At 66.8% G+C, this 55,624-nt stretch carries 66 protein-coding genes (1 of these 66 cut by a window edge); 41 read left to right on the forward strand and 25 right to left on the reverse strand.

Annotated elements, in window-relative coordinates; all coding sequences use genetic code 11:
* Positions 1-277 precede the first annotated feature (277 nt).
* From ACFYY8_RS31550 to ACFYY8_RS31690, 29 genes are all read left to right on the forward strand, one after another.
* Positions 278-628 carry a hypothetical protein gene (locus ACFYY8_RS31550; RefSeq protein WP_390047232.1) on the forward strand — a complete coding sequence of 117 codons (351 nt, stop codon included), beginning with the start codon at positions 278-280 and terminating at the stop codon, positions 626-628.
* A 503-nt stretch (positions 629-1,131) separates the two neighbouring features.
* Positions 1,132-1,533: a hypothetical protein gene (locus ACFYY8_RS31555; protein ID WP_390047234.1), complete on the forward strand. Its 402-nt coding sequence runs from the start codon at positions 1,132-1,134 to the stop codon at positions 1,531-1,533.
* Positions 1,517-3,178, forward strand: a complete 1,662-nt coding sequence (locus tag ACFYY8_RS31560; RefSeq protein ID WP_390047236.1) for a hypothetical protein — start codon at positions 1,517-1,519, stop codon at positions 3,176-3,178. The genes ACFYY8_RS31555 and ACFYY8_RS31560 overlap by 17 nt, the downstream gene beginning before the upstream one ends.
* 12 nt (positions 3,179-3,190) lie before the next feature.
* Positions 3,191-4,726: a phage portal protein gene (locus ACFYY8_RS31565; protein ID WP_390047399.1), complete on the forward strand. Its 1,536-nt coding sequence runs from the start codon at positions 3,191-3,193 to the stop codon at positions 4,724-4,726.
* 3 nt (positions 4,727-4,729) lie between these two features.
* Positions 4,730-7,540 carry an ADP-ribosyltransferase gene (locus ACFYY8_RS31570; protein ID WP_390047240.1) on the forward strand — a complete coding sequence of 937 codons (2,811 nt, stop codon included), beginning with the start codon at positions 4,730-4,732 and terminating at the stop codon, positions 7,538-7,540.
* A 316-nt stretch (positions 7,541-7,856) separates the two neighbouring features.
* The gene (locus tag ACFYY8_RS31575) at positions 7,857-8,084 is read left to right on the forward strand and encodes a hypothetical protein (RefSeq protein WP_390047242.1); all 228 of its coding nucleotides are present in this window, start codon (positions 7,857-7,859) and stop codon (positions 8,082-8,084) included.
* A 121-nt stretch (positions 8,085-8,205) separates the two neighbouring features.
* Positions 8,206-9,039 (forward strand): hypothetical protein, encoded by an 834-nt coding sequence (locus ACFYY8_RS31580; RefSeq protein WP_390047244.1) that lies wholly within the window; start codon positions 8,206-8,208, stop codon positions 9,037-9,039.
* A 22-nt stretch (positions 9,040-9,061) separates the two neighbouring features.
* Positions 9,062-9,916 carry a P22 phage major capsid protein family protein gene (locus ACFYY8_RS31585; RefSeq protein WP_390047247.1) on the forward strand — a complete coding sequence of 285 codons (855 nt, stop codon included), beginning with the start codon at positions 9,062-9,064 and terminating at the stop codon, positions 9,914-9,916.
* Between the two features lie 45 nt (positions 9,917-9,961).
* Positions 9,962-10,342, forward strand: coding sequence for a hypothetical protein (locus tag ACFYY8_RS31590; RefSeq protein ID WP_390047250.1), 381 nt, complete (start codon positions 9,962-9,964; stop codon positions 10,340-10,342).
* Positions 10,342-10,647, forward strand: coding sequence for a hypothetical protein (locus tag ACFYY8_RS31595; RefSeq protein ID WP_390047252.1), 306 nt, complete (start codon positions 10,342-10,344; stop codon positions 10,645-10,647). The genes ACFYY8_RS31590 and ACFYY8_RS31595 overlap by 1 nt, the downstream gene beginning before the upstream one ends.
* Before the next feature lie 208 nt (positions 10,648-10,855).
* Entirely contained in the window at positions 10,856-11,248 is a 393-nt protein-coding gene (locus ACFYY8_RS31600; RefSeq protein WP_390047254.1) for a hypothetical protein, read from the forward strand.
* A complete protein-coding gene (locus ACFYY8_RS31605; RefSeq protein WP_390047256.1) occupies positions 11,245-11,640 on the forward strand; it encodes a DUF6093 family protein in 396 nt (131 codons plus the stop codon). The genes ACFYY8_RS31600 and ACFYY8_RS31605 overlap by 4 nt, the downstream gene beginning before the upstream one ends.
* 8 nt (positions 11,641-11,648) lie before the next feature.
* The gene (locus ACFYY8_RS31610) at positions 11,649-12,038 is read left to right on the forward strand and encodes a hypothetical protein (RefSeq protein ID WP_390047258.1); all 390 of its coding nucleotides are present in this window, start codon (positions 11,649-11,651) and stop codon (positions 12,036-12,038) included.
* A complete protein-coding gene (locus ACFYY8_RS31615) occupies positions 12,035-12,448 on the forward strand; it encodes a hypothetical protein (RefSeq protein WP_390047260.1) in 414 nt (137 codons plus the stop codon). Before ACFYY8_RS31610 ends, ACFYY8_RS31615 begins: the two co-directional genes overlap by 4 nt.
* Positions 12,449-12,520: 72 nt before the next feature.
* The gene (locus ACFYY8_RS31620; protein WP_390047262.1) at positions 12,521-12,844 is read left to right on the forward strand and encodes a hypothetical protein; all 324 of its coding nucleotides are present in this window, start codon (positions 12,521-12,523) and stop codon (positions 12,842-12,844) included.
* A 3-nt stretch (positions 12,845-12,847) separates the two neighbouring features.
* Positions 12,848-13,078 carry a hypothetical protein gene (locus ACFYY8_RS31625; RefSeq protein ID WP_390047264.1) on the forward strand — a complete coding sequence of 77 codons (231 nt, stop codon included), beginning with the start codon at positions 12,848-12,850 and terminating at the stop codon, positions 13,076-13,078.
* Between the two features lie 3 nt (positions 13,079-13,081).
* Complete coding sequence (locus tag ACFYY8_RS31630; RefSeq protein ID WP_390047266.1) at positions 13,082-13,567, forward strand: hypothetical protein; 486 nt, start codon at positions 13,082-13,084, stop codon at positions 13,565-13,567.
* Positions 13,567-14,112, forward strand: a complete 546-nt coding sequence (locus ACFYY8_RS31635; RefSeq protein ID WP_390047268.1) for a hypothetical protein — start codon at positions 13,567-13,569, stop codon at positions 14,110-14,112. Before ACFYY8_RS31630 ends, ACFYY8_RS31635 begins: the two co-directional genes overlap by 1 nt.
* Positions 14,113-14,120: 8 nt before the next feature.
* Positions 14,121-14,480, forward strand: a complete 360-nt coding sequence (locus tag ACFYY8_RS31640) for a hypothetical protein (RefSeq protein ID WP_390047270.1) — start codon at positions 14,121-14,123, stop codon at positions 14,478-14,480.
* Positions 14,481-14,709: 229 nt separating this feature from the next.
* Entirely contained in the window at positions 14,710-18,849 is a 4,140-nt protein-coding gene (locus ACFYY8_RS31645) for a hypothetical protein (protein ID WP_390047272.1), read from the forward strand.
* A 49-nt stretch (positions 18,850-18,898) separates the two neighbouring features.
* Positions 18,899-19,123 carry a hypothetical protein gene (locus ACFYY8_RS31650; protein WP_390047274.1) on the forward strand — a complete coding sequence of 75 codons (225 nt, stop codon included), beginning with the start codon at positions 18,899-18,901 and terminating at the stop codon, positions 19,121-19,123.
* A gap of 4 nt (positions 19,124-19,127) precedes the next feature.
* Complete coding sequence (locus tag ACFYY8_RS31655) at positions 19,128-19,598, forward strand: hypothetical protein (RefSeq protein WP_390047276.1); 471 nt, start codon at positions 19,128-19,130, stop codon at positions 19,596-19,598.
* A gap of 57 nt (positions 19,599-19,655) precedes the next feature.
* A complete protein-coding gene (locus ACFYY8_RS31660; RefSeq protein WP_390047278.1) occupies positions 19,656-20,114 on the forward strand; it encodes a hypothetical protein in 459 nt (152 codons plus the stop codon).
* Positions 20,115-20,124: 10 nt separating this feature from the next.
* Positions 20,125-20,349 (forward strand): hypothetical protein, encoded by a 225-nt coding sequence (locus tag ACFYY8_RS31665; protein ID WP_390047280.1) that lies wholly within the window; start codon positions 20,125-20,127, stop codon positions 20,347-20,349.
* Between the two features lie 3 nt (positions 20,350-20,352).
* The gene (locus ACFYY8_RS31670; RefSeq protein WP_390047282.1) at positions 20,353-21,048 is read left to right on the forward strand and encodes a hypothetical protein; all 696 of its coding nucleotides are present in this window, start codon (positions 20,353-20,355) and stop codon (positions 21,046-21,048) included.
* Positions 21,049-21,064: 16 nt separating this feature from the next.
* Positions 21,065-22,120, forward strand: a complete 1,056-nt coding sequence (locus ACFYY8_RS31675; RefSeq protein ID WP_390047284.1) for a hypothetical protein — start codon at positions 21,065-21,067, stop codon at positions 22,118-22,120.
* 40 nt (positions 22,121-22,160) lie between these two features.
* Positions 22,161-23,327 (forward strand): hypothetical protein, encoded by a 1,167-nt coding sequence (locus ACFYY8_RS31680; protein WP_390047286.1) that lies wholly within the window; start codon positions 22,161-22,163, stop codon positions 23,325-23,327.
* A complete protein-coding gene (locus tag ACFYY8_RS31685; protein WP_390047288.1) occupies positions 23,327-24,064 on the forward strand; it encodes a hypothetical protein in 738 nt (245 codons plus the stop codon). Before ACFYY8_RS31680 ends, ACFYY8_RS31685 begins: the two co-directional genes overlap by 1 nt.
* Before the next feature lie 11 nt (positions 24,065-24,075).
* Entirely contained in the window at positions 24,076-24,843 is a 768-nt protein-coding gene (locus ACFYY8_RS31690; protein ID WP_390047289.1) for a hypothetical protein, read from the forward strand.
* Between the two features lie 12 nt (positions 24,844-24,855).
* On the opposite strand, the gene ACFYY8_RS31695 is transcribed toward ACFYY8_RS31690, so the two are convergent.
* Complete coding sequence (locus ACFYY8_RS31695; RefSeq protein WP_390047291.1) at positions 24,856-25,359, reverse strand: hypothetical protein; 504 nt, start codon at positions 25,357-25,359, stop codon at positions 24,856-24,858.
* Between the two features lie 228 nt (positions 25,360-25,587).
* Between ACFYY8_RS31695 and ACFYY8_RS31700 the strand changes: the two genes are divergently transcribed.
* The 7 genes from ACFYY8_RS31700 to ACFYY8_RS31730 all read left to right on the forward strand — a co-directional run bounded on the left by ACFYY8_RS31700 (position 25,588) and on the right by ACFYY8_RS31730 (position 29,685).
* A complete protein-coding gene (locus ACFYY8_RS31700) occupies positions 25,588-25,926 on the forward strand; it encodes a hypothetical protein (protein WP_390047293.1) in 339 nt (112 codons plus the stop codon).
* A gap of 117 nt (positions 25,927-26,043) precedes the next feature.
* Positions 26,044-26,844: an N-acetylmuramoyl-L-alanine amidase gene (locus ACFYY8_RS31705; protein WP_390047295.1), complete on the forward strand. Its 801-nt coding sequence runs from the start codon at positions 26,044-26,046 to the stop codon at positions 26,842-26,844.
* Positions 26,841-26,969, forward strand: coding sequence for a hypothetical protein (locus tag ACFYY8_RS31710; protein ID WP_390047297.1), 129 nt, complete (start codon positions 26,841-26,843; stop codon positions 26,967-26,969). Before ACFYY8_RS31705 ends, ACFYY8_RS31710 begins: the two co-directional genes overlap by 4 nt.
* 120 nt (positions 26,970-27,089) lie before the next feature.
* Positions 27,090-27,674 carry a hypothetical protein gene (locus tag ACFYY8_RS31715; protein WP_390047299.1) on the forward strand — a complete coding sequence of 195 codons (585 nt, stop codon included), beginning with the start codon at positions 27,090-27,092 and terminating at the stop codon, positions 27,672-27,674.
* A complete protein-coding gene (locus ACFYY8_RS31720; protein WP_390047301.1) occupies positions 27,667-28,080 on the forward strand; it encodes a hypothetical protein in 414 nt (137 codons plus the stop codon). Before ACFYY8_RS31715 ends, ACFYY8_RS31720 begins: the two co-directional genes overlap by 8 nt.
* Positions 28,081-28,997: 917 nt before the next feature.
* Positions 28,998-29,261 (forward strand): hypothetical protein, encoded by a 264-nt coding sequence (locus tag ACFYY8_RS31725; RefSeq protein WP_390047303.1) that lies wholly within the window; start codon positions 28,998-29,000, stop codon positions 29,259-29,261.
* Positions 29,262-29,358: 97 nt separating this feature from the next.
* The gene (locus tag ACFYY8_RS31730; protein ID WP_390047305.1) at positions 29,359-29,685 is read left to right on the forward strand and encodes a hypothetical protein; all 327 of its coding nucleotides are present in this window, start codon (positions 29,359-29,361) and stop codon (positions 29,683-29,685) included.
* 55 nt (positions 29,686-29,740) lie between these two features.
* Here the strand turns inward: ACFYY8_RS31730 and ACFYY8_RS31735 are convergent, their stop codons facing one another.
* The 16 genes from ACFYY8_RS31735 to ACFYY8_RS31810 all read right to left on the reverse strand — a co-directional run bounded on the left by ACFYY8_RS31735 (position 29,741) and on the right by ACFYY8_RS31810 (position 43,978).
* A complete protein-coding gene (locus ACFYY8_RS31735) occupies positions 29,741-30,262 on the reverse strand; it encodes a ComF family protein (RefSeq protein ID WP_390047307.1) in 522 nt (173 codons plus the stop codon).
* 233 nt (positions 30,263-30,495) lie between these two features.
* Positions 30,496-31,455, reverse strand: a complete 960-nt coding sequence (gene dprA / locus ACFYY8_RS31740; protein WP_390047309.1) for a DNA-processing protein DprA — start codon at positions 31,453-31,455, stop codon at positions 30,496-30,498.
* Positions 31,456-31,765: 310 nt separating this feature from the next.
* Positions 31,766-32,230: a macro domain-containing protein gene (locus tag ACFYY8_RS31745; RefSeq protein WP_390047311.1), complete on the reverse strand. Its 465-nt coding sequence runs from the start codon at positions 32,228-32,230 to the stop codon at positions 31,766-31,768.
* A 117-nt stretch (positions 32,231-32,347) separates the two neighbouring features.
* Positions 32,348-32,473, reverse strand: coding sequence for a hypothetical protein (locus ACFYY8_RS31750; RefSeq protein ID WP_390047313.1), 126 nt, complete (start codon positions 32,471-32,473; stop codon positions 32,348-32,350).
* A 37-nt stretch (positions 32,474-32,510) separates the two neighbouring features.
* Positions 32,511-32,945 carry a hypothetical protein gene (locus ACFYY8_RS31755; protein ID WP_390047315.1) on the reverse strand — a complete coding sequence of 145 codons (435 nt, stop codon included), beginning with the start codon at positions 32,943-32,945 and terminating at the stop codon, positions 32,511-32,513.
* Between the two features lie 533 nt (positions 32,946-33,478).
* A complete protein-coding gene (locus ACFYY8_RS31760) occupies positions 33,479-33,799 on the reverse strand; it encodes a hypothetical protein (protein WP_390047317.1) in 321 nt (106 codons plus the stop codon).
* Positions 33,800-34,200: 401 nt separating this feature from the next.
* On the reverse strand, positions 34,201-34,485 hold the full coding sequence (locus ACFYY8_RS31765; RefSeq protein WP_390047319.1) for a hypothetical protein: 285 nt from the start codon (positions 34,483-34,485) through the stop codon (positions 34,201-34,203).
* Between the two features lie 86 nt (positions 34,486-34,571).
* Positions 34,572-36,365, reverse strand: coding sequence for an exonuclease domain-containing protein (locus tag ACFYY8_RS31770; RefSeq protein ID WP_390047321.1), 1,794 nt, complete (start codon positions 36,363-36,365; stop codon positions 34,572-34,574).
* Positions 36,366-36,637: 272 nt separating this feature from the next.
* Positions 36,638-38,827: a hypothetical protein gene (locus tag ACFYY8_RS31775; protein ID WP_390047323.1), complete on the reverse strand. Its 2,190-nt coding sequence runs from the start codon at positions 38,825-38,827 to the stop codon at positions 36,638-36,640.
* A 37-nt stretch (positions 38,828-38,864) separates the two neighbouring features.
* Positions 38,865-40,328: a hypothetical protein gene (locus tag ACFYY8_RS31780; RefSeq protein WP_390047325.1), complete on the reverse strand. Its 1,464-nt coding sequence runs from the start codon at positions 40,326-40,328 to the stop codon at positions 38,865-38,867.
* Positions 40,325-40,813 (reverse strand): transcriptional regulator, encoded by a 489-nt coding sequence (locus ACFYY8_RS31785; RefSeq protein WP_390047327.1) that lies wholly within the window; start codon positions 40,811-40,813, stop codon positions 40,325-40,327. The genes ACFYY8_RS31780 and ACFYY8_RS31785 overlap by 4 nt, the downstream gene beginning before the upstream one ends.
* Positions 40,810-42,390 (reverse strand): hypothetical protein, encoded by a 1,581-nt coding sequence (locus tag ACFYY8_RS31790; protein WP_390047329.1) that lies wholly within the window; start codon positions 42,388-42,390, stop codon positions 40,810-40,812. The genes ACFYY8_RS31785 and ACFYY8_RS31790 overlap by 4 nt, the downstream gene beginning before the upstream one ends.
* 83 nt (positions 42,391-42,473) lie before the next feature.
* Positions 42,474-42,728: a hypothetical protein gene (locus ACFYY8_RS31795; protein WP_390047331.1), complete on the reverse strand. Its 255-nt coding sequence runs from the start codon at positions 42,726-42,728 to the stop codon at positions 42,474-42,476.
* A 107-nt stretch (positions 42,729-42,835) separates the two neighbouring features.
* Positions 42,836-43,288 (reverse strand): hypothetical protein, encoded by a 453-nt coding sequence (locus tag ACFYY8_RS31800; protein ID WP_390047333.1) that lies wholly within the window; start codon positions 43,286-43,288, stop codon positions 42,836-42,838.
* Positions 43,288-43,470 carry a hypothetical protein gene (locus tag ACFYY8_RS31805; RefSeq protein ID WP_390047335.1) on the reverse strand — a complete coding sequence of 61 codons (183 nt, stop codon included), beginning with the start codon at positions 43,468-43,470 and terminating at the stop codon, positions 43,288-43,290. The genes ACFYY8_RS31800 and ACFYY8_RS31805 overlap by 1 nt, the downstream gene beginning before the upstream one ends.
* 106 nt (positions 43,471-43,576) lie before the next feature.
* Positions 43,577-43,978: an ATPase gene (locus ACFYY8_RS31810; RefSeq protein WP_390047337.1), complete on the reverse strand. Its 402-nt coding sequence runs from the start codon at positions 43,976-43,978 to the stop codon at positions 43,577-43,579.
* A gap of 336 nt (positions 43,979-44,314) precedes the next feature.
* On the opposite strand from ACFYY8_RS31810, the gene ACFYY8_RS31815 reads away from it, so the two are divergent.
* Complete coding sequence (locus ACFYY8_RS31815; RefSeq protein ID WP_390047339.1) at positions 44,315-45,076, forward strand: GntR family transcriptional regulator; 762 nt, start codon at positions 44,315-44,317, stop codon at positions 45,074-45,076.
* Between the two features lie 650 nt (positions 45,077-45,726).
* On the opposite strand, the gene ACFYY8_RS31820 is transcribed toward ACFYY8_RS31815, so the two are convergent.
* Both ACFYY8_RS31820 and ACFYY8_RS31825 read right to left on the reverse strand, forming a co-directional pair.
* Entirely contained in the window at positions 45,727-46,167 is a 441-nt protein-coding gene (locus ACFYY8_RS31820; protein ID WP_390047341.1) for a hypothetical protein, read from the reverse strand.
* A gap of 326 nt (positions 46,168-46,493) precedes the next feature.
* Positions 46,494-47,126 (reverse strand): hypothetical protein, encoded by a 633-nt coding sequence (locus ACFYY8_RS31825; RefSeq protein ID WP_390047343.1) that lies wholly within the window; start codon positions 47,124-47,126, stop codon positions 46,494-46,496.
* A gap of 229 nt (positions 47,127-47,355) precedes the next feature.
* Here ACFYY8_RS31825 and ACFYY8_RS31830 point away from each other — a divergent pair, with 229 nt between their 5' ends.
* The gene (locus ACFYY8_RS31830; RefSeq protein ID WP_390047345.1) at positions 47,356-47,646 is read left to right on the forward strand and encodes a DUF6247 family protein; all 291 of its coding nucleotides are present in this window, start codon (positions 47,356-47,358) and stop codon (positions 47,644-47,646) included.
* Here ACFYY8_RS31830 and ACFYY8_RS31835 read toward each other — a convergent pair.
* From ACFYY8_RS31835 to ACFYY8_RS31855, 5 genes are all read right to left on the reverse strand, one after another.
* Positions 47,606-48,031 carry a hypothetical protein gene (locus tag ACFYY8_RS31835; RefSeq protein ID WP_390047347.1) on the reverse strand — a complete coding sequence of 142 codons (426 nt, stop codon included), beginning with the start codon at positions 48,029-48,031 and terminating at the stop codon, positions 47,606-47,608. The two genes, ACFYY8_RS31830 and ACFYY8_RS31835, sit on opposite strands and share 41 nt — an antisense overlap.
* Before the next feature lie 29 nt (positions 48,032-48,060).
* Positions 48,061-48,396: a hypothetical protein gene (locus tag ACFYY8_RS31840; RefSeq protein WP_390047350.1), complete on the reverse strand. Its 336-nt coding sequence runs from the start codon at positions 48,394-48,396 to the stop codon at positions 48,061-48,063.
* Positions 48,393-48,722 (reverse strand): hypothetical protein, encoded by a 330-nt coding sequence (locus ACFYY8_RS31845; RefSeq protein ID WP_390047354.1) that lies wholly within the window; start codon positions 48,720-48,722, stop codon positions 48,393-48,395. Before ACFYY8_RS31845 ends, ACFYY8_RS31840 begins: the two co-directional genes overlap by 4 nt.
* Positions 48,723-49,806: 1,084 nt before the next feature.
* Positions 49,807-50,175 carry a hypothetical protein gene (locus tag ACFYY8_RS31850; RefSeq protein WP_390047356.1) on the reverse strand — a complete coding sequence of 123 codons (369 nt, stop codon included), beginning with the start codon at positions 50,173-50,175 and terminating at the stop codon, positions 49,807-49,809.
* Positions 50,176-50,317: 142 nt separating this feature from the next.
* Entirely contained in the window at positions 50,318-51,481 is a 1,164-nt protein-coding gene (locus ACFYY8_RS31855; protein ID WP_390047358.1) for a helix-turn-helix domain-containing protein, read from the reverse strand.
* Between the two features lie 208 nt (positions 51,482-51,689).
* Between ACFYY8_RS31855 and ACFYY8_RS31860 the strand changes: the two genes are divergently transcribed.
* Both ACFYY8_RS31860 and ACFYY8_RS31865 read left to right on the forward strand, forming a co-directional pair.
* Positions 51,690-52,109: a GntR family transcriptional regulator gene (locus tag ACFYY8_RS31860; protein WP_390047360.1), complete on the forward strand. Its 420-nt coding sequence runs from the start codon at positions 51,690-51,692 to the stop codon at positions 52,107-52,109.
* 865 nt (positions 52,110-52,974) lie between these two features.
* Complete coding sequence (locus ACFYY8_RS31865; RefSeq protein WP_390047362.1) at positions 52,975-53,244, forward strand: DUF6343 family protein; 270 nt, start codon at positions 52,975-52,977, stop codon at positions 53,242-53,244.
* Positions 53,245-53,269: 25 nt separating this feature from the next.
* On the opposite strand, the gene ACFYY8_RS31870 is transcribed toward ACFYY8_RS31865, so the two are convergent.
* On the reverse strand, positions 53,270-54,865 hold the full coding sequence (locus ACFYY8_RS31870) for a M4 family metallopeptidase (protein WP_390047364.1): 1,596 nt from the start codon (positions 54,863-54,865) through the stop codon (positions 53,270-53,272).
* Between the two features lie 424 nt (positions 54,866-55,289).
* On the opposite strand from ACFYY8_RS31870, the gene ACFYY8_RS31875 reads away from it, so the two are divergent.
* Positions 55,290-55,624, forward strand: partial view of a hypothetical protein gene (locus ACFYY8_RS31875; protein ID WP_390047366.1) — the start only. Its footprint extends 535 nt past the window's final position; the window shows 335 of its 870 coding nt (coding positions 1-335); its start codon is at positions 55,290-55,292; the stop codon falls past the right edge of the window.

The raw sequence follows: 55,624 nt of genomic DNA on the forward strand, positions 1-55,624 counted from the left end.
ACGGGGGCTCTGTGCGGTCTGCCACAACCGGTCCACCAGCGTGCACCAGCCGGGAGGCTGGAATGCCCGCTAAGCAATCTTGCGTTTCCCCAGGTCACTGATATGCGACCTGCGGCGGAATCGATAGAACGATCATGAAGCGGAATCGTTCCTGCCCCTGCAACTGCCCATGCGAGGACGGCGGTTGCGAAGGTGGCCCCGAATGCATGGACCCCGACGAGGGCTACCCGTTGTGCACCCGAAGCGACGAAGAATCCCTACCCCCCGAGGAACCCCCATGGCCAGGCACAACGTCACCATCACCACACGCCACCGGGAACACCCCTGTGTCGAAGTCGACGGCCACGACATCAGCACAGGCCTCCGAAATATGAGCATCGAGATCGGCCTGGACGGCATCCCGCGAATCGAGGCAGAGATAGCCGCATCGGCCATCAACGTCGTCCGCCTCGACGCCGAAGATGCCGACGTCGTGGTGTCACTGCCACCCGGAGCGCACGAAGCACTCATCGCCCTCGGCTGGACACCGCCCGCCTCGCCCCGGATCGACAACCACAAGGCCAGCTCATCAGAGGATCCCGCGGCCCGCCTCCAGCTCGGCGCCAACACGGAACAGGGGCGCACATGAGTGACCATCTCCTCGCTGCCCTCCTCGACCCCCGCTTCCACCTGACAGGCGACGAAGACGGAGGCGTCAGCCTCGGCTGCTCCGACTGCTTCGACGGCGGCAAACCCCTCACTTACTACGACCCCCAAGGCCACGGCTACCCAGACCTCACCGTCCCTCAAGTAGCCAACCTCCCCGCCCTGTGGGAAACAGCAGCCCACCACCTCGCCGAAGCCCACACCACACAGACCCAACCGCCAACCACCCAGGCGAAACCACCACACAGCGTCACCACCCCTGGGGGGTGACCCCTCCCACCGCCCGCCAATAGAGGACCGCGGGGGAGGTCTCCGCCAGGTGCGGAGGGTTCAGACCTTCAGGCCCGGTCACGCAAGGTGACGGGCCGCCTGACGCCGCGCAACGCGGCGAGGGAGTAGTGATCACGCATGACGCGTGGAGGTGCCCGCAATCGTTCCGGCCCCCAGCCTGAGGAGCACTCTGGCCGCTCAGAGCGGCGCGGAGTAGTGTTCACGGCGCTGCCGGCCCAGGGCTATGAGGGCGAGGCTCCTGACTTCCCGCTGCCTCTCGCGACCGCGCGAGAGGTCGAGGTGTGGGACGAGGTGTGGCGGACGCCGCAGGCTGAGGCTTGGTCGGTGCAGCCGTGGAGGTGGCGGGCGGTCGCGCTGTACGTGCGCTGGTCCGTCCGCATGGAGGCCGAGGACGCGTCGGCCTCTCTGGGGCAGGTCGTCATCCGGTACGCAGACCAGATCGGACTCACCCCCGCGGGGCTGAAGGAGAACGGCTGGAAGATCGCTGAGGACGAGCTGGCGTCGAAGCGCCGCGAAGCCAGCGACGACTTCGAGGACGACGGTGGCGAGGACGTGCGTTCCCGGCTGACTGTTGTGTCCCGTGGCGCCGGCGGCTGACCGGTACGTCGTCGACTTCCCGACCCTGTGGATTGTCCCGGCGTGGACTCAGCGGCACTGCATCGTCCCTGACGGCTTCTCCAAGGGAAAGGCGTTCCGGAGCTACGACTGGCAGCTGTGGTGCACCCTGAATCACTACCGGGTCAGGTCCAATGCGAAGGCGTACGACAGGAACGGTGTCCCCACTCGTGGTGCGGCGTTCTTCTACCGCCGGTCACAGGTCATCGCCCCGCAGAAGACCGGCAAGGGTCCATGGTCGGCGACGATCGTGTGCGCTGAGGCGGTCGGGCCTGTCCTGTTCGCGGGCTGGGCCGAAGGCGGCGAGGTCTACGCGTGCGCTGATCACGGATGCGGGTGTGGGTGGCGGTACCGCTACCAGCCGGGCGAGCCGATGGGGATGCCGTGGCCGACGCCGCTCATCCAACTGCTGGCCACCTCCGAGGACCAGGTCGACAACGTTTACCGGCCGCTTCAGGCGATGGCGCGAGGGCCGAGGCTGTCGGGGCTGATGCTCGTCCGTGAAGGCTTCATCAGGCTGCCAAACGACGGGATCATCGAGGTCGTCACCTCAAGTGCGATGTCCCGCCTCGGAAACCCGCTGATCTTCTGCTTGCAGGACGAATCTCAGCTGTACAACCAGACGAACAAGCTGGTGAAGGTCGCCGAGACGATGCGACGCGGTGCGGCTGGCATGGGTGGCCGGTCGATGGAGACGACGAACTGCTTCGACCCGGCCGAGCAGTCCACGGCGCAGCGGACGTTCGAGGGCAAGGCGAAGGACGTCTTCCGCTTCTACGAGCCGCCACCGGCGAACCTGTCGTTCGGGAACAAGGCCGAACGGCGGAAGATCCTGCGGTTCAACTACTCGGGTTCTCCGCACGCGAGCGTTGACATGATCGAGGCTGAGTGCGCTGAGCTGTCGGAGACCGATCCGGCGCAGGCAGAGCGGTTCTTCGGCAACCGGATCGTGTACGGGCGCGGCTCCTGGATGGACGGCGACATCTGGGACGCACGCGCCAAGCCACGCGAAGTCCCCGACGGGTCGCTGATCGTGCTTGGCATGGACGGGTCCGACAGCGACGACTGGACCGGCATCCGGGCTGAGACCGCGGACGGCTACCAGTTCACGCCCACGTTCGGGCCGGACAAACAGCCAACCATCTGGGATCCCGCCGAGTACGGCGGACAGGTCCCCCGTCTTGAAGTGGCTGCGGCGTTCGACGAACTGATGGCCAGATACAAGGTGGTTCGCGCCTACATAGACCCGCCCGGCTGGACCTCGGAGATCGACGCGTGGGCGGAGCAGTACGGCGACAAGGTCGTCATCCGGTGGGCGACCTACCGCATTGTGCAGATGCACGCCGCCAACGAGCGGCTCCTGACCGACGTCAACAAGTCCGACAGTGGATTCACCCACGATGGTTGCCCGCAGACCGCGATCCAGATCCGCAACGCTCGCAAGGCGCCGCGGCCCGGGGAACGGTATGTGCTGGCCAAACCGTCTCAAGGGCAGAAGATCGACCTCACCGTCAGTTCCGTCCTCACCCACGAAGCCGCCGGTGACGCAACCGCCGCTGGCCTGTTCACCATTCAGAAGCCCGCCGAGAACCTGCTCTATACGGCGTCATCGACACGACGGAGGTGACGCCCGGTGGCTATGCCTCTGCCGGTCCAGGACGGGCCCAGTACGGACGAAGCGCGCCGCGCGGTTGGGGTGCTGAACCGTCTCGCTGACGAGCTTCGCCGCCGGGAGCCGGAGACGACGCGGCGGCTGGACTACTACAAGGGCAAGCACAAGCTCTGCTATGCGTCGCCCGAGTTCAGGGACTACTTCGCCGACCGGTTCAAGGGCTTCTCCGACAACTGGACGGCACCGGTGGCCGCAGCCCCGGCCGAGCGGATGAACGTACTCGGCATCCGGCTCGACCCGGACGAGCGAAACGCGGACAAGGAACTGTCGGAGGCGTGGAAGGTCGCCGACTGTGAGCGCGGCTCTTCTGAGGCGTTCGTCGTCACGCTGGCCGCAGCCCGCTCCTACTGTCTCGTGTGGGGGACTGAGGACGATGAGCCTCGGGTGACATGGGAGCGGCCAGACCAGGCGATCGTCGGCTACGACAGCGACACCGGGCAGGCCAAGGCCGCGTTGAAGCTGTGGGCCGACGACACCCGCGAGTACGCCACCCTGTACGAGAAGTTCTTCGTCTGGAAGTTCTCCCGGCCTCGGTACGCGCGTACCGGGTACAGCGTGTCAGGGCTGATCGTCCCGGCCGGTTCGGACACGGTCCGCTCTGCGGGGCCTGAAGGTTGGGTGCCGCGGCAGGGAGACAACGACGACACCTGGCCGCTGCCGAACCCGCTACAGCGCGTCCCCATGGTCGAGTTGCGCAACCAGACGCTCCTCGACGATGACCCGCTTAGCGACATCGCCGGCGTGATGGCGATGCAGGACGCCATCAACCTGATCTGGGCGTACCTGATGAACGCCCTTGACTTCGCGAGTCTGCCCCAGCGGGTCGTGATGGGCGCCGAAGTGCCCAAGGTGCCGATCCTCGACACCAACGGCCAGAAGGTTGGCGAACGGCCGATCGAGTTGGACACGCTTATCAACGAGCGGATCCTGTGGCTGACTGGCGACGCGAAGATTGGTTCCTGGCCGGCGGCGGACCTGGCCGCGTACTCCGACGTGATCGAGCGGGCGATTGAGCACATCGCCGCTCAGACCCGTACCCCGCCGCACTACTTGATCGGCAAGGTCGCCAACCTCGCCGCTGAGGCGCTGACCGCGGCCGAGACCGGTCTGGTTTCCAAAACGGGCGAGCGGATCGTGTACGTTAACTCCGGCATCCGCGAGATTCACTCCCTGATGGCCCTCGCCATGAACCAAGAGGAGAAGGCGCGGGCGTGCCGCCGCGGCACCGTCATGTGGGCCGATACCCAGTTCCGGGCGCTTGGGCAAAAGGTTGACGCGCTACAGAAGCTGAAGGCGATGGGCTTTCCGCTTCGGTGGCTTGCCGAGCAATACGGGCTGGAACCACCTGAGGTGGACCGGGTCATGGCGATGGCGCTGGAGCAGGCCGAGATGGACCCGATGAACATGATGATGAACGGCAGCACTGCTGCCGGGTCGTCGTCTACACCACCCGATGAGGGTCTTCCTGCTGCCGAACCGGAAACGGTCGCTGTTGGGGGGTAGGCCATGGCCACCCCCGACGAGATCGCGTTTAGCTACCAACGCCAGCAGAAACGCATCCAGACCGCAACGATCGCCGCGGTGATCGGGTTGTGGCGGCGGCTTGCCCAAGACGCGCTGACGGCTTCATGGACCGCCGGTATCGGCCAGTCGATTGTGGACACGGTCACGCAGGCTCAGGTCCAAGCGGCGGCGCAGGCGCCGGTGTACCTGGAGGAACTCGCTGCGGCGCAGGGGGTGCTGTCCGACGCCGCACAGCTCGTTCCTGAGGCATTCGGCGGTATCGCGTCGGACGGCCGGCCGTTGGACACGCTGCTGTATCTGCCGGTGATCCTGTTTAAGCGGCTCCTGTCGACTGGCAAGCATCCGCAGGAGGCGATGGTGCAGGCCACGAACTTCCTGGCCGCTATCACCGCCACGCAGGTCGCCGACGCCGGTAGGGGAGCAGTCAACGTCGGTGTCACCGCCACCCGTAGCTGGGTGACCTATGTGCGGGTCGTCAGCCTGCCTGCGTGCGCGCGGTGCATCATCTTGGCTGGCCGCGAGTATTCCTGGAGCACTGGGTTTCAGCGGCATCCGGCGTGCGACTGTGAGATGCGGCCCCTGACCAAGGACGATCCTCGCCCGCCGGCCCCGGATGATCTGTTCGCGCAGATGACCGAAGAGGAGCAGAACCGGAGGTTCGGCAAAGGCGCCGCTGACGCTATCCGGCTTGGCGGCGACATGGCGCAGGTCGTCAACGCCCGCCGTGGGATGCGGACCGCCGCAGGCGGCCGGCGGGTCACGACCGAGGGCACCACAGTGCGCGGTCTCGCTGGTAAGAAGCTTGGGAACCTTCAGAAGACGCCAGGTCAGCACTACCGGCGGAGCCAGACGGTGCGTCCGATGCCTGAGCAGCTCATCGCTGACGCGGACGGGGACCGGGACCTCGCGATCCAACTCCTGGAGCGATTCGGCTACTTGGACGCTGCCAGTAGGCGACGCTCCGAGGCCGCTCAAGCCCGGATCGTGGAAGACGCCGAGGCGGAGCGGCTGGCCCGCGAGGCCGCTCAGGAAGCCGCCCAGGAGGCAGCTCGGGCCGCAGCGCGGAAGGCTGAGGAGGAACGCCAGGCGCAGGCTGCTGCCGCCGTGGCTAAGGCGCTGGCCGAAGAGGCCGCGAGGCGAGAAGCCGAAACGAAAGCCCGAGCCGAAGCAGAGGCGAAGGCCGAGGCGGAGCGGAAGACACGCGAAGAGGAAGCCGCCCGCAAGGCCGCCGAAGCGAAAGCCCGGGCAGAGGCGGAAGCTGAAGCCCGCGAGGCGGCGCGACGAGCGGTTGAGATCGCCCGGATCGACGCCGGTGAAGTCCCAGTCGGCGCCCGTCCTTACCACCGCACCATCGTGGGCCTTGAAGACCTGGCGAAGGCGGTGGAGGACGGCTTCCCGCCACTGGAACGAAAGGTGCTGACCGGCGGCGAATCGGCTCTCACGGAGCTGATCACCCTCAAGGGCGGCATGAAGGTCATTCGCAAGTCCGGCGGCGTGCTGCAGGACGCGAATGACGCCGAGCAGGCAGCCTCCCTGGTTGGCCGCGCACTCGGCGTTCGTGCACCCCGCATCTACCGCAACGACCCTGACGGCATCTACATGGAGTACGTCGGCGACGCCCTCACTGCTGACGATCTCAGCGAGAACCACCCAGACGAATGGCAGGCACGCAGGCGAGCAGCCCTCGACCACGATGACGGCAACCTCGTCGGCCTGCTTGACGTCTTGATCGCCAACAGCGACCGCAACATGGGCAACTGGATGCTCACCGACGACGGGCACACCATCCCGATCGACCACGGGCACGCCTTCGCCGTCTCCCACGACTACGGCGAAACGTACGTCGACGTCCCCGCAGGGCCCGTCCAGAAACTCGCCGGGCTGGGACCGTTTGCCGAGCTATACACCATCGGGTCGAATCCGCTCACGGCGGCTGACATCGTCGAGGCCCGGCAGCGACTGGAAGAACTGGCCGCGGACTTTGACCTCCTCGGGCGCCGCAACTGGCTGGACTACTCGCTGGGCGTCCTCGACCTGATCGCTCCAGAGGCGTCGGGCTACAGCAACTCGATTGCGAAGTCCAGCAGCGGAGAAGAGGAACACTCCGCCGAGGAGAAGACTCCCGCCGCGCTTGGCATGCGGCATGGCCTCCGCCACCACAGCAACGAGGACGGCCTGGACTGGGCGCGCGAGCACCTGCCCCTACCGGACCTCACCGACGCTGAGAAGCGAGCCGTGTACCGCTACACGGAGGAAGCGTACGAGTTCGTCAATGCTGGCCTGCGTGGTCAGCCGATCCGCATGGACCGCCGAGACCAATACGCTCAAATTCTCGAAGGTCTCGACAACGCCTTCGAGAAGACCACACTTCCCGAGGCCGTGGTGCTTCATCGGGGAGCCCGCAAAGCGTTCGTGGACTTCCTCGGTGCGAACGTCAACAACCCCGAGTCCATGCAGGCGCTTGTCGGTAAGACATTCGTCGAAAAGGGATTCATGTCCACCTCGGTGGGGGAGTCCGCCGCTCTGCCCGGCCAGGTCTACATGATGATCCGAGCGCCCAAGGGCTATCCGGCGATGAACGTCATGGAGGCCTCCGAGGCGGAAGAAGACGAGCGTGAGATTCTGCTTCGACGTGGCGCACACTACGTTGTGCACGCCGCCTATCAGAGGAAAAATGCGTGGTTCCTTGAGATGGAGATCGTCCCGGACGACTGGCAACGGCCAGACGACTGGACGCCAGATCCATATGGCAACGCCGACGAGGGATACACAGAGCAGGGGAAGCCGAAGTGACCGAACGTCGTAGGCCCTACGGCCGGTGGGCAGACGATCCACAGCCTGCCAATGTGGATAGCTCACTGGGCTACTCCGCAGAGGCGACAGGCCCCGTACGGCGGGCGGCGCTTTACACCGGTGATGTCCTACTCGGCCATGTTTGGACAGATGACCTAGAAGCGGCTGGGTTCCTGCCCTCCAGCCAGGCCGGAGCCGCTGGGGTGCGGGCGGGCGCTACAGTCTGGCGGATCCTCTCCGACGCGTACAAGGCAGGCGCGCTGGCCTCCGCGCTCCTCGACCCGGCTCTGTTCCGCGGTTTCACGCTGGTGCCCGCATGACGGTGATGCGGATCGTGAACGTCCAGACCGGGTCTGAAGTATCGCGCGCCGAACTGGCTGATGACGGCACAGTCACCTACCACGGAGGCCAGACGGCCGCTGCGACGGTGAGGACCCGAATGCGTGACTACGGAGAGACCGAGGCCGCCGCAGTCGCCAACTTGCTGCGTGCCGGTTGGTCCAATGGCTATCTGATGGTCGCCCTCCCGGACCTTCACCCCTGATTCCCCTTGAGTAGGCCTGCCAGTCGGCAGGCCAACCCAACCCACTCCTGACCGGACTGCGCAATGCAGGACCGGCGATTCCGCATGCCCACGCGCAACGCAAGGGCTGATGAGGAGCACCATGACGTTCGTTGACCTGCCCATTCACCCGATTACCGGCCTGAAGGCTGTCGGGCTGCTCCGCAACGGGGCACCTGTCTGGCCTGTTCTCGGCGGAGCCGACGACGCGGATGATGTCGTCATCGACGACACCGACTCCAGCAGCAACGCCGGCGAGGTGGACGACGACTCCGCAGAGGGTAAGGAACCGCGACCCGCTGAGCAGGCCGATGATGACGAACCCCTGCGTGAAGCCGGGACGAAGGCGCTACAGGCGGAGAAGGAACGACGCCGAGAATCCGACCGGGCACGCCGAACCGCGATCAGAGAGCGAGACGAAGCGCTCGCCGAACTGGAGCGGCTGCGCAAAGCGGCTGAGAAGAAAGCCGCAAGCACCCCCCAGGGCGGCGAAGGAGCATCCGCGGATGCGCCGGACCTGGACGCGATCAGAGCGGAAGCAGCCGAGCAGGCAAAGGCAGCTCTGAAGGCGGAGGTTCTGAAAGACCGAGTCTCCGACAAGATCGAAGTACTCGCGGCCAAGCGCGTCCAGGACCCCGACGTGGTTCGCACGCTGCTGCTGGCCGGCAACGACATCGCAGACTTCCTCGACGGCGACAAGATCGACGCCGAGGCCATCAAGGAAGCTCTCGACGAGCTCCTCGAAAAGAAGCCCTACCTGGCTGTGGCAGCGCAAAGCGCCAAGCGATTCCAGGGCTCAGGGGACGGCGGTGCCCGCAAGGGGCCCCAGAAGCCAGCCCAGCTCACAGAAGACGACCTCCGCCGGATGTCGCCCGAGCAAATCGTCCAGGCGCAGGGAGAAGGGCGTTTCGACGACCTTCTTGGTGTTTCGCGCTAGCTGATCAACAAGGAAGGCTGAAATGGCTATCATCCGTTTCCGGCCGGAGATTTGGAGTGCGAACCTTCTGGTCGCGCTCCGCAAGGCTCTGGTCTTCGCCGGTCCCGGCATCGTGAACCGGGACTATGAGGGCGAGATTGCGGAGGCCGGAGACACGGTCCGGATCACGTCGATCTCCGACCCGACGATCGGCACGTACGTGCCGAACCAGACGACGATCACGCCCGAAGAGCTGACCGACGCTCAGCGGACGCTCGTCGTGGATCAGGCCAAGTACTTCGCGTTCAAGGTCGACGACGTCGATGCCCGTCAGGCGCGCGGCAACGTCATCCCTGAGGCGATTTCCCGGGCCGCCTACAAGCTGGCCGACGTCGTCGACCAGTACGTGGCGGGCCTGTACACGGGTGTTGCCACCGCGAACGCCCTCGGTACCATCTCGGTCGCTGCGGGAACTCCGACGGACGCCTACGACAAGGTCCTGGTCCCGCTCAAGGTCAAGCTCGACGAGGCGAACGTGCCGACAGCGGACCGGTACGTTGTCGTCCCGCCGTGGCTCCACGGCCGCCTGCTCCTCGATGGCCGGTTCATCAAGCTGAACGAGTCCGGCGACAACGGGCAGGCGCTGCGCAACGGCATGGTCGGCCGCGCCGCGGGCTTCGACATCCTGGTGTCGAACAACTGCATCAACGTGACGGGCGACGACTACATCGTGCAGGCCGGCACCCCGATGGCGATCAGCTTCGCCGAGCAGATCAACAAGACGGAGGCTTACCGGCCCGAGGGCGGATTCAGCGACGCCATCAAGGGGCTGGCCCTCTATGGGGCGAAGCTGGTTCGCCCGGAGGCCATTGCTACGGCCGCCGCTTCCCAGACCTGATCAGGCTCCTGACCCTACCCATTTACAGAGAAAGCGAGCCTGATCATGGCGCGTACTGCTGTCCCGTACAGCAACCTCGTCCCGAACGGCAACCTGGCCGACCCGGCGGGCACCGCCGTCACCTCCGGCGCTGGCAACGGCGGCCAGATCCCGGCTACATCCAGCGCCCGAGCGGTGCCGGAACTGACCATCATTCGAGCGGTCAATGCCTCTGGTGGCTCGGGCACTGCCACCGTGCTGGCAGGCACCTATCCGCCCGCTCTCGCGGCTGGGCAGGGCAACCTGGCGGTGACCGTCGCGAACTCCGGCACCCAGTGGATCGGCCCGTTCGAGTCCGGACGGTTCCTGCAGTCCGACGGATCGATCATCGTGGAGACGTCGGTGGCGATGACACTCACCGCGTTTAAGGTCCCGAGGAACACCTGATGGGTCCCAAGGACCGCGAAACCGGCTGGTTTCGGGGAGCGGGCGGCGTCACCTGGCAGATGGACCTCCCGCTGCCGGAGAACATGGCTGATCAGCTCCTTAAGGGCTACCTCACTCGTGTCAACGAGGACGGCAGCCCCTACATCGAGCCTGACGCCACCGAACCGGAGGCCGAGCAGCCGCCTGCGGTGAATGCCTCTAAGGCGCACTGGGTGGGCTACGTCGTTCGAGTCCATGGCTTGTCGCCGGATGACGCCGAGGCGATGACGAAGAACGACCTCATCGAGAAGTACGGCACCGCCTGAGGAGGTCACCATGGCCTCTCTCGCTACGTGGGCGGACGCGATACGGCTCGGCTACACCCTCCCAGCAGGCCAGGAGGAAACACTCCTGGCAAGGGCGTCAGCCCGGCTGCGGCGGGTGGCAGGCCGCCCCATCTCTTCCACCACCTCCACCGTTCGCCTCCCTGTCGAGGACGGCCGTGTCCGCCTTCCTTCACCTCCCGTCACCGCCGTGTCAGCGGTGACATGGCTGGCCGAGGACGGCGGAGACGCGGTGACCGGGTGGAGATGGGACGGCCGCGAGCACATCCTCAACGTGCCGCAACGGCATATCAGCGGATGGTCATGTGCATGGCGAGACGTCAACGTCACCCACACCCACGGATTCGTCACGATCCCGGACGAACTGCTGGACCTGGTGTGCTCAGTCGCCATGCGCCTTGGCTCCGTGCCGTCTTCGGGCGGCATGGAGGCGGGAGTGCGGAGCGAGACGATCGACGACTACTCCGTCACCTACGCCGCCGAGGTGGTCACCCATGCTTCCGGGCTTCTGCCGGGAGAAGAGGAGTCGCTGAGGGCGTGGCTAGGGTCGGCTCCCGGCGCGTACGTGGTCCGGTCGCGATGAGCGTTGAAGACGTCCTTGCCCGCGGACGAGCGGCAGCGCTACAGCTTTTCCGGGACACCTGCCTGGTGGAGCGCAAGGCGGGAGACCCAGTGTTGGACGAGACGACCGGCCAGCTCACACAACCATGGGTCGCCGTCTACACGGGGCCGTGCAGGGTCAAGCGAGACAGTGACGGGCGTGATGCCCAGCACGGCGAGCACGAAGTCACCCTGCACCGCTACCACGTCCACTTGGCATGGAACTCCACGCCGGAGATCCGGCGCGAGGACCGGCTCACCATCACAGCGTCCGACGACACGTGGCTGGTCGGACGGCATCTCGAAGTAGTCGACGTCGGTTACGCAGGGACCGCTACAGTTCGCCGCCTCGTGGTAGAAGACCGGGCGGGGTAGGGGGAGCCGTGGCTGATTACGATCTGGACGGCACCGACCTTCTCGCCCTGCTGCCATACTTCGAACAGGCCGAGCGCGAGGCCACGAACAAGGCGTTCGCCGTGGTCAAAGACCACGCGATCGACCTCCGTAACGCGTGGCGGGACAACGCCCGCTCCTCCTCTGGGCGGCATGGCAAGCACTACCCGAAATCGATCACGGCCGAGCAGATCCCGCACAATGGCGCGATCGAATGGGAAGTTGGCCCCGAAACGCGCCTGCCGCAAGGCGGCATGGGGCGGGGCTTCGAATACGGGTCAGCCAACCAGCCGCCTCACCTCGATGGCGCACAAGCCGCCGCTCATGTCGAGCCGCAGTTCGTGAAAGCCCTCGACGACATCGTCCGGGACCTGCTGTGACGACTCCGCTCGCGTCCAAGCCGCTGGTGGAGGCGATCGTCGTGTTGCTACAGGCCGGAGTTCCATCCGGGTGCGCTGTGTACTGGGCAGGTGCCCCGCAGGGGGCTGCTGTTCCGTACGCGGTCATTTACCCCGACTCCGGCACCAAGAGCGGATTCCACAGGAACCTGCTCAACGACGGCCCCGATGAACTGCGTTACCAGGTGACCAGCGTCGGAGCCTCACCTGGGCAAGCGCAGTTGATTGCCGACAAGGTCGCGCTCACGCTGCTCACCACCATCCCGGACGTACCAGGACGGCGCGTGTGGCCAACGATTGAAGAGGGCTCGCAGGTCGTTCGCAGGGAAGACGAGTCCGACGCTTTGTGGATCGCGACCGCTCAATACCTCTCCAGGTCCGACTCGACCTGACCTCTACCTGATTCGTAGCCCGGCACAGCTTGTTGTGTGCGGGCCCTTTGGCATGCCCGAAAGGAGCCCGCTGTGGCTACCTATACCGCCCAGGCGATCGGAGTCGCGGGCACGGTCCTCACGGCCCGCACCGCCGCCGCTGGCGACAAGCTCGTCCCCGACGACAACGCTTTCATCATCGTGATGAATGGCGATTCGTCGTCGCACGACCTAACCTTCACCAACCCCGGCACCAACGAGGACGGCGAAGCCAACCCCGACCCGGTGCGCACGACCGCCAACGCCACTTCTAAGGGCGTCAAGGTCAACCGCAAGTGGGCTGACCCTTCAGACGGCTTGATCGCCCTGACGTGGTCGGCGACGACGTCCATGACCTTCTACTACGCGCGGATCTGAGCCATGTCCAAGATCCGTATCCGCGACCCATACCAGGCAGAGTTCGAGATCGAATCCGCCGCGCTGCCGTACTGGCAGCACCGCGAAGGTTACGAGGTCCTCGGCCCTGTTTCAGAGCACGGCGACGAGCCCGCCCTTGAGGCCGCGCCTGTTACCGCTCAGCCGGAAACGCCCGGCACCTCCCACCCCATCAAGAAGGCGGCGGTCCGGCCTGCCTCGGAAGACAAGGAGTAGGCCGTGGCCAAGAGACTCACCGATGGCAACACGAAGGCGACCTTCGTTCCGGTGATTGCGTCGATCACCGCGCCGACCGTGGCTGAACTGACCGACCCCGGCATCATCACGCTGGAGAACACCGTCACCGACGACGGCCTGAAGGTCGACTTCGATGAGGGCACCGTCGCGGGCAACGTACTGGCGAGCACGCAGGACTTCGAAAGCCCTGGGCGGTCCAAGGCGCAGATCGAGCTGACCTACTACCGGGACTCCACGCCCTCTGCAGACCGCATGTGGACCGTTATGACGCGCGGCACCGCCGGATACCTGGTGGTGCGCCGCGGCGTGACCGCAGCCACCGCCTACGCCACTTCGCAGATCGTCGAGGTGTACACGGTGACCTGCGGCGAGCGTAAGCCCATGGCGCCTGAGCGCGAGTCGTATGAGAAGGTCACCCTCAAGCTTTTCGCGTCGGGCACCTACAACCTCACCTCGACGGTGGCCTGATGGCGGCCAAAATAGCCGCGATCGCGGACATCATCGGATCGATCAAGCGGCCAGAAAAAACCGTTCCGATCTGCACCGCCGGCGATCTGGTCGCCGAGTTCGAGGAACTGGAGCGGGACCTCACGGTGGCTAGGGAAAAGCCCGTCGAGGCGGGAACCCTGGCCGGCGGAACGGACCCCATGGCGACTGCGATCGCGCAGCAGATCCAGGAACTGCGGGCGCAGATGCGGGAGCACACCGCGGTGTTCCGCTTTCAGGGCCTGTCGTCGAAGGCCTACAGCGACCTCGTCGCTGCGCACCCGCCAAAGGAAGGCGGCAAGGGCGACGTTGACTGGGATACTTTCCCGACCGCTCTGGTCGCGGCGTGCGCGATCGAGCCGAAGATGACCCTTGATGAGGCCCGGCAACTGTCCGGAGCGCTCACTCAGGCGCAGTGGGACGCCCTGTATGTGGCGGCGTTCGAGGTGAACAAGGCGGACGTCGATGTCCCTTTCTCCTACAACGCCTCCGCGGTTCTATCCGCCTCCAAGAAGAGCTCGCGGTAGCTCACTCCATGGGGGTGCCCCGGTCGAAGCTGCTCGGCCGGGTGCCCGCGGTGGTGACGGTCCATCACCGGGATGACCAGGGGCGTCTCACCCACTCCGAAACCACGTCGGAACCGGAGTGGCTGGCTGAGGACGTCGCCTGGCACATGGCGTACCTGCGATGGAAAGCCGACCAGTGCCCAGGGTGCGCCCTGCAGCTGTCGGAAACCACGGAGATGCGTGATGGGGAACCGGTCCGGTCATACACGGTGCCGTCTCCCAGCCGGTGTCAGGCGTGCACGGCGCTGGCCCGCGCACAGGACAAGCACTCCAAGATGGCCACTGAGCACGAGCAGGCGCTGTATTGGTCAGCGATCGAGGACGACTAGCTGTTCTTCTTGCTGGAGCGTGTGGCCAGCTTGACGCCGATGTACACGGCAGCAACGACCGCGAGGAACAGCAACAGGCCGATCAGCATCTGGGTCGGGCCGATGTTGGGCATAGCGAGGTCTCCTCTGACGAACTAACGAGATCCCCCGATCTGCCCGCGAGCATGCCACGCCCCCTACGGGGTTCGCCGCCTGAACACCTCATCTGTGACCTGACGGGCGGTGAGTCGTGACCGAACGGTCGGTGTCTGTCAGCCTTCGGGCGAAGGTGTCCAGCTTCATCACCGGGATGCGGCAAGCGAAGACGGAGACGGTTGACCTCGGCCGGAAGATGACCGAGGCCGGCGCGAACGCCGACAACTTCCGAAAGCGCCTGGAAGCGGCCACCAAAGCTCTCCCGAAGATTGAGATCGATGCGGACTCGACACCTGCCGAGATCGCGTTCGCGCAGCTTCGCGCCCAGATGGAGCAACTGGCCAGCAAACGCATCGGTATCGACATCGACGATGGGGCGGCCCGCGCGGAGCTGGCCCAGATTGAGCGAGACCTGCAGGACCTTCAGCGGAGCAACGCCAACGTCAGCGTTAACGCGGACATCGGCACTGCGCTGGCTGAGCTACGGGCGATCGACAGTGAAATCTCCAAGGTCGACGGAAAGACCGCTCGCGTCAACGTCAATGCCGATGTCGCGGGTGCTCTCTCCGGCATCGCCATGGTCGGCGCCGCTCTTGCTGCTCTACCGGCGGCAGTGTCGATCGGTGTTGGCGTGGCGGGCCTCGGTGCGGCGTTCGCTGCCGCTGGGGCTGGCGCGGGCGCGTTCGCAGCAGTAGCCCTGCCTGGGCTGGCGCGCGTCAATGAGGCGCTGAAGCAGACAGAGTCGGCAGCCGGAGGCGGCGGCGCGGGCGGAGCCATGAAGTCGGCTGCTCAGTCCGCCGCCGAAGCCGCTTCTAGGTCGCTGCGCTTGGCGGAGGCACAGGATCGCGTTGCGGACTCCGCTGCGGCGGTGAAGAAGGCGCAGCAAGGTGTCAAGGACGCCCTGCAGGGGGTGAAGGAGGCCCAGGAGGGGGTCCGACAAGCTCAGGAGAACGCCGCTAGCGCTGCCGCACGCATCAGCGAAGTGCAGGCGGCCGGGGCACGTCGGATCGCCGACGCGGAACGCTCCGTACAGGACGCCCACCGCGCCACCCAGCGGGCGATCGAGGACCTCACCCGTGCGCGTGAGCAGGCACAGGAGAAGCTCGAAGATCTCGCTCTGGCGACTGAGGGCGGGGCGCTGGCTGAAGAGCGTGCCCAGCTGTCGATTCGACGCGCCCAGCAGAACCTGAACAGGGTCAACCAGCCCGGTTCCGGGGCCAGCAAGACCGACAAGGACGAGGCTGAACTAGCCCTCCGCGAGGCGGAGTTCAACCTTAAAAGGCTCAAGGAATCCAACGCTGACCTCGCCAAGGAGAGGGCTGAGGCTGACGCCAAGGGTGTTGAGGGCTCCGACGAAGTCGTTCGTGCGAAAGAAGCCATCGAAGCGGCAACCCGCCGCGAAGCGGAAGCCGAGCGCGCTGTAGCCGACTCCCGCGCGCAGGCGGCACGCGACGTTGCCGCCGCCCAGAGCGACGCAGCACGAGCAGCCCGCGACGTCGCTGCCGCGCAGCGTGATGTCGGTGATGCTCAGCGCAAGGTTGCTGAGGCGAACGCCGCCGTCATCAAGGCCCAGCGTGATCAGCTTCGCGCGACTCAGAGGCTGAAGCTGGAGCAGCTCCAGCAGCGGGCCGCCATGGAAGCAGCGGGCAAAGCCGCTGGTGGCGGTGGCGGAGCGGCTTCGAAGATGGCTGAACTCAGCAAGGCTGAGCGGGCGCTCGCCGAGGACATCAAGCACTTCACTGACGCCTATCTGAAGTGGCAGCGGGAGCTACAGCCCGACGTGTTCCCGGTGATCTCCCAAGGGCTCGGCCTGATGGAGCGGACCCTGCCGAAGCTGACGCCCCTGGTACAGAGCTCCTCCGCGGCGTTTTCAGTGCTGCTCACCGACGCCGAGAAAGCCCTCGCGGGGCCGTTCTGGAACACCTTCATCTACAACGTCAACACGCAAATCCCGGGCGCGATCATCGGGTTGGGGCGCAGCTTCGGAAACGTCGCCGTGGGTGCGGCCGGCGTCGTGGATGCTTTCCTCCCCTTCGCGCCGACCATGGTCAAGGGAGTTGAAGACGTCACTCGGGCGTTCGCCGAGTGGGGGCAGAACCTCAAGAGCAGCAACGGGTTCCACGAGTTCATCCTGTATGCGCAGCAGAACGCTCCCGCCGTGTGGGAGCTGATCAAGAGCGTCGCCGAGGCCCTCGGCAACATCGTCGAGGCGGTTGCCCCCCTGGGTGCCGGGAGCCTGAGCGGTCTTGCTTTGCTGGCGCGGCTCGTGGCTGGGATGGACCCGCAGCACATTCAGATGATCGCTATCGCGATCGCCGCGATCAAAACCGTACAAGCCGGGCTGAAGGTCGCCTCGTTCTTCTCCGACTTCGGCGACATGATCGACAAGACAAAGAGCAAGGCCAAGGACTTCGGCACCGCTGTCGGTGGCCTCAACGAGAAGTTCGGCGGACTCGCCGGAAGCCTCGTCGGCAGCGCAGGCCTTGCAGGTGGGCTGTTGATCCTTGGAGACCGTTTTTCAGCGGCGGCGGACGAGGCGTCGCGCTTCGCGGACGTCACCGCGGCCAAAGGCGGCGGCGATCTGGAGGGGCAGATCCAGTCCATCACCGATGAGCTCGGGCGGATGCGCGAGCAGGTCGGGTTCTCGATCCTGGACACCGTCTACTTCTCTGACTCGTCATCCGAGGCTGCGACCAAGGTCGAGGCGTTGGAGTCCAAGCTTGCCGAGCTGACGCACCAGCAGGAGCTGAATGCGGTTGCGACTGACCTGGCTGGCAAGGCGATCGACGTAACCAAGCAGCGGATGGATGGGCTGCAGCAGTCGCTGGACACCTTCGCAGGGCGAACGGACGCGCTTCAGGCTCTACGGAACCTGGAGAGGGCTTACCAGGATGCTGCGGTGGCGATCGAGGCCAGCAACGGGAAACTCGCCATCAGCAAGGACATGACTGACAAGCAGCGCGCTGCGGTCGTGGAAGCGCGGGAGAAGTTCGCCGCCTTTGTTGACTCGGTGCGTATAGCGGCTGATGGGCAAAAGACTCTCTCCGGGCGCACGTATGAGGCGACCAAGACGGTTCTGGAGCAGCTGCCGCAGCTCGGCGCGCTGGCAGGCCGGAACAAAGAGGCGAAAGAGCAAGTCCTCCTCCTGGCACAAGCGTACGGAATCTCCCGGGCAGACGCTCTCAAGGCCATGGAGGGCGGGAAGAAGCTCAAGGACGTCCTGGCTGAGCTGAAGAGTAAGCAGATTCGTATCGACCTGGACACGAAGAAAGCACGGGAGGAGTTTCAGGCGCTGCTCAAATCCTTCTCGCTGGCTTCGCCGACGATCCCGGTGGGGATCGCGGCGCCAGCGAAGAAGAAGGCCTACGGCGGCATCTCTCACATCTCTGGTGTGGAGCTGATGGCGTCAGGCGGTATCCGCTCGGCGGGTTCGTCGCCGTCGGCGATGATCGCCACGTCTCCGTACATGATCTCCGGTCGTTCCGGCCCAGATGTGATCTTCGGAGAAGCCGGCTGGGAAGCCTATATCCCGTTGGATGCCAGTAAGCGAGGCCGCGGCCTGGACGTGCTCGGTGCGGCGGCCTCAGCTATGGGGATGGCGGTTGTGCCTCAGCAGGTAGCCGCTGCGTCGTCGGCTCCGTCGTGGGCTGGCGGCGGGTCGCTGTCCGGCTCGTCGGCATCGGTCACGGTCACGGGGGTCGAGCAGCTCAAGGGGTCACTGGACTCCACCGCGACGACTCTCACTGGCGGCCTGGCTGACGCCACCACCGCTGTGGACACGACCCTGGGTGACACCGGGTCGGTCACCTCAGCGCTGCAGCAGATGACGTCGACGCTCGACACCCAGCTCACGGCGCTCACCTCTGCGGTGGAGGGCCTGTCAGGGGCTGTCCTCGGCGCAGGGGCGGTAGCTGGTGCGGCCAAGGCTGCGGCGGCCGGAGGGAAGGTCGCTGCATCGGGGGCGAAGATCCAGATTCTGAACGGGTCCACGACGTCAGCCCCGGTACAGGGCATCGTGAACCCGTCGAAGGTCAGCAAGCCCGTCCAATCCGCGCAGGTGGTGACGATGGTGGCGGGCTCCAACGCAGGCGACTTCACCGGCCCCTCGTCTGGCGAATCGGGCGGCGGGTCGACGTCTGGCCGGCCGCTCGTGATCGAGCGCTACTACGAGGCTGAAGGCGGGTCCGCCAGGAAGACGGCGGAGGAGCTGTCCTACCTGCAGCGCCGCCGCTGACCCGGCGCCACTTCCACTTCATCTCATCGACGAAAGGGGGTCATGCCGCATGCCCTGGGACCCGCGATCGGGGATCAGCTTCGGCGAGTACTGCCGGCGCAAGAACTTGCAGGTGCCGCCCGCTGGCGAGTGGACCTACGCCACCCGCGATCGGCACACCTACGGTGAACGCGCCGACGGCGTCTCTTTCCGGGCGACGACTGACCAGCTCGGCAACGTCGTGACCGAGCACGCCGACGGCCGCCAGGACGTCACGATCAACCTGAGGGTGTGACGGCGTGGCCATTGTGAAGGACATGTGGTTCGTCGACACGCAGCTGAAGAAGGACCGCAATGAGATCGCCCTGAACATGGGCGACACCAGCGCCGGCTACTTCAAGGCGGCCCTGTTCATCAACAGCATCACCACGCCGGACGGGTCGCAGACCAACCCGGCGTACGGCAGCGCTCCGTTCGACGCGAACGAGGTCTCAGGCACTGGTTACACCGCGGGTGGACTGGCGCTCACCAGCGTGGTGTACGAGGAGTTGCCTGGGTCGCCGGGGTGGATGCGGTGGGACTTCGCGAATCTCCAGTGGGCATCGAGCACGATCACGAACGCCCGCGGGCTTCTGTTCTACGTGCCGTCTCTGTCGAACCGGGCTGTGCTGCTCCGCAACTTGCTGTCGGACTACTCCACCAACGACGGGACCTTCCAGATCAACGTCCACGCCGACGGGGTGGCGAAGGTCAACCTGTTCGGCTCCTGACCTGGCCCGCTTCCTACGCCCCTGCCGTGTGCGGGGGTTTTCATGAAAGGGGGCCGTGTGGCCACCTACACCGTGGAAACCAACGGCGACGTCGCCCTGTCGGCGGCAACCGCCAAGACCATCCTGAACGCCATCAACGGCGGCCGGATCCTCAAGTGCACCGAGCTGTCAGTGTCCTTCGACGGCACGAGCTCGACGGCGGAGCCGGTCACCGTGGAGCTGTGCGCTAGCACTCAGGCGACCGCGGGCACCAGCACGTCTCACACTCCGGCTCAGGTGTCCGGCGGTACTCGTACCGTGTCGGCGACCGCGGCTCGCGCCTACTCGGCTGAGCCGACTGTGCTGACCGTCCTGAAGAGGTGGCTGGTGCACCCGCAGGGCGGCAACTTGACCATTCAGTTCCCGCTCGGGAGGGAGCCGTCGCGCGTCACCGGCGGGCATGGGCTGGCGATCCGTTGCACCGCGCCCGCCACCGTCAACTGCCAGGGCTACCTCGAATTCGCGGAAGACGAGTAGGGGGCGGCTGATGGTGTACCTGTACTGGCGGTGGCCCGGCACCCATGTAGGGGAGGACGGCGAGCCGATCACTGAGCGGCGTGCCTCCTACAACACGACGGGAGAGGCCCGTAACCAAGCCCGTCACGACTTGAACGCGTGCTTGGCCAGCGATGACTACACAGCCGCGCCGGTCCGCATCACCGACGAGGACGGCGACGTGCTGTGGACGGCGCCACTGCCTGAAGGGCGGTGACCGGTGCCGATCAACATCGGCACCAGCCCGACCATAGCGACCGGCGATGACAGCAGCACGGTCGCCACCAGCAGCTTCAGCACGGTCTCAGGGTCGCTGCTGGTGGCGATGGTCATGGCGTTGTCGGATTCGGTACCGACTCTGACAGGCGGCAGCCTCACCTGGACGCGCCGCGTCCAGCAGATCCGATACGACTCGTTCTACAACGAGATCTGGACCGCCCCCGTCGTGACCGGCGCGGCCACCACCGTCACCGTAGGGAACTTGACCGGATCTGACCGGCTCGCTGCGGTGAAGGTGGACCTCGTCACGGGGCAGGGGATCAGCCCGATCGGTAACTTCGGCTCTGGCGAGTCCACTACGAACAACGCGACGGTCAACGCCTACACCAGTTCCGCGGCAGGATCACGAGGGTTCTGCGCTTCCGCTGACTTGATGGGCCTCGGCTCGCCGGCCTCGACTGATGATGAGTCCGCTTGGAGCATCAACACGGGCTTCTTCACCTTTTCGGGCATGGCAATCCGCAAAGCCGCCGACACCCCCTCCTCGGGGGCAACGGTGACGTTCAACTTGGACGCGGCCGGGACTGATGCCCCTGACTGGGGGTGGGCAGCTCTGGAGATTCTGCCCGCTGTTGAGGCCCGCCCAGTGCGGTCCACCGCTGTTGGCCAGGCCGTGTCGCGCGCCGCCGTGATTTAGATCTAAGGGGGTACGGGTGGCGCACATTGGCCGCGGGTTTCCCTCCCGCCCGGTTGTAACGTCACGGCCGCACCCGCTGGACGCCGTAAGCACCCTCGGGGTGTTCGCCGTCGGCTGGGAGTTCCCCGAGCTGACGGTGACAACTCCGTCGGTGACTATCGGGCTCGACGTGTTCGCGATCGGCTGGGAGTTCCCGCCGCTGACAGTGCTTTACGACACCACCATCGGGCTCGGGGTGTTCAGCGTCGGCTGGGAGTTCCCCGAGCTGACGGTCGACGTGCCGATCCTGCCTGGGCTCAAGATCACTCGGGATGGGGAGATCGAGTGGAGGGGAGAGCTGTTCTCCCTCACCAACCAGTTCACCCCGTTGGCCGACCTGACCGGGTGGGAGGACCATCCTGGCCTGGCCTCTGGCAACAGCGAGAAGGCCCAGGACCACGGGTCGGAGCCGGGCCAGGACTTCGCTGAGGAACGCGTCGTCTCTGGGGTTATCCAGCTGCGCGACGACCAGACGTTCCCGGACTCGCTGAAGCGCATCCGGCGGCTGCTGACAGTCGGCCGCGATGAGACCGAGTACCCGCTGGTGATCCGTCTACGCGAGGAAACGCTCCTGGCCTACGGGAAGATCAACCGCAGGGTGCCGACGGTCGAGAACGTTGGCATCGGCGTCTCCGACATCTCCGCGCAGTGGATCTGCTCAGACCCGGGCCGCTACAGCTTGCTGGAGTCTGGCATCCACGTCACGACCGCTTCCCCAGGCACCGTCTCCCATGACGGAGACGTCGATACCAAACCCCGGCTGCGCTTCCATGGGCCAGCGGTGATTCCACGAGTCCGTGTAGCTGGCCGGACCCTCGCGTTCAACGTCGTGCTCGCTGCCGGGGAGATCTTCAACGTCGACTGCAAGACCGGCACGACGATCATCGGCGTCCTCGACTACGTGCCGTTGCACGACTTCAGCGTGCCGATCACCGACTTCGAGATCCCGCCTGGTGACTGGGAGATCGTGTACGACCCCGACTCCGGCGGCGACGGCGGTATGGACGTGTTCTGGCGCGACCGCTTCATGTGACCCTCCCGCCCTCCGGCGGCCGACAGGACGGGGAGGGCGTGTGGCGGTCCGCTACCGGTGGATGATCTGCGACTTGCTCACCGACGACTACATCGTCGACCTGCCGCTACGTGTCGATTCCTACGATGTGCGGTTCAACCAGCCCGGTGTCATGAGCGCGAGGATGCCGATCACGAACCAGCGGATCAACAAGCTCCTCAACAGGGCTTTCCCCGCTGACTTCGAAGATCTGAGTGCTGGGCCGGGCCGGGTCGTGCTGCACTGCATCCGTCAGCGCACGAACTTGCCGGACGATTTGTGGGCGTCGTACTGGATCTGGCGTGCCAAAACCAGCCAGGGCAGGAAGGGCCCGCCGCAGATCGAACTGGCGGGCATGAGCCTGGACGGCTACTTCGCCCAGGTTGAGATCGACGCGCTGTTTGAGCGGACGGCCACTGACCGGATCGTGATCGCCCACGACCTGGTGACCGAGCTCCAAGCGCAGCCGTACGCGGGCATCGGGGTGGCGATGCAAGCGGGCACCTGCGGCATCACCCAAGACTTGATCGTCAAACCGACGGACAAGGCCCGGTACGGCGACACGCTGCAGAAACTCGCTGACCAGTCGAACGGGTTCGAGTACCGGGTGGACACCCGGTTCGACGGCACGGACCGGGTGCGGGAGCTGGTGTGGGGCTTCCCCATCATTTCCGAGACCGACACCCGGCACGACTTCTCTCAGCCAGGCAACGTGTTGGAGTGGGGGATCGAGGCAGACGCTCTGCGTGGCGGAACCCGATACCGGGCGCGCGGCGACTCGGTCACCTCCGACATCACGAACGAATCGCTGCCGCAACTGTCGGAGTACGTGGAAGCCTCGGCGCACCTAGCGGCAGGGTGGCCGCGGCTGGACCGCACTGTGGACCTGCCCGGGCAGACGGACCTGACGGCGCTACAGGGGTACGCCACGTGGTGGGCAGAGACCGCGCCGGGCCCGGTACGGGTCCACTCGGTCACCGTCAGACTGGGCGACAACCCGACCCTCACGCCGCACCGACTCGGCGACTACGCGCGGATCAGGTTGGTCAACCAGCGCTACCCGAGAATCGATGGCGTCGCGAGCTTCGTGCGGAGCTGGAGGGTGATTGGGATGGAGATCCGTCCGCCCCAGCGCAGCAACGGGATCGAAACCGCTGAACTTCTCTTCGAAGAGCAGGTGAGTAGCTGATGCCGCTGGCGTACCCGGAGAACCTTCCCACACGGGTGGAGCGGCTGGAGCGGCTGCTTGAGCAGCTCTACACCGCATCCCAGACCCGCCCCGCTCAAGACACCATCCGCACCGCGGCTCTGACGATTGGGGACCCGTCAGGGCCGCACATCAAACTCATCCCGGACGGGGACGACGGCGCCGAGGTGTGGCTGGCGCCGCAGGCAGGGGCGGACCCTACCCGCCTGGTCGCGGACGTGACGACCGGCTACCCCGGCGAAGCTACTTTCCATGTCCTGTCGGCGGGCGGGTCCACGACCGCCGAGTTCAACGTCGCGTCGGGCGAAGTCAACATGCTGATCCACGGCCCCAGCGGCACTGGCGAAGCAGGTGGGCAGGCTTATTGGGGCCACGACGCGGCAGGGTTCGGGTTCGTCGACGGGACCCACAACAACTACTTCAACTTCACGCCGAACGGTGTGTCCAGGCATTACGGACAATGGGATGACTTCGCGAGCCTGTCTTCGACCGCAGGCTGGCTATGGGGGTCCGTCACCGTGAGCGGATCCGGGACAAGCACCACCCTGAGTTACCCGTCCGTAATGGCCAGCAACATGGGGCCCATCATCGGCTTCAGGCCGGGCAACGCGACCGCGAACCTCTACTGGGTCATCACCGCCTCGTCGACCAGTGGCGTGTCCATCGCCTGGTCGGTCAGCCAGTCCGTCGCTATCTATCTGTGCTCGTTCCGGCACTGAGGGGAGGGCCGGTGGATGTCGGCCAGATCTATGACAGCCAGGCATCGTTCACGTTCCGGCAGACGCCAGCTGATCTCACCAACCAGCGTCTACGGCCCGCTTTGGATGATGTGCACCCTCTTTGGGGGGTCGTTGTGCACTTCCCGGCCTGGCTCGCTGACCCGGCGACACCATCCAACGGGGACCACTGGGAGATCTTCCCGCACGTGCTCCTGGAGGAGTACTGCTCCAGATTCGGCTTTGACGTTGACGAGCTGCCCACGATCGTCGACGCGGTCCTGCACCAGCACGCCAAGATTCCTGACCCGAGCGACGCGCTGGCGTGGCAGCAGCCGGCCGCTGCAGCGGTGATGCGCGCGGTCGCTGACTTTCCTGACCACCTGGATCCGCGGATGCCGTACGCCGAGCGGCGGGAGGCGGTGCTCGCCCGGGCCGCTGCGGCGAAGAAGCACCTCATCGTCATGGAGGCTGCGCCGCAGGAGGACCGGCAAGGGGCGCTGGACTGGCGGGCCGCGTGCATCGCGCAGGCCGCCGAAGAGGCCGAACAGTCGAGTGTGCCGCTCGCGCCGCAGTTCACCGTGGATGTCAACGTCCATGCGCCGGAGAACCCGCTGGAGCCGATCCTGGCGGCCCGCTTGGATCCGGCGCGGGTGGCTGCCCGCCGGGCCCGCGACGAATACTTGGCCGCTTCAACAGGCCAGTACGTCGACCGGGCCCGACTCGCCCTCACCGGCCCGCGCGTTTTCGGATCCAACCGGATGGTGCCGCCTCTTGGCTGAACCCCGTCGGGATCAGCCGCACTCGCCGGCTGCTCGTTCTTCTTTGACGATCTGGTCGACAGGCTTGCGGTAAACCCGCGCCACGTCAGCGGGCAGCACGTACCGCCACGCCCCGGCTTCGTAGACGAAGTCGTAGTTGAACAGGAAGTCCAACCTGCTGGCTCGCACTCGGGCGCGGGTGCGGGCTGAGTTCAGGGTGACCTTCTCGACCTTGATCCGCAGCCCCTCGACCGCCTGGGGGCACAACTTGAAGCGACGCACGTAATCACGCCGGGAAACGACCCTCTTCGAGGCCGCTGACCAGCGATCCCAGAACAGACCGTAGTCGCCGGCAGCGTAGTCGTCGAAAGCTGCAGCAGCAGCTGTTCGCACGGCTTGGGCTGTGCGGGGCTGAGGCGCGTGCGCGAGTTGCGCCGTCGCGGTCGCCGCGGTGGCGCTGGGGGCGATCAGCGGTGAGCCGACTACCAGAGCGGCGGTGAGTGCTGCGACGACGGTACGGCGGGCCGAACGAATCATGAAGTCTCCTGGTCGCGGATGGTGCATATGTGACACCTGCGCTGCGCGCCAGGGCTACCTGGTGGCCTGATCCGGCCACCGTCGGCGAGGCGACTCTTCGCCGACTTTTCCTTGACCGGTGTCGCCCGCGTGATGCGCGTAGGGACCGCAGGCGACACCTACTTCCCGCTGCGGCCCTGACTCCTGCCTGCGGTCCGCTTTGAGACCTTTGTGAGCGAGGAGTGCCGTGTGAGCGAACCGCCGCCGACCGTGGACGGAGCATTGGCCGAGATACGCCGCCTGGTCGAGGTCGGCTTTGAACGCACCAACGGCCAGAACGCGCTCATCCTTCAACGCCTCGATCACGCCGACGGGCGCCACGCGGAGCTGGCTAAGCGCGTCGACGCGGACAGGACGGCTGGTGAGGCGCGCGATCAGGCGTTGGAAACCCGGCTGGACGCGCTGGAGCGGGACGTCGTCACCCGAGCCCAACTGGCAGACCGGACCCGGCAGATCCTCGCGATCGTCGGCCTGCTGGTCACCGCCGCCGGCGTGCTCATCCCGATCATCATCAGCCTGATCCGCTGACCCGGTCGTCCTGGCGTGGCGGCTGCAGATCATCATCCACACCTGGCGCCGAGGGCGCCGACAGAGGCGGGAGGACCCCCAATGAAAGCAGGCGAACCGCCCATCACTAGACGGGCCGTGCATGAGTCAGGCGGCGGGAACCTGCCGCCTCGCAGGATCGTCATCCACGCCACATGCCCGGGCGTCGGTTATCCAGCGGCTTCGAAGAAGGGCGCGGCGTCCGGGACCGCGAAGTACTTCCAGATGGTCTCTTCAGGCGGGTCGGCCCACTACGTGTACGACTCCAGCCGGGACGAGCAGCATTGCGTCCCGGACCGGGTCATCGCCTGGCATGCCCCTCCGAACTCCCGATCCATCGGCATCGAGATCTGCGGTGAGGCCACCTACACGCGCCAGCAGTGGCTGTCACCCGAGGTGTGGCCCGCGGTCGAGGAGGCCGCCGCCCGGACGCGGGAGCTGTGCCTGCGGTTCGACCTGCCGATGCGGAAGTTGTCCGTGGCCCAGGTGCGGGCAGGCGCCGAAGGCGTGTGCGGCCATGTGGACGTGTCGGCCGCGTTCCGGCAGACCGACCACTCCGATCCGGGGCCGAACTTCCCGTGGAGCGAGTTCATGGGCCTGGTCAACGCCGAGAAGCCTGCCCCCATCCCCGTCTCGAACCCCACGGAGGCCACGGTGAAGAAGCTCCCCACTCTGCAGCTCGGCGACGGCCGAAAGGACGACGACCCGCTGAAGTGGCACGTCAAGACGATGCACTACCTGCTGCTTGCCCGGGACTACGCGCTCGACCCGAAGGTGGACGACACAGTCTTCGGCCCCGCCCACGAAGCTGGAGTGAAGGGGCTGCAGACGGCCGCTGGGTTGAAGGCCGATGGAATCGTTGGTCCTCTCACCTGGCCGGTGTTGTTACGCGTCGCATGATCGAGGGCGCCCTGCTGTGGCTGCTGTGGCGCCGCCACCGGCCAGAGCCCGCCGTCGAAGACCTCGAAAAGTCCGCACGGCCCCATGGCGGCTGGCTGCCAGGCTTCATCGACGAGACGAACTGATCTTGGTGTTGCGGAGTCGCTGATATTATCAGCGACTTTCTTACACAGCCCCTGACCTGCACGGTCGGGGCTTTTTTCATGCCCACATCTGGGCGCCCATCTACTTCGTGGAGGTGCCCATTGCCCCCATCCGACCGCGCGTTCGAGGCGCGGCAGACAGCTCTCGCCGCCGCGGTGGCTTTTCATGGCCCGGTGCGGCTCCTGCCGGGCGTGGACCGGGCAACCACGGTCGCGGCGGCGGAGTTAGCCGCCCGGCGCACCGCCGCCACGTTCGCGGCCTGGCTGCTCGGCACCACCCGCATCCATCTGATCCGTGGCCTTGTCGTCGATGAGGCCACAGGCGTGCCGTCTGGCACACAACCCAACCAGGAAGGCACAGACATGACGCAGCTCAACACTGGCCAGCAGGTCACTTTCACTGCCGACACCGAGGACGCTTCGGGTTACGACACGACCGAGCAGGTCGAGTGGTCGACGAACGAGCCGACTATCGCCGTGCTTCACGTGTCGGAGGACACCAGGTCCTGCCGGGTCGTGTCCGGCGCTCCGGGCTCGGCCGTCCTGAAGGCGTCCATCCCGTCGCTGGGCCTGGAGGTGACCGAGGCGATCGACGTGGTGCCGGCGGGGACCGCCACGATCAAGCTGGTCGCCGGCCCGGTGGAGGACGAGACCTCTGAGACTCCGGGCGAGGGCACGAATGTCTGAGCCCACCCCTGCCCGGCCGGGCACGATCTTCGGCCAGGAGCCGGCCGTCATCCTGTACGTGATCAACGCCCTGGTGGCGTTCCTGGTGACCATCCCGGCGGTCGGTCTGACGGAGGAGTCCGCCGGGTGGGTCATGACGATCGCGTCCGGCATCGTGGCGCTCCTCGTGGCGGTTCTGACCCGTCCGTGGGTGGTGTCCGCCCTGACAGGTGCGCTGTCGACGATCCTTACGGGGCTCGCGTCGTTTGGGTTTCCGATCACGGAGCAGCAGTCGGCCGCCGCTGTGATTCTTGTGTCCGCGGTTCTCGGTCTGGTGCTGCGGGCTAACGTGACGCCGAAGAATGGACCGGTCACGCCGACCGTCGTGGTGGGCAACTACCATGAGGCATTCCGCCCGCGGCGGTAGTTTCACCCTGCTGCGAGCATTAAGCCTCCGCGCTGGGACCCTGCTTGGTCTGCTGCCAGACCCTCCGCTTCGGCGGTGACGCACCCAGGCGGGATTCGGGGTCGGGTCGCCCCGGGTTGACCTCATCCCTGCGATGCCGTGTACTGAGGTTGGCCAGTGAAAAGAGGTCCAGGGGACCTCTTCCCGCAGCAGTTGGGGGATAGCTGGCCTTTGACTTGCTGCAGAAGGCCACATGAGTGCGGGTAATCCTGCGCCGGGCGAAGGAGCTTGACCACCTTCGTCGCCGCCGAATGGAACTAATCAACCTGGCCCGCCCTGTAGCCTCCTGCGTGCGGCTATGGGCGTGCGGCCAAAGACACGCTCTCGCTGCGGCGCCCCGCTGTCCTTCGGGACGGCGGGGCGCTTTCGTCATGTCTGGGCCCGGTTAAGGTCGCCAAGGGCTACGCACTCTGGATATAGAAGCTCCACCCGCCCGCCGGATCGCTCTTGCACGGGCCTATCCAGTCCGTGTGGTTATATTCCAAGGTCTCAGCTCGCTCCACTTGGCACCACCCCAGGGAGGGGAAGGGGCCGATCTTGACCACCAGGGGTCCGGCGGAAGCGGGGGTGGCTCCGGTCAGGGTGGCGGTGCCAAATGCCGCTGCAAGCAGAAGGGCGGCGGACAATCTGCGGATCACGGTGACTCCTCATGGTCGGGTGGAAGGGCCCCTTTAGATGAGCACCGATTGGAGAGGGTGGGGAGCTCCCGGTTTCCCATATTTCGGCTGCATGGCGTGCCGTCCGTGGGCGGTTTCGCCTGGCCTGAACAACAGGACGCCCCGCTCGCCCTCCTGTTTGGGGGCGGCGGGGCGCTTTCGTCGTGTGCAAGGCCGATGCGTAGGATCGCCGCCGTACCACGCGCACCATCTGGGGGACCCATGGCCGAGACCTACGACTTCCCGCCTGACCTGATCGCCGCGCAGCGCGCCTTCTGGGAGGCAGACCGGCGCGTGCACGAGCTGGCCGACACGCTGCCGCCGTCGCTGGAGATGACCGATGAGCAGCACGACGAGTTGAACCGGTTGCGAGCGGCCCGAATGGATGCGCTGAAGGCGCTCAACCATCACTCATGGTGGGGCGGCACAGGCGGGCGCCACGTCCGGGAGGTGGCACTGAAGAAGGCGGCCCGGGGCGAGGGCTAGGCAGCCCCTGCCCGCTCACCTATCCTCGGGGCACAACCATTGGGCGGTGACCTATTCGGATGGTCATCAAGCCGCCCCGTCCTTGTAGGGAGGGCGCATGGCCTTGAGCCGTGTTGCGCGCAAGCACGCCGCAGAGATCGCTAACCACGACTGGAGCGACGCTCCTTATCGCCTCGACCGGGCTGGCCACCAGCGCGAGGACGACACCAACCGTGGCGAGAAGTTCCTGTCACCTGAAGAGGCGCAACGGGTGAAGGTCAACGTCGCCTGGGTGGTCGCGCAGGTCCTCGCCGAAGAGGACCCGAACTTCAACGTCGTCGAATTCGCCCGCCTGTGCGGAATCCACGACCTGTCCGCAGGGTGGCTGGAGAACGGACTGCGGCGAGACAGTAACGGCCGCTATCTGCCCGCCCCTGAGGTCTAACCGATAAAAAGCCCCCGCAGCCTCACGGGCGGCGGGGGCTAGTTGATCTATCAAATCAAGTTCGCCACTGTTGCCGAGCAAGCGTCAGTCCATATACGCCTTGGGCGCCAGCGGATTTTAATCGCCTTGCAACTGCGTTTAGGGTATTTCCTCCGGTAAATACATCGTCATATACAAGGACGTTGATTCCTCGAACCTTTTCGGGGTTGGGGACGTGGAGAGAAGTAAAGAGCGTTTGTGCGAGAATTCGGCGTTCTGCGGCACTCCCCGTTTCCCTCATTCGCTTGGTTTTCGCGACCTTCTCGATGAGGGGAGGGGAGAGGATGAACGGAAGCCCGCTGTCGTCCTCCTCGATCGCCCTCTCGATAACGTATCCTGCATGATCTTTGCCTTTTCGCGGCTCGTTCGGTTGCCGATAGGCAGGCATGGGGATGATGGCATGCATTGGCTGAACGAGTTCCGGATGGGTGTAGAGGTGGCCGAGAACAATTCGGGCGAATATCATTCCCCAGCCGTAAATTCCTTTCTTCATCTGCTCGATGCCGTGCTCAAGTACGCCAGCTTTTACCCCGATCACTGCGGTCCATTCGAAAGATCGCGTAGGGTCGTTGCACAGCCAATTTGAGCAGGTAGCGCCAGTGCGAGGGAGCGCTTGGTGGCAGATTCGACAGTTTGGGTCGCCAGGAGCTCTCACTGTTTCCAAAGCGCACGCGTGGCAGACCTGAACGGGTCCTGATCTGAGATATGCGCAATTGCGGCATTTGCCGAACCCTGCTGGCGGTGGTCCTGAGCTTTTGGGGGGAAGTGGTGTCACCCCAAGCGTCCCGCGTCCAAGAGATCGAAGTCCAAGCTCAGTTGGGCACGGCTGGCGTCGACTGCTTGAATCCGGTCTGGGGTCGACAGCGCCTTCACCACGTCATCGACCTCGTCCACCATCAAGGCGCCGCGGGTGTCCACGTATTTTTGGGCCCATGGCTGCGCCTCGGTGAGACTTCGTAGCAGGAAGACCTTCTTGCCATGCTCCAACGCGAGCCGCGCCTGCATTTTCGCGCCCGAAGTGCTGGAGGCTTCGATAACCACAGTCCCTTGAGCTATGCCCGACATAGTGACGTTGCGGCGAGGGAAGGTGTAGGTGGCTCCTGATGCGTCGGGCCAGAACTGAGAGACGACCGCACCTTGCTCAGCGATCTGTCCGGCCAGGGCGCGGTTTTCTGCCGGGTAGCAGCGCAGGATGCCAGTCCCTACGACCGCGATGGTGCGCCCACCCGCTTCAAGGGCAGCGGTGTGTGCGGCGGTGTCAATACCTCGGGCGAGGCCGGAGACGACCGTGACTTTGTTTTCGCACAGCAGGCGAGACATGCGGGCTGCTCGCCTCAGGCCGTCGCTGCTGGCCTGCCGGGTGCCGACGACGGCGACGCTGCGTAGATCGTCGCTGTCGAGGGTGCCCTTGACGAAGAGGAAGGGCGGCAGGTTGAAGATCAGCCGCAAGGTCGCCGGGTAGTCCTGATCGAGAACGGTGATGAGGTGTGCGCCGGCGTCGAAGGCTCGCTGAGCGTCTTGGCGTGCATGTTCAGCGAGCTGGTCGAGCACATTGGTGTGTTCTTTGATCAGCTGTGCTGTGGCGGCTGCCTCGGGAGACAGTTCGGTGGTCTCGCCACGCCATAGCGGGTCGACGCCTAGTCGCTGAGCCTCGCGGGCGAGGAAGTACCAGCTGGCGCCTTTGATTCTGCATAGTGCGAGCAGTTGGGCCTGCTCATCGGTGATGCGCATCCTACTCTCCAGGAACTCATGTTCGAATGCGTGTTTCTGTTGTACCACGTGCTGCTGACAGAAGGTATGCCCCGTTCTCTGCCCTCCTGTCTTGAGGGCTGGCCGAAGGGCGGATCTGTGTTGGCCCATTCTTTGCCTCCGCGCACGTTCTTGGAGGCCTAACCAGGGAATTTCTGGGCCTCCAGGGAGCAGACGCGCGTCCTGGGGCCAGGGTTGCCTTACTGTCCACATTGCGCAGGAGAGGCAGCTGGGCACGCTTTGCCTGGTGTTGTCCGGCTCTGTGTGGCTGCTGGGGCGTCTCCGCGTTTGGCTATGGCAGGTCGTAGACGGTCACCGCAACGCCATGCCCGGTCAGCTGGGTGAGGATGAGCGGCTCGATGCGGTCCCATGATCCGCCTGCGAGGCCGGCGCCGATCCGGGGCATGTGGACGCTCGCGTGGAGGATCATGGCTTCGTCGCGTAGGCGGCTCAGGCAGCGTTCCAGGGCGTCGTAGCGGATGGGGGCGCTGTGTCCGCGTCGGCGGATGCCGTGCTGGCCGATCATGTTCGCCACCCACAGGTCGGGCTCCACGGGAACCAGCCGGATCGCGCCGAGTTCGAATCCGCCGCCGGACTGGTGCCAGGCTCGGTAGGTGGCTTCTGGTTCGGGCCAGCGGCGAGAGACCGCGGTGACGAAGCCTCGGCCCCATGCGCCGATGTCGTTGCACACGTGGGCGACGATTTTCGGCCCTGGGCCTTGAGGGTTGGTGGCGTCGCCGGTCGTGTAGGAGATCACGCGGCCAGGGTACGGCCCACAGCGAGGCCGAGGTGCTCGTGCAGGGCGCTGATCAGGCCAATTATCACTTCGCCATCTGGCGAAGTGATAACGGACGACGGGCTTCTTCGCGTTCGCTTACTGGCTGGCCTCTGCCTCGGCCGCGCGCAGTAGGGGCTCGACCTCCTCGCGGTGCGGCTCCAGCACGACGAGGGCGTCCTGCAGGACGTGGTCAGGCATCGGGTCGTCGTCGGGTGTGCTCATGCCGTCATGGTGGCGCGGGGCCGTTGCTGCTGCAGGGCTACGGCCGTCCAATGTTGGACAGTTCGCCGCCCAAGGACTGTTGAGCTCGTTCGGCGCTGACCCGATCCAGGCCGAACATGATGTACCACTGGTCGTTCTTCAACACCCACACCGGCGCTTGACTGCCCTGCTGGAAGAGGGCGACGGTCTGCGCGTAAGAGTCGAGACATACCTTCTCTGAGCTGAACGTGGAAACACCGGCGCGATCGTCGCTACTTATCGAGGTGACGGTCCGGCAGCTTGCGAACTGCTCGCCCTCAGGGAGGGTGCCTGTGGTGTCGACGATCGTTTCCGTGCAGGTGATGCCGTGCTGATTCAGGGCGTCGATGACCTGGGTGGGCGAGACGCTCGAAGGGGAAGCCGGGAAGAGGACGCGTTGCGCGATGGCTATGACAACGAGGAGCAGGGTGATGCCCGCCGCGATGTAGGCCACCCATTGAGTCTCACGTTTCGGGGTGTCCGGGGCGGCCTGCGGTGTCGTTGATGATCCGGGGGTGTCCACTGTTGTGGGACGTCGGAGATGCCGCGATGGTGCACAACGCGATGATCTTTTACAGGCGGACAGCAGGACGCCCCCGCCCGGGAGGACGGGGGCGTCGTTGTGCTCAGCATGGAGGGCGACGAGACGCTTTCGTCTAGCAGCTACGCACGACCCAGTTATGGCTCAGCACGAGGGAGTTGTAAGTGCGCCGATTGAACGCGCCAATCGGGTAGCAGGCGAGGGAACGATTGGCGTCGGTCAACACCACCCGGAATTTTTGAGTACTGGAGCATTTATTGCGCACGATGTAAGCCCAGGGGCCGCCGCCGGCGATCCAGATTGGCCCCTCGGCGCGAACTCCGCATGAGCCAGGGTCGGCGTGGGCGCTCGCGGGACCAGCTGTGATGAAGCCAGCAGCCATGAGCGTTCCGAGAGCAGAGATTACTGCGGCACGCTTGATGGAGGGCAGAGGCATTTGAGTCTTCCTAACAGTTCACGGTATAGGCGTAGCTGCTGCTTGTGTTGAGATGGATTGCCTGAGTTGCGTGTGGAGGAATCCCGATACAGGAGCTTTTGTGTCCGCGGCCGTCCGTCAATCGCACTTTGATCTTGCTGCCGCAGCGGTTGTAGACGGGGAACACAAGCTTGAAGTCGTGCGACGGAGAGGGCTCGCCCACCCTGGCGCAGGTTCCTGGATCGGCGACAGCAGACAGGGGAATGGAGGCCGCGTAGGCGCTTGCCGGGAGCGCGCCGCCGGCGATGACACCGGCGCCGATGACGATGGCGGCCACTCTCATGAAACTCATTTCGTCTCCTTCTTCGTGTGGTGGACAGGAAGATAGGCAGGCCGATGTTGAGTTCATGTTGAGTTTGTGTTGACCCCGCTCGGGTCAGTCCGTGGGCAGGAACGCCAGCGCTTCGTGGGGAGCACGCCGCAGGCGTGCTGTCCGGCCAGCGTCCCGGCCCGTTTCCGCCGTACTCCGGTAGCACCCCTACGGAGGCCAGGGCGCCGTTGCTTGCGTCCGTCGGCGCCGCGGGGACAGACTGGTGGTCCTCATCAGCCCTACGAGGGTTCGCAACGCGACGACGATCCCGACATGATCGAGGCTCATCGCGGTCCTCATCAGCCCTGCGAGGGTCCAGACATGACGGCGCCCCCGCCTCTACGGAGGACGGGGGCGCAGCTTGTTCGGACGATCTCAGACGATCACTCAATCTGTCGGCGGGAGGGCGGCAGGGCGCGGCGGGGGGCCGTGCGGCGTCGGGCCGGGGTCCGGTCGATCACCTCGGCAGTGGCCCTGATCGGCCTCTGCTGCTCGGCGGTAGGAAGCAGTTCGAAGACGATCCGGCTGCCGGTGCCACCGCGGGTGCCGAGCTCCTGTGGGTGGCCGACGACGAGGTCCGGGCACTGCTGTAGCCAGGGCAGCAGGATGTTCATGACCTCGCTGACCGCTGCTGCGTGCGTGGTGTGCATGATGCGGACCTGAACCAACGCGTTCTCCTCAAGACGGGGATGATCCCAGTGTGGATGATGCGGGAGAAAAATGCCCTCTACCTGCGGAAACTGTCATCTTTCTGTCAGGTCTTGCGGGATCGGGTGCGGTAGGACTCGACCGGAGCGGCGAGCCGCTGCAGAACCTTCCTGGCCGCTTCGGCGTCCCCGCGAGCACGATGCCCTCCGCCGAGCGGAAGCCACCGACCGATCCGCAGCCAGGTTGACTGCGCCTCCATCAGGCAGCCCCAGCGGCTGGCGTCAGGCAGGACGGCGGGGTCGAGTCCGGCGTGAGCGTGCGTCCGGGCGATCACCCGGGCGTCGAACTCCGCGTTATAGGCCAAGAGGCGGCGACCTTCGACGGCGGCGAGGAAGTCTGGCAACACCTGCTCCCAGCGGGGGGCGCCGGCGAGCATGTCGTCGCTGATGCCATGCACAGCCCGAGCGCCGCTCTCGACGGGGACCTCGCCAGGGTGGACGAGGGTGTCGAGCAGGACGGCGCCGGTGGCGGCGTCGATCAGCGCGATCTCGACGACAACGCCGGACAAGCTGGTGGTTTCGGTGTCCAAGATGACGGCCGCTCCGGGTTCCAGGTCGGCGCGGGCCTGGCGGATGACGTCTCCTACTGCGCTGGACAGGGCGATGTGGTCGGCGTGCCGGGAGGCGCCGCGGTGGGCGGCCAGTGCGGCGGCGACCTCGGCCTTGGTCGGGTGGCCATCGGCCCGCTGCTCCCAGTCGATCGTCCAACGGTCGCGGGCGTTCCGGAAGTGCGGCCACACCTCCACCGACCAGTCGATGCCGAGCTGGGCGCAGAAGGCTCGGACCAGCTCGGCTCGTTGGCGTGGCAGCCGGGTGTGTTCGCGCAGCGGCGAGGGCGCTCCGGGTCGTACGGCGCGGACGGCCTCCCAGTCGACGCTCGGCGTGTCGAGGGCGTCCTCCAGGTCGCCGATGGCGTACAGCGGGACGTCGACCGTCTTGCGGACACCGACCTCCCGGGTGACGTACCGGACCGGTTCCACCCAGCCGGCGGCCACCACGTAGTCGAAGTCGCGGCGGCGCACCTCCAAGTGCGCTGCTGCCTGGTCGGGGCCGAGTAGCCTGGCGCGCCGCACCTGCTCGACCAGGTCCTCGTTGTCAGACAGGCGTGCGATGTCGAGGCGGTCCCATCGGCCGAAGCGGCCGGGCTGGAGGCCATGCTCGGCGGCGACGCGCTCCAGGTCGCCGACGCTCCAGTCCAGCCACCCGGCGGCGTCAGCCGTGGGGATCGAGCTCTCCAGCCACGCCAGCCGGTCGGCGACGGTGGCGGCGACCAGGTCGCGTCCGTCCTCCGTCGTCCCGAGGCGCCGGACTGCGGCCACGTCGTACAGCGGCCACTTCTTGTACCAGTCGACCTCGGCGACATGGCCTTGCCTGATGAGCTCACGCATGTCGTCGTCGGTGGCCTCTAGGCCGGTCAGGTCGGCCAGGAGCGCAGTACACCTGGCGATCCCGAGCGGCTGGGGCGGGATCTGCTCGCGTAAATCGGTACGGCTGGCCAGGTCGTCGGCCAGGCCGCGGCTCCAGAACTCGTCGCGGTCGGGTTCAGGGATGACGCCGCCGTCGCGACCGCGGCGCCAGTCTCCGTACTCCAGTCCTAGGCGCGCCATCAGCTCCGACTCCGTCAGGAGCGTGCCGTCGTCGAGTGCGGCAGCCAGCTCCTGGCGCCTCGCGACGATGGTCTCGACGGTGGCGGCGGTCCACCGTGGCGTCTTCAGGTCGTACGGAGGCAGGACCCCAAGAGCCAGGGCTTTGGTGATCTGGGGAAGCGTCCAGCCGAGGGCCATCGCGAGCTGGCGGTGGTCGTGGGCGGTGGTCCGGCGCGGCGTAGCAGGATCAGTCATCGGGGTTCCTTCTCATCGGGGTTCCTTCTCATGGGAGTGAGGTGGGATGGGCGGAGCGTACGGCGGCCCGGTGACAGGCCGCCGGGGGTGCAGGGTGGTCCTGAGGGCTCCCAGGGCCGATTGAGGGGGTGTTTTCAAGCACCCCGGACACCCGGACACCCGAGTGTTTTTGCAGGTGGGCGGCCGTCCGGGGCGGACGTCCGGGGGGTGTCCGGGTGTCCGGGGGTGTCCGGGGTCCGACGTCGGACCCGGACGTCCGGGGGTGTCCGGGGTCAGGCGGCGGGCCAAGCCTCGACCTCGGGCGGTACCTGGAGGTCGCCGGAGCGGATCGCTGCGGCGGCGGCCTCCAGGTCTTCGCGGCCGTATCCGCGGCGCTCTTCGCCGCCGCGCATGAACGCCCGCTGCAGGGTCCGCACGCCGATACCGCGCAGCAGTTCGGCCAGCTCGACCTGGTCGATGTCGAGTCGGTCGGCGAGGGTGGCGGAGTGGATGCGGTCGTCGCCGTCGAACGCGGCGATAGCCCGGGTCAGCAGCGCGGGCACCGGCACCTGCTCGGCGGGGACTTCGTGGACCTGCTCGGCGCGCAGCCGCGGCCGAGGCCCGGGCCCGGTCTGGTGACCGCCGCCGAGGCGGGGGGACTGCTGGGAGCGGGCGCGGGCGGCGATGGTCTCCGGGTCGTCCCAGCCTGCGGTCGCGCCGCCCGGGTTCAGCAACGTCAGGTGTCCCGGCCGGCGCCGAGCGACCGTCCCGCTCGCAGACGCCTTGCCGGTGTTCGGTTCGGCGCCGTCGGCCGGAACTCCGGCGGGGTACCACGGGCCGTCGTCGAAGCCGGGCAGGTCGATCGGCTCCGGTGCGGGTAGCGTCGCCTGCACGGAAGGGGTGCTGTACAGGTAGCGCATCCGCTCCAGCCGGGTGGCGTAGGCGGGTCCGGCGGCGCGGACGGCGTCGGCGTCCAGGTCGGGGCGGTGGGCGGCGATCTGCACGGCGGCGGCGTCGATGTCGGAGGGCACCATGAAGTACGCCTTGAAGACCCGCACCGCTTCCGCTCCGGCCTGTAGGAAGCCGCTGCCCTGCTCGGGGGCGTCCTGGGGGCTGACGCCGCGCCGGTAGCCGAACAGGTAGTCGATCTCGGACTGGTCGAACACCCGCATGGTGGCCCTGGTCGAGCACTGTTTGAGGATGTCGGTCGACAGGGCCGTGCTCGTCGATCTCAGGACGCTCAGGACGGCGTTGACGGCCTCGTTACCGCCGATGTCCACGGTCGTTTCCAGGGCGCGGCGGATGGCCCGCACCAGAGGTTCGGTGATCTTCGTGCCAAGGACTTCCTTGCCCTCGTCAAGGATCAGCAAGATCGCCGGGACCTGCCGGGAGACCGGCAGCAGCTGCACGTCCTGGGCGGCCTTGAGGTCGGCGTGGGCACTCTTGCGGTCCTTGGCGATGTCGACCAGTGCCTGGGCCATCAGCAGAGCCTCCTCGGGGCACCCGGCCGCCCAGTCGATCGCCGGTCGCGGGGTGCGGCCGTCCAGCCAGCACCGCAGCCACGCCCGGCTGATGCCGCCCCCGTTGAGGTCCATGTGCCACACCAGGCAGTCATCCAAAGCGCCGGCGTCGGCCGTGATGTTGTGCAGGGTGCCGGACTTGCCGGAGCGTTTCTGCCCGGCCAGCGCCATCGTCGACTCCCGCAACGCCACGGTGGCGGTGCTGCCGTCTCGGTGGCCGCCCAGGCGGATCGCGTCCGGGTCGTTGATGCTGCCGCCCAACCGGATACCGGGGTGGGGGATGGTTTCGGCCAGCCGGTTGAGGGTGGAGACGTGCATGCGCAGGCTGCCGCGGAACGGGCCCGCACCGAACTCGACGCCGCAACCGTTGGGAAGGCGCGCGTCTTCGGCCAGGCCGACCGCGGCCCCCCGGAGTTTGCTGGTGCTGGAGCCGCCCAGCGGCTGCATGACCAGCGCGGAGAATCCGCCGCCGCCGTCCCATTCGCGGAGGTCTTCGACCTGGACACGCACGTCGGCGACGCGGTGGATGCGTTCGGCCCACGCGGTGGCCAAGGTGGCGTGCCGGTGCATCACGACCGCGGCACCTGCGGAAGGGGAGGCCGGGGCGGTGGTGGTGGTGCGGGCCCAGGGGGCGAACAGTCCGGCACCCAGGGCGCCCAGGCCAAGCGCGGCGAAGGCGTTGAGGTCCCACGGCGTGTCAGCCCAGGTCCAGGCCAGCCACCCGCCTGCCCCGAGCCAGCAGCCCAGCCGGTAGGCCAGGGCGCGCGGGTGGTGCTGGCTGCCGGACAGGACCGTGCCGACCACGCCAAGGACGGCGCCGCCGGCCGCCCAGCCGGGGTGCAGCTGCAGCATGTCGCCTCCAGCGGCCACCGCGGCGAGCGCGAGCGCCCCCAGCCCGGTGCTGCTGGCCGTGCCGCGCGGCGTCAGGGACCAGTCCGGCGGTGCCGTCTTCGTCGTGCTCACCACGTTCCTGCCTTTCTCGGTGCGATGGCCTAGCGGTCTAGCGGACGTTCCACTTCTGTTCGCCGTTGCGGGGCTGGAGGTGGCGGGCGATGTCGGCCTCGTGGGCTTCCTGGAAGGTGGTGGAGACGTCGTCGCAAACGGTGGCGAGCGCGCAGAACCCCTCATACAGGGTGTGAAGGTGCTCGGTGACAGCGGCGTCGATGGGGTAGTCGGCGTTCAGCCGTTCCGTCATGATGCGGATCGCGGCACCGACCTGGAGTGGCAGCTCACGCAGCATTTCCAGGTCCGTTTTGACGTCCATCATGTCGTCGGTCTCGTACTCCGAGGCGATGGTGGGAAGTTCCGTGGCGTGGGTGACCAGGCTGTTGGCCATGGTGGAAGCTCCTTGGAGTCGGGTGCCGGACCAGCGGGTCCGGCCGGGCTTACTCGGGGCGGTCTCAGGGGCAGGGTCGGCCGGCGCCTCGTCAGGTTGCGGGGCGTCCTGCGGCGGAACCTCCGCCTCCACCTCGGGGGTGGCGGCAGGTTCGGCTTCGGGTATTTCAAGGGCGGTGCGGATGCGGTCCCGCAGCCACGCCCACGCCTGAGCGCCGACCCCGTCGAGGATGTCCTTGTCCCACGTGCGCAGCCGGGCGGCGATCGACCGTAAGCGGCGGCTGGCGTGGTGGCCGGTACGGCGGTCAACCCACCGGGTGACGGCGCGGATCCGGCCGAGGCCCCACCGGGCAACGGCGCGGCGCGCCCGCCGGGTCGCCTCCGTGACGGCCTGGTCGCGCGCCTTGGCGGCGGCGCGACGCTCCGCCCGGCGGGGTGCGGTGTGGGTGTGCAGAGCCTGAGCAGCACGGAAAGCAGCGGCAGGCAGACGGTGCGGACGTTCGGCCGCCCGGGGGCTACGGGGCGGGCGACCCCCGGTGGGGTTGGCGGCGGGCCGGAACGCCCCTCGGCTAGGGCCGCTGGCGTCGCGGCCCCCGAAGACGTGCCGCCCCGTGGCCCGGCTGCCGAGACCGGGCCCTGCACCCTTGCCGCCGCCGGACGGCATCTTCGAGCGGGTCGAGGTACGGCCTCCTCCCGACCCGCCAGGTCCGCCGCCGAACGTCATCCGCCGCCCAACAGGGCCGGGGCCAGAAGGCGTGTTGAACCAGGTCCGGGCATTGCGTGGAGCCCGGCCTGGCCGGTCGCGGCGTGGGAAACGGCGCCGTAGCCGCCAGTACCCGTAACCGCCCGCCCCGGCCACCGCGACTGCACCCCCGGCGGCCAGCCCGGCGACACCGACCGCGTTGTAGAGACCGAGGCCACCGAGCGTGAGAACAGAACCCACACCCACGGCCAAGTGCCCGGCCGGAGTACCCGGCACCGCCTGCTCAGGGGCGGGCTTGGGGTCGGCGGGCTCACGGCGGGGCGGCTGAGGCGCGACCTCTTCGGCAGGGGCGGCCTCAGGCTCAGGCCGTTCGACAGGCCGCCACCGATCCGCCTCGGGCTCCGACACGGAGACTTCCGAGCTCATCCAGCACCTCCGGCGGCGATGGCCAAGGCCGTGAGGAAGATCCACAGGTGGTGCCATGCCTGGTCAAGGGCATAAGCGCCCGTTCCGCACGGGGCCGCGGTTCCGATGCCGAGCCGGTAGAAGTCGCCCTTGCCGAGCCGGTCGGCCAGCCGCTCCAAGGTGACGGCCCCCCTGCGGTCGGCGTGGTAGGCGGACCGGTCGGCCCAGTAGTGGCTGGCCGCATCCACCGTGAGCGCGGCCGCCGTGGCGAGCAGGGGGAGGCGCAGGCCGGTCATCAGGACGACCAGCCCCAGCGCGATGACCTTGGTGGCGGTGAGGGTCGCCACGTGCCGCAGGCAGGCCAGGCGCCCGCCCCAGCCCGGGGCGCCCTTGGTGATCGCCTGAAAGTGGGTCTGTATCCAGTGATCGCCGAAGCTATGGGCGGCCCAGAGCGTGCAGAAAGCTGCGGCGAAGGTCGCGACTGCGGTGAGGATGGCGGCGTTCATCGCGTCTCACCGGCCGTCGAACCACCCCGAGATCCGTTGACGGCGGCGACCTTCTTGGAGGTCGCCTTACGGCGCTCCCACACAGAGAGTTCCTTCACCCATTCGGCGCGGAGGTTGGAGGCGAGGCTGTGATGGGCGCCGGCGGCCTTGGCGATCTCGACTGGGCCGGGGTAGCGGTTCTCCTCCTGGCGGACCTTGTCCCAGTACTGGCGCATGATCACGGTCTTCGGTAGGAGGGGGCGCTCCGCCTTCGGCGGGAATGTGAGCTTCTTCGTGACCCGGCCCGCGACCGCGAGGGAGGTCGCGATGGGAGTCGCAGCCGGGGTCACGGAGAAGCCGTCGAGCAGCGCTCTCGTGATGTCGTACGCCGCAGCATCCGTGATGTTGAACGTGACCTCGTCCGTGACCGGCTCCGCGACCGCGACAGAGGTCGCGGCCGGGGTCGCGGATGGGGTCACGGCAGGTGCGGCTGAGGCCCACCCTTCGGGTACGAAAGTCAGCGACTCCGTGACCGGCCCCGTGACCCGGGATGTGACCTCGGCGCGAGTCGCGGGAGAGGTCACATCCCGGGCCAACATGACGATGTTGGCTTCGGCGGCTCGCACCTCGTCCCGCATCGCGCGAAGCTCGTCTCGTACCCCGAGGGCGTCGCTGAGGTTCCGGGTCTCGTCGGCCAGGCGACTGAAGTCGTCCTCGGCCGGCTCCTCCGGCTCGGGCATCCACGCGGAGGCGGGCTTGACGTTCAGGAGAGCGGGGGCGGAGCCCAGCGAGGCGACCTCGGCGGCCAGAGCCCGCTGCAGTTCCTCGTTCCGGCCGAGCCCGGTGTGGGCGTGGGCCGCGGCGTAGAGGGCCTGCATCCGGGCCAAAGCCCTGCGCTGCTTACCGGCGGAGGCGGTGCTGTCGCGGAGCCTGCGGGCTTCATCGGCGGCGAGCGCGACCTTGGTGAGGCGCCTCTGGGCGTCAACCTCAGCGGCGGTCCGGTCCTGCGTCTCGGCCAGGCCGACACGGACCAGCATGCGTTCGGGGGTGAGCCGCCAGTTGATGCGCTTACGGCCGGTGGCGCGGCGCCGTTCGATCGACATGCCCCGCTCCCACAACCACGCCGCAACCAGCGGGGCGGCCAGGCGGAAGACGGCTTCCGGGAGGCTGGCGGCCTCCATGGCGGACAGCACCGCCGACAGGCCGGTGAGAGCCCACACCGCGATGCCGTCGATGCCCGCGGAGTAGTTCTCCCGCATGTTGCGGCGGGCCCGCACCGCGCTGGTGATCACCGCGACCTCGATGAACGCGAACCCAGCCGCCTGCAGCATCCAGTGGATGTCAATGATGCGGTCGATGAACTGCCACATACCTTGCGCGGACACGCCGGTGGCGATGGCGGCGGCCACGATGGTGAGGGCGTCCTCGGCCGGCCGAGCCGCGACGTAGCGGTGGAAGAACCGGTTCGCGGCCCGGTAGAGGGTCCTGGCCGTGAGGTAGGCCACGCCGAGGAGCGCTAGGCCGATCACGCAGATGATGGCCGTCACGATCGGTTTGTCGGACGCGAAGGCGGTGACTTCGTCGATAAGGTTCGGCATGTCCTCTCCTGCTGGTTGCGCTGGTGGGGTTGGGGATTTGAGGTCCCGGGCCGCGGCGGAATCGCGGCCCGGGGCCGGCTGTTCTACGGCCGCGTATCGCACTGGTTGGCGTGGCGCTGCGCTTCCGCTTGCGTTGGGCCGGTCGCGCTCCATTTCGTGGAGCCGGATCCGCGGATCTGGGTCTTTTCGCCGCCCTCGTGGGTGTGGCATCCACGGCAGATCCACTTGGAGGCGGTGACCTCCTGCGCGAATTTTCCTGTTGTGCCGATCGGGACGGTCAGGGCCGAGGGGGGCGTCCAGGTGACGGTGGAGCCGCCCTTGGTGCGGTAGGTGGACACGGCCTATCTCCTTCGGTGAGGGCGCGAGGCGCCTGGGAGCGTCTGCTTCGGGCACCCGCCCGACCCAGAGGGCCGGGCGAGCACCCGCACAGTGCGCTACAGCCGGATCAGAACGGGGCCTCGACAGCGAACTTGGCCAGGTCCTCCCACGGGCCGAGGTAGACGGTGCGGCGCAGCGCCTTGCCGTGCTTCCAACGGGGCACCTCAGCGAGCGCAGCTTCGGCCGAGGGCACCGCGTTGTCCGGGTCGTCGGGGTCGGGGCAGAGGGTGGAGATCGCGGCGTAACGGTGCTCGGTCGGCATGGCCTCGACGGCGGCCAGCCGCGCGCGCAGGCGCCGTACCTCGTCGAGCAGCTGCGGTACGGCCAGCCCGATCAGCTGGTCGCAGGCCTCCGCCGCCTCGTGGTGCGGCTCTCGGCGCGGGCCGCTCGCGGTCTGGAGCAGCTCCTCGATGTGCTCCAGGGCGAGCGGCTCGTCGGCCGGCGGCTCCGGCTCGCGGTCGAGGCCCTGTGCCCGGTTGTCCTTGTCTTCCTGGTGGTAGTCGTGGCCGTAGGTGTCCATCAGCCCTCCTCGGGGCGGTAGCGGTAGTGGTGGGTGGCGCCGGGGTTGGTGTGGATCGGGTTGGTGGCGCAGTCTGTGGCCCACCCCTGGTGGGTCCAGCAGGTGACCCGGTCGTCGGGGTGCATCCCGGCGTCCTCTGCGGCGTTGTCAGCTTCGATGACGGCGGTGAGCTTCTCGTCCACGGCTACTCCTCCTCGTCGGAGTCGTCGCCCATGGGCTTGGGCTGCTGAACCATCGCTGAGTTCCAGGCGTTCTCGGCGGCCAGCGCGGCGGCGAACTCCTCGGGCGTCATCGCTCCTCCCTCTGGGTCACTGGGAGGTCCACGTCCCGGTGGGTGACGGTGGCGTCGAGGCGGACGTGGCGCAGCAAGTCGGCCGTCACCTCGGTGAGCACGACGGACCGGTGCCGACCTCCAGCGCAGCCGATGGCGATTCGGATGGGCCGACGCCTGCCGGGGACGTCGAGGGCGACCCGCAGGCCGAGTACGGCGCTGGCCAGGCCGCGGGCGACCTCCAGGGCTCCGCGGGTGGCGAGGACGCGCTCCTGGACCTCCTTGTCGAAGCCGGTCATCTGCCGCGTTGCCGGGTCGACGTGCGGGTCCCGGAGGGAGGTCCGTACGTCGAGGGTCAGGTCCGCCTCGGGCGGGGCGCCGTGGAGGTAGCCGAAGGAGGTGATCTCGACGCGGGTCACTGGGTGCCGCCTTTCGCTTCGTGGCGGGCGGTGCAGACCCAGGTGTCGTGCTCGTAGCAGTAAGAGCCCCGGGCCTCGATGGTGAGGCCGGAGGGCAAGGGCGCGGGGGGAGAGGCCGTAGCCTTGTTGGGCATCTGAGCTCCGATCTCGATGCGATGCCCCAGCGGAGCACCACCTCCGCTGGGGCTTTTACTTACGGGGACCTATCGGTTAGGTTCTAGGGGAAACCTAACCGATAGGTTGATGAGAGGCAAGCCCGTGAAGCGCGTACTACTCCTGAGTAGGGAAAACGGACACCCCGGTATAGGCTCGGAACCTAACCGCGAGGGGAGAGGTATGACCATCCAAGATCCGCGCCCGCGCTACGCACAGGTCGCTGACGTGCTGCGAGCTGAGATCCGCAGTGGCGTCTGGTCCCCAGGGGAGCGGCTTCCCAGCCAGCCTGAGCTCGCTCGGCGCTTTGACCTCAGCCAGACGTCCATCGCCCGCGCCATGGAGGTTCTCAGGGCCGAAGGGATGATCCGCAGCGAATTCGGCGGAGGGTCTTTTGTGCTCGATGCTCCTGCGACCAAGCGTGTCAGGGCGATCCCGAAGTCCTTTGAAGCTGGGACGCCGAGCGGGTTCGCGGCACAGATGCGGGCCGCAGGCCTGGAGCCCCGAACAACGCTTTCCGTTGCCGGCCCTGTGGAGGCCCCAGCAGGCATTGCCGCACGTCTAGGGCTCGATGGGGCCGATCAGGTGATGGTTCGCACTCGGCGAATGTTCGCCGACGACCGCCCTGTTCAACTCGCCACCTCCTATATCCCCTGGCGGATTGCCGAAGGTCTGCAGCCGGCGGAGGTGGAAACCAACCCTGCCGGGCTCTACACGTTGCTGCGGGACCGCGGGCATGGGCCGGTTCTGTTCGCTGAGGAGATCGAAGGGCGGCGCCCCACGCCCGAAGAAGCGGCGTTCTTGTCGATCCCGGAGGCGCAGTTCGTGTTCGAGGTCACCCGGATAGCGACCGGGGCGGACGGACGCCCCGTGGAGGTGTGCGTGAACGTCTTGAACCTGTCGCAGTGGCGACTCCGGTACGAGTGGGAGGGCGACAACGCCTAACGCTCACCAGCCAGACAACAACATGCGGGCTCGCCGGGTGGTGGAACACCCGACGAGCCCTTGATCAACCACCTGCACAACCAGGAGGAAGACCCAGTGGGCACGATATCGTGCGCGCCCGCGTACGCCTGCATGTATCCAGGCGGCGACGCTTGATGGCGAACACCCCCTCGTACAGCGAGGACAGAAGGCCGCCAACCCCGGCACAGCTCTACGTCGACGCTGTCTGGGAGTCGAAGCACCTGGCCCCGAACGAGCGCCTCGTCTGCCTGGCCTACGCCAACCACGCCCACGAGGCCGGCCGCCCAGTAGACCGGTCATGGGTCACCACAGCGCGGCTCATGGAGCGCACCGGCATGTCCAAGGGGGCGGTCGTCCAGGCACGGAGCGGAGCCATCAAGAAGGGTTGGCTCGTTGATGTCGGGCCGCGGCCGGGCCACAAGCAGATCCGGGTCTACCGGCTCCACGCGCCGCACGAGGTGGCAGTCGCATCTTCCTCAACCCCGGCCCGGGGACGGGACGGCAAGGGCAGATTCACCACGGAACCGGTCCACGACATGGACCGGCCGGAAGAGACGGCTGGATCGCCCTCCGGCGCGGCCACTGGAACGAACACGCAGGTAGGCGCCCCTGACGGGCAAACCAGTCCATCAGATGAACCGGTCCATGACATGGATGCCAACCGGTCCACGGCACGGACCGGAACCGGTCCACAGGATGGACCCGACTCTCTTACAGACTCTCTTGCTCACTCTCTTCCCGGCGCGGACGCCCCGGAAGAGGAGATGGAGGAGAGAGAAGAAGACCTCAACGAGGAACCCCCACCTGCCGCCGTCGAGGTGCCCGGCATCCCGCTCGAGCTCGCCCGGCGAGTCATGGCTGAGACCACGGCCACAGCGGAGGAGCTCGTCCGCATCGTCGAGGCCGCTCAACGCGATGGCGTTCGGAGACCCGCTTCTTGGCTGCGCAGCGAAGCCGGGCTGGATGACGTCCGCGACCGCCTGACTAAGCTCCGCACCGCCCCGGCCGCCACCGATGGCCCGCCTTGCCCCGCCGACTATCAGGCGTCCGTCCGCGCTGCCTGCGTTCACGGGGCCCCCGGCGGGGCGGCCCGGTGCGCCCTGTGCCGCCGAGGGGCCAAGCCCACGCTCGCTGCTGAGGCCCCTCCGGCTGAGGCCGGTCCGGTTCGGCCGCTCGGCGGCCAAGTAAGTGCGGATCAGTCCATCGCCGCGGTCCGAACCGTCCTCGACGGGCTACGTGCCACGCGAGACCGCCGCAGCGCCACCGGCCCTACCCACGTCGTCCGCCCCGGTGCCGTACCTAAGACGCCGCCCGCCGCCGTGGCCTATGCCGCCTCTTGAATGCGAAAGGCCGCCCCGCCTCGAAGACGTCGAGGGGAGCGGCCTTACCGGTGCCGCTACTTCCGGACAACTGTCCAGGGGCCGTTGGCCTTTATCAGCAGCCACTGCGTGCCCGCAGGCAAAACGACCTTGCCCTTGTAGGAGTCGATTTTGGCCACCAGCAAGTCCGTATACCCCTTGCCCTTGTACGCCTCCACCATGAACGCGCCCTCCCCAGAATGGGTGATGGCGAGGGTCCGGAATCCTCGGGAAGGGCTGGCCAGACGCAGCACCTGGTCGCCGGTTCCCCGGGCGGTGATAGGCCACGCCTTGGCCTTGGCGAGCGAAACAAATTGGACAGTCCACGCCCCATCGGCCTCGATGCTCAACGCGGCGAGCTTCTTGCCGGGGGTGGTGTTGTAAGCGACGGTGCCCTGGTAGGGGCCGATCTCGGCAATGAGGAGATCGTCTTTCTTCCCGCTGCTGGTGAGGGTCTGAACCATGAACGCGCCTTCCCCGTCGTGGGTGACGCGCAAGGTTCCCGGCTTGGTGGTGGCAGGGACTCGGAGGACTTCGTCGCCTTCACCGCGGTAGATGGTCTGGGCTGTTGACGCCGCCGGCTTGTTCAGGGGGGCGGCTTCGGCTGGCTGAGTCAGGAGAGCGATGGATCCTGCTGCGGCCAGGGCGGCGAATAAGCGGACGATGCGCATGAAGCGTCTCCAGAGATGGGAGGTGCGAACGGGAGGAAGACGCCCTGGAGGGTGGGGTGGATTACCGTTTTTGCAATTTACGGCATTTTGGCTCTAAAACCCCATTGAAGAACTTTGCGCTCTTTAGGAGCTTTTGTGTGCGCTGGGTGCGGTGGACACGGCTCGGCTCCCGTAAAGGGCGATGGAGTCCCAACCGGGGCGACCGCATGCTCGCGAGTACGGTGGCCTCATGAGCGCCCAGCCCGATGAGGAGGACCCGCAGGTGATCCTGCGCGACCTGCCCGCCCGGGAACGGCCGGAGTTCCTAAGGCAGTACCGGCAGGCGGTTGGGGCCGCCAGGGATGACCTCGCTCGCTACAAGGACCTCGCGAGGCTGCTGCACCGCTGGCGCCTGGTCGTCGTCGCCGCGAACGGGCCCGGCTATTTCGATGCGATCGAAGCGGCGAAGACTCGGCCGGGCGTGCCGCTGGTGGAAGCACTCAGGGCCGAGGCGGCCAGTCGTCGACCATCAGGTCGATGATGGCTTCTTGCCCGCACAGGCGCAGCCGCATCGTCCGGTGGCGGTGGCGCAGAAGCTCCACCAGCGTCCCGAGCTCGGAGTTATCGTTCACCAGGCACTCGTCGTCAGCCGTAGCGTCGGGGTTGCTGCCAGTAGTGGCCTGGAGGAGTGCCATGTGGGATGGCCAAGTCGAGAGGTCTCCTATTGGCACGACCACGTTGACGCCGCCGCCTAGGAGCTTGACGCGTTCCATGACGAACTTCAAGGTGTCGTCGCGGAAGCCGACGAGGATCGCTGACTCTACGTCGTCCCGAAGCGGGGAAAGGCGGGTCCGGGAGTCCCGCGTTCGAAGCAGACGCAGCACGTCACGCGTCATGCGTAGGCGGGTCTTTTCTCTAGCGTCCATGTTGCCACCTCTGCGCCGGCTGAGAAGGTTCAGCTTTCCCTGATCTTGCCCTTGTAGCTGCGGATGGGGCGCGGCCCGAGGTCCGCGAACCCACCGATCTGCGGAGACTGCGCCTTGCCTTGAGGCTGCCGGCGGCCTTTCGATGAGGAGGGGGCTGTTTGGCGTCGTCGTCGGGTGGCGGGGTGAACAAGAAGCTCCTCGATCGCAGCGACGTCCTCGGGGGAAAATCGAAGCTGGCCGAGAACCTTATGACTGGGCCACTCGCCGGACGCCGCCTTGCGGTGGATGCCAGAGACGGAGTCGCCAAGGCCGAGGTGCCGCGCCAACTCATGCTTGTCTATCCAAGGGCGACGCTCGACGCTCATGAGGCGCCATTTGGGCGGCGGAGCCGGTGAGTTGGCAGGCCGCGGTTACGCAACGGCGCCACCAGGCCCGGCGGAGACTGTTGGGCATGGCGTTGCTGGGCAGCCGCCGGTTCGGCGACAGGGCGGCGCTCATGCATCGAAATGATCTCGGTGATATGCGCCTGGGTGAACCGATACTGCCCAGCAATCAACAAGTGGGGGATGAGCCGTCGACGACAGCGCTCTTCGATCCAGGAAACCTTCAAGCTGAGAAGGTTGGCGAGCTGGTACTTGTCGACGACCTGCGGAGCGTTCGGCTCCTTGGGCTCGGCGTAGTCGGATGGCAATCTTCGCTCTTTCTCTTGGTTACTTGAGAGTTGCGTGCAAGGCGAGAAGGCGCATGGGTTTCAGGCATGTAGCTGGCGTTCCAGCTGAGGGAGATCGGGCCATGGGGCTCTGCCATGTGGGGCATGACCGATCTGCGACGAGTGGAGTGAAATAGTCGTCCACCTCGCGCGAATCGTCTACTGTGGGCATCGCTCGCGTTTATGAAGTGCCATCTTGTGACGCTATGGACTCGGGCAGCACGAAGCCCCGGCGCGTGGGGAAACGACAACCGGGGCTCCGTCTTGCGGGTCCAGCTGGCCGATGGCTAGCTGGACCTGCGCTTCCTAACCAGCCAGATCGCCATGACTAGAACGGTTCCTCCGAGGAGGACGCATCGCCAGCATGGGCGGTTTGATCTGACAGTTCTCGCGTGCTTCGCCACGGTTTCCCTCTTCCGGGCCGGTATGCCCTTAGAGGATGACCCCGGCCCTCCCAGTCGATCCCCCGAAAACCGGCTGAGGCGGTGAGAGGAAGAGCGGGGCGGCACTTGCGAACCGAGACGAAATTATCAGTGATCTCGCTGTTTTGGCGCGGAGATGTCTCTCCAAAAACTATACGTTTATTGTAGAAATGACAGAAAAGGACGTCTCTGCCCTGAGAAGGTTGAATCCCTTTAAAGGCGGCAAAAACGACGAAGACCCCCGTCTGGGATGAAGACGGGGGCCTGTCCAAGGTCTGCCAGGAGGTACGGGGGCGACCTCCTGACAGGCCGGCTCGGATGGGCCTCCGCCGTCGGTGTCGACGGAGGCCCTGCCTCGGCGCCATCTATGCCGAGGCGAGGGGCGCCTCTGTGTGGCCCTCTTACCCCTCCAGAAAGAGAACCTGGGCGCCCCAGTCTCATGGGTGGTCCTGCGCGACCGCCCATGAGGTTCTATGCCTGATCGCCGCCACTGTCGCGGGAGTCAGGGGCCTTATCTGGCTCGAAAGCCAAGGGGTTTGGGGGTACCACGCTGGTGGTTGCTCCTGGCAAGGCGCCGAAGATCTTCAAGGGCACGCCTAGCTTCTTGACGTGCTTCCCGCCAGCCTGGCGGTGCTCCTTGTCGGTCATGTTGCCCCCTCGGCTCGTCGAGTCTGATCTGTCAGGCCGTCAGAAAGCTCTCCGGGCCCTGCAGCCTCTACCGTCCTCGCGCACCCAGCGTCGGCCTCCCGCTTGGTGAGCTCGGCGCGGCGGGTGGCGTACCAGCGCCCACCGTCGGAGATCCAGATGCTCCACCCCGGGTGGCCGGCAGCCAGTTCTTCCTTGAGGCGGAGCTGCGCGAGCAGCCTGGAGACGCTGGTGGCCGTCAAGACGCCAGAGCCGACTACTGCCGTCCAGGTGCCGAGGTCGCCGCAGCCGAACTTGACGGCGGGGAATTCTTGGCGCGCTTGGTCCAGCACACGCGCCATGACCTTGTCATGGGTGCTCGTGGTCATCGCTTGCTCCGGAGTCCGGGGTGCTGATGACTAGAACGGTAAGACCACGTGACTGCCTGCAACCGAACAGGTGGCGACGAACTTTCAGTTCGCCACGCGCCCGACTTGCCTGCCATGCCCCGTTCTGAGCAGTGGAGATGGGTCAGAGGAGGATCTTGTGCCGCTCCGCCAGGTACCGGACCTCCGGCGCCCAGGAAGAGCGTGCTCGGCGGGCCAGAGACCGCACCATGTCCCGCAGCAGGCGCTTATGGTCCAGTTCCTCAGGGCACTCCCGCTCGATCCGCAACAAATGAACCAGGCTCGCGGCGTCGTCCCCCGAGTCCTCGCACGCCCGCGCGACCTGGCACAGATGGGTGGTGCGCCGCTCGGTGGAGACCACCTGGGTGAGGTCAATGCCGTCTGCGAGGCGGATGACTGCCTCCGGGCGCCGCATCTCGTACTCAACGCTGGCCAAATGGATCTTCACATTCGTCGGTCCGAAGAACAGGCCCAGCATGGGCTGTCGCTCGTCGACGCGTTGGGCGATCTGATAGGCGGGGCCACTCAGGAGGTCTCGCGCGCCGGCGTCGTCACCGGAACGGGTGAGGGCAATGGCTGCCATCAGGTGCAGCCCCCCGTAGACGCTGAGGTGCCGCTCGTCGCCGTCGGCCAAGGCGCGCTTCATTTGCTCCATGCCGCGGCGGGCGACGTCGTAGGCGATGTCGTGCATGTCGTCGGATAGGAGGCCTTGGCCGAGGTTCCAGTGCGCCCACCCGACCATCAGCGGCTCGGCAGTTTCTTGCGCATGCCGCATAGCCCGGTCGGCAGCGAGGTGCGCCAGGTCGATCCGGCCAAGGTGCTTGAGGACTCCACGCGCCAGGATGTACGTGTCCGCGGCGGTGCGGTGCGCGGCTTGCCGGTCGCCGCCGTCGAGGAGGAGCCCCTCCGCGTCGCCGATAAGGCCAGGCAGTGTCCGCAGCATGATGGAGTACTTGGCGGGGGAGTTGTACCAGGACTGACGGGCCGCGGCGAGGCGCTCCGCGACCTGGGCCACGTCCGGGGGTTCGAGGTCGGTGGTTCTGCGGGCGAACATCGCGCGCTCGATGTCGACGACCTGCGGGCGCCCCGGCTCGTGTGAATCACGGGGGCTCTCACCCAGCAGGACCGCGGTGCGGACGCCCAAGGCTAGAGCGAGCTGCCGTAGGAGCGGGAGCGAGGGGGTGCGTTTGCCCTGCTCCAGCAACTCAATGTGTCGGGTGGTGCAGCCGACTCGGGCAGCGAGGGCCGTGGTGCTCATGCCGCGCTGCTCGCGCTGCTGCCTGATCATGGGGCCCGTGGTAGCGTCGTTCATTAAGACCCTGCACTTCCTGGCGACTTAGACATCTCCAGGCTACGGTGCAGGGTCTTTGCCGTGTAGGGACAACTGCCCTAGCTACCACGACGTAATTCGCCCCTATCGGGGCAACCTCGGCATAAATCTGTTGGGATAGGCCCACAGCCCCCTCTACCCACAGGTCGCTCTAGGGTCCATGATCGTGACGATCGACCCGACGAGCTACGAGCCGGTTTACCGGCAGCTCGTCCGGCTGCTCAAGACCGCCATCGAGAACGGCGAGTATGCGCCAGGGCAGAGACTGCCGAGCGAGGAACGCTTGGGCCAGATCTACGGACTGGGGCGCAATTCGGTGCGAGATGCTCTACGTGTCCTCAAGCACGACGGCGTCGTACGCACCGTGACCGGCGCCGGAACCTACGTCCGCAGCCCAAACGAGGTCACCGTCACCATGGTCGAAGTCTCCAAAGGTGCAGTCATCAACACCCGCATTCCGACGGAGGAGGAGCGCCGGGCCATGGGGCTCGAAGTGGGGGTGCCCGTCTTCGTGGTCGAGAGACCAGGAGAGGAACCCGAGGTGCTTCCAGGGGACAGGACGTCCCTGATCGTTGGTGATCATTAGGCTCGGAGAGCACGGCCCGAGTGCTCTCCGTGGGGCAGGCCACCCCGGCAGTAACCTTGCCGGGGTGGCCGCTTCGACCGCGTCCAAGCATCCCCACTGCTGGACGCTGTCTCGGGCTGACCTGCCCAGCCAGCGACCGAGCTACCCTCCGCGTTACGGAGGGGTCACGGGCCGTTCAGATGCCCGTAATTCGCCATCATGGGTGCAACTTTTACGCCTGGCAAGTCCCTATTTGAACTTCAGTTCGGTACGAGGGGTCTGGAACCGCAAAAAGCCAGCTTGGGAGCGCTCCCCACGAGAACTCCCAAGCTGGCCTCGCGCGGCCGTAGCTCGTCCGGCCGGAGGGGTTGCGACACGTCCCTCGTGCTGTCGCGTACCCCTAAGACGCGTCGCAGGACTAGTCGGTTCACCGCTGGAGCGCCGGACTCCACCCGCGCGATCGCCGCGCGGGTGGAGGGTGGGAGCGAGGTGGGAGCGACGTTAGCGTTCTGAGCGCTTCTGAACGCACCCGAACGAACTCGGACACCCCCTTTGACCAGCAGTAGAGCGCATCTCGGAAGAGAGGCAAGATGCCTGGTCTGTCCTTACAAGCGAGATGTCACTGGTTCGAACCCAGTAGTGCCCACAGCGAGACCCTGACCTGCACCAAGGGTCAGGGTCTTTTCATGATGTCGTCCGGAGTCTTGGCCACATCACTCATGCACCACTCGCCTGCCGGACGCCGTTCTCCTAGGGCGAGCCGCCATGGCCCCTTGACTCCTGGCGGTGTGGGTAGGAGGGATAAGAGGGGGACAGGCCTTTTTGACCGTTTCGCCGTGTTCTGGGGTTGGCGGGGCGAGAGGTGACCCGAAGAGGCCCAGCCGTCATGAGGGAAGAACCGGAAACCAGGCGGAGCAGGATCTGGTCGGAGATCTCCCCGACCGGGGAACGACCGCGCAGCGCGCTCAACCTGAGGATGGCGCTGGCGACCTTCGGGCTGGTCGTCTGCGGGGTGTTCGCGGTCCTGGCCGGTACGGCGGGGCTGACCTGGCCGGCGATCGTGCCGGCCGTGCCGGCGCTGGTCGCGTTGATCGACCTGGTCGTGGTGGCCCGCCGCCGCCACCGGCGCGGCGACGGGCACACCCTGTTCGAATGACTGACGTTCGAATGGCCGACGGACGTCAGGCGCAGCCGGGTTCGCCGCGCTGGGCGGGGACGGAGATGGCGGTCCAGGCGGCCTTGGTCGCGTTGTACTCGGCGCAGCCCTTCGGATAGAGCGCCTTGGCGGCTCTGAGAGTCGCCACGCGCGCCTTGGCGTAGGTCCAGGGGGCGGTCTTGTACTGCAGTCCGCTGTAGAAGATCTCCGCGGCCTTGCGGATGCCGATGCCGGTCAGCGGGGTCGGGCCGCCGCAGACCGGGCTCGGGGGGCCGTTCTGCGGGCTGGTCCCCTCGGCGAGCAGGTAGAACCAGTGGTCCTGCGGCCCCGGGCTCGTGGAGAGCGCGGTGTAGCAGTTGGGCTCGCCCTGCAGGGCGGGGTTGTACATGTTGCGAACCGCCTCCGGGCCGAAGCCCAGATCCTCGCCGATCAGGTAGTTGGGCGGGTCCAGAGGCGGGGCGTGGTTGACGTAGTGCTCGGTCGCCGCGCCGAAGATGTCGCCTGACGACTCGTTGAGGGACAGGGCCTCGGGGGTGCCGCCGTCGTCGGAGCCCGAGTACTGGTAGACGACGTGGCCGTACTCGTGCCCGACCAGATCGAGCGAGGCGGCCTGCCGGGTGTTGGACTGGTTGTGGCCCAGGGAGACATATGAGCCGTTCCAGTAGGCGTTGACCTGGTTGAGGCCGACGCGCGCAGGGAAGGCGTGACCTGCGCCGTCGAGGCCGTCGCGCCCCAGCCAGGTGCGCAGCATGTCCCATTCCTTCTGCGCCGCGAACAGCACGTCGACGCAGGCGGTCTCCAGATTGGTGCCCGTCCCGTTGCCCCAGGTGTCGACGGACTTGGAGTAGGGGGAGCCGTTCTGGCCGCCACAGGCGAGCCCGGGACGGGTCGGGTCCCGCATGACGAAGGAGCTGCCCGAGCCCGTGGTCTGGATGGTCACCGGGTTGCCGTTGTAGAAGCTGTTGCCGAGGCCGTACCTGACCTGGTCGTAGGCGCCGATGACGGTCGCGTCGAGCGCGTCGACGAAGACGCGCAGCACCTCGGGGGCCTGCTCCGTGCCGCCGGTGACGACCACCTCCCAGGCGAGCCGGGGACGCGTGGTCGTGGCGTGGATCAGCAGGCGGGGCGTGCCCACCTCGCGTACGGCCTTGCCCTGGGCCCTGGCGACGGAGGCCGCGTCGTCGGCGCTGATCCTGGCCGTGGTGCCGACGCCCTCCAGCGAGACCTGCTGGCCGGTGGTCACGGGGCCGACGACGGTGCCGCCGCTGTCGGCGGAGGCGATCACGTCGCCGCCGTACACCGGCAGCCCGTGGTGGGTGCGCCGGTACAGCAGGTACTGCAGGCCCCGCACACCGGATGTGATCACGGGAGGCTCGAAGGCGTCTCCCGGCCCCACGCGCAGTTCCCCGGCCCGCTCCGCCAGGATCTTCGCCACGCCCGAGGCCGCGCGTTCACGTGCCTCGGCTCCGGGTGGCGCGAACGCGGACGGGGCCTGCGCGTCACTCGACCGGGCGTCGGGCGCGGCCCGCGCGGGAAGACCGGCCAACGCCGATGTGCCCATGGCGAGGACCGTCACGAAAGCGGTCGCTCCCACCTTGACTTTGGGGGCTCTAGGGTTCATTCGCTGTGACTCCTTGTCCGCAAGGAGCCGTGGCCGGCCAGGGCTGCCCCAACGGTGACATCGGTTGCCGAAGAGCAGAACCCCATGAATTCCCATATTTTTGTCGTATAGCCGACCCTGGAAAAAGGGTGACCGGATTACGAGAAGCGGCTCGTGTGAAACACGGGCGTACCGCCCTCGCCGAGCATGTCACGCTTCCGCCTTCCAATGGAGGAAGTTCCGATTTCCTGATTTATCAACATTTTGCATGAATGGGCTGACCTGGGAGAATGCTGGGTTCGGAGGGTCAGTTGGGATTTGGGGCGGTATGAGCGGATGAGAGAGGGAAGTCTCCTCACGCCTCATCGGGGAAGGCCGTGCTCCGCCGTGCCCGTCCCCGGTGGAGCCGGTGGAAGCACTTCCCGTCAAGTCCGATGGAGGACACGTGAAGCCAACGAACGATGACAGACCAGATGAGACGCGGCGGCGCGTTCCGCGCTCGCTGAGCCTCGCGGCCGCCGTCGTGCTGGTGGCGTCGGGGGGCGTCGGGGGAGCCGTGGCCTCGGCGTCGCCCGCCCCCGCTCCCACGGGGCCGGAGACGCCGACGCCCACGGCGACCCAGCCTCTTCCGACCGACATCCCCACCTCGACTCCGACTCTGACTCCGACGCCACCCCCGCCCCCGTCTCCGACGCCGACCGACCTCCCGACCGCCACTCCGGCGCCCAAGGTCCCCCGGGTGGCCTTCCCGCAGGTCCTGCACGGGGAGTTCGTCCTGCC

The sequence above is a fragment of the Streptosporangium sp. NPDC001559 genome, from assembly GCF_042893955.1.
GTDB lineage: Bacteria > Actinomycetota > Actinomycetes > Streptosporangiales > Streptosporangiaceae > Streptosporangium.

Coding starts and splice junctions, on each gene's coding strand:
- ACFYY8_RS31730 (WP_390047305.1), top strand. CDS start 29,359: ATGGCCTTGAGCCGTGTTGCGCGCAAGCACGCCGCAGAGATCGCTAAC.
- ACFYY8_RS31590 (WP_390047250.1), top strand. CDS start 9,962: ATGGCGCGTACTGCTGTCCCGTACAGCAACCTCGTCCCGAACGGCAAC.
- ACFYY8_RS31565 (WP_390047399.1), top strand. CDS start 3,191: ATGCCTCTGCCGGTCCAGGACGGGCCCAGTACGGACGAAGCGCGCCGC.
- ACFYY8_RS31685 (WP_390047288.1), top strand. CDS start 23,327: ATGCCGCTGGCGTACCCGGAGAACCTTCCCACACGGGTGGAGCGGCTG.
- ACFYY8_RS31585 (WP_390047247.1), top strand. CDS start 9,062: ATGGCTATCATCCGTTTCCGGCCGGAGATTTGGAGTGCGAACCTTCTG.
- ACFYY8_RS31830 (WP_390047345.1), top strand. CDS start 47,356: ATGAGCGCCCAGCCCGATGAGGAGGACCCGCAGGTGATCCTGCGCGAC.
- ACFYY8_RS31720 (WP_390047301.1), top strand. CDS start 27,667: ATGTCTGAGCCCACCCCTGCCCGGCCGGGCACGATCTTCGGCCAGGAG.
- ACFYY8_RS31650 (WP_390047274.1), top strand. CDS start 18,899: ATGCCCTGGGACCCGCGATCGGGGATCAGCTTCGGCGAGTACTGCCGG.
- ACFYY8_RS31695 (WP_390047291.1), bottom strand. CDS start 25,359: ATGATTCGTTCGGCCCGCCGTACCGTCGTCGCAGCACTCACCGCCGCT.
- ACFYY8_RS31780 (WP_390047325.1), bottom strand. CDS start 40,328: ATGAGCTCGGAAGTCTCCGTGTCGGAGCCCGAGGCGGATCGGTGGCGG.
- ACFYY8_RS31790 (WP_390047329.1), bottom strand. CDS start 42,390: ATGCCGAACCTTATCGACGAAGTCACCGCCTTCGCGTCCGACAAACCG.
- ACFYY8_RS31580 (WP_390047244.1), top strand. CDS start 8,206: ATGACGTTCGTTGACCTGCCCATTCACCCGATTACCGGCCTGAAGGCT.
- ACFYY8_RS31870 (WP_390047364.1), bottom strand. CDS start 54,865: ATGAACCCTAGAGCCCCCAAAGTCAAGGTGGGAGCGACCGCTTTCGTG.
- ACFYY8_RS31760 (WP_390047317.1), bottom strand. CDS start 33,799: ATGAGTTTCATGAGAGTGGCCGCCATCGTCATCGGCGCCGGTGTCATC.
- ACFYY8_RS31750 (WP_390047313.1), bottom strand. CDS start 32,473: ATGAGCACACCCGACGACGACCCGATGCCTGACCACGTCCTGCAGGAC.
- ACFYY8_RS31825 (WP_390047343.1), bottom strand. CDS start 47,126: ATGCGCATCGTCCGCTTATTCGCCGCCCTGGCCGCAGCAGGATCCATC.
- ACFYY8_RS31835 (WP_390047347.1), bottom strand. CDS start 48,031: ATGGACGCTAGAGAAAAGACCCGCCTACGCATGACGCGTGACGTGCTG.
- ACFYY8_RS31595 (WP_390047252.1), top strand. CDS start 10,342: ATGGGTCCCAAGGACCGCGAAACCGGCTGGTTTCGGGGAGCGGGCGGC.
- ACFYY8_RS31815 (WP_390047339.1), top strand. CDS start 44,315: ATGACCATCCAAGATCCGCGCCCGCGCTACGCACAGGTCGCTGACGTG.
- ACFYY8_RS31865 (WP_390047362.1), top strand. CDS start 52,975: ATGAGGGAAGAACCGGAAACCAGGCGGAGCAGGATCTGGTCGGAGATC.
- ACFYY8_RS31665 (WP_390047280.1), top strand. CDS start 20,125: ATGGTGTACCTGTACTGGCGGTGGCCCGGCACCCATGTAGGGGAGGAC.
- dprA (WP_390047309.1), bottom strand. CDS start 31,455: ATGCGCATCACCGATGAGCAGGCCCAACTGCTCGCACTATGCAGAATC.
- ACFYY8_RS31710 (WP_390047297.1), top strand. CDS start 26,841: ATGATCGAGGGCGCCCTGCTGTGGCTGCTGTGGCGCCGCCACCGGCCA.
- ACFYY8_RS31635 (WP_390047268.1), top strand. CDS start 13,567: ATGGCGGCCAAAATAGCCGCGATCGCGGACATCATCGGATCGATCAAG.
- ACFYY8_RS31575 (WP_390047242.1), top strand. CDS start 7,857: ATGACGGTGATGCGGATCGTGAACGTCCAGACCGGGTCTGAAGTATCG.
- ACFYY8_RS31785 (WP_390047327.1), bottom strand. CDS start 40,813: ATGAACGCCGCCATCCTCACCGCAGTCGCGACCTTCGCCGCAGCTTTC.
- ACFYY8_RS31605 (WP_390047256.1), top strand. CDS start 11,245: ATGAGCGTTGAAGACGTCCTTGCCCGCGGACGAGCGGCAGCGCTACAG.
- ACFYY8_RS31840 (WP_390047350.1), bottom strand. CDS start 48,396: ATGAGCGTCGAGCGTCGCCCTTGGATAGACAAGCATGAGTTGGCGCGG.
- ACFYY8_RS31640 (WP_390047270.1), top strand. CDS start 14,121: ATGGGGGTGCCCCGGTCGAAGCTGCTCGGCCGGGTGCCCGCGGTGGTG.
- ACFYY8_RS31725 (WP_390047303.1), top strand. CDS start 28,998: ATGGCCGAGACCTACGACTTCCCGCCTGACCTGATCGCCGCGCAGCGC.
- ACFYY8_RS31625 (WP_390047264.1), top strand. CDS start 12,848: ATGTCCAAGATCCGTATCCGCGACCCATACCAGGCAGAGTTCGAGATC.
- ACFYY8_RS31770 (WP_390047321.1), bottom strand. CDS start 36,365: ATGACTGATCCTGCTACGCCGCGCCGGACCACCGCCCACGACCACCGC.
- ACFYY8_RS31800 (WP_390047333.1), bottom strand. CDS start 43,288: ATGGACACCTACGGCCACGACTACCACCAGGAAGACAAGGACAACCGG.
- ACFYY8_RS31570 (WP_390047240.1), top strand. CDS start 4,730: ATGGCCACCCCCGACGAGATCGCGTTTAGCTACCAACGCCAGCAGAAA.
- ACFYY8_RS31855 (WP_390047358.1), bottom strand. CDS start 51,481: ATGATCAGGCAGCAGCGCGAGCAGCGCGGCATGAGCACCACGGCCCTC.
- ACFYY8_RS31850 (WP_390047356.1), bottom strand. CDS start 50,175: ATGACCACGAGCACCCATGACAAGGTCATGGCGCGTGTGCTGGACCAA.
- ACFYY8_RS31550 (WP_390047232.1), top strand. CDS start 278: ATGGCCAGGCACAACGTCACCATCACCACACGCCACCGGGAACACCCC.